The following is a 57,671-nucleotide window of genomic DNA, read 5'->3' as shown; positions in this document are numbered from 1 at the left end:
AACTCGTGCATTAAACCGCTCTGCCATTCTTCCATATTACTTGAACCAAAAAAATGATTAATATTTAATCTTTAAATTTAATTAATGATCTAAAAAATTCAATTGAATAAGAAAAATAATGTACACATTAATTAGGGTGTGTTGACACTTTTAGCTTAAAAAATAGCGAAGTAGTAAAATCAAATCGCCAAACCCAATTTTACTATTCGCTATGCCTCGTACCATGCTGACAGATCAACACTGGCAAAAGTTGAAAACTATTTTGCGTAATTTATCTATTCATCACAACTTAAATTTACGTAATTTTATTGAAGCTATTCTCTATAGAATTAGAACAGGCTGTCCGTGGCGAGATATTCCTTCCTATTTCGGTCAATCAAACTCTATTTTCAAACGTTTTAATCGTTGGTCAAGCAGTGGTAAGTTGCTTAGATTATTCAAATTATTAGCATCATGCCCCGATATGGAGTGGATTTTTATTGATGGCTCTCACGTACGTGCTCATCAACATTCTTCCGGTATAGCGAATCAATCCATTTCTAAAAGTGTAGGAGGAAACTCCTCAAAAATACATTTGATTGTTGATGCAAATGGCAATCCTGTTGATTTCATGATTACCGATGGAACCACACATGACGTCAAAGTTGCACCTGATTTAATATTAACATTAGACTTAAAAGAGACAAAAGTGGTCTGCGCAGATAAAGGCTATGATTCAGAACCACTGCGTGAACAGATCAGAAAAACAGGGACAAAAGCGAATATACCAAAGAAAATAAATAGCCAATCGAACAATGATCATATGGACTGGTATTTATATAAAATCAGGCATTTAGTTGAAAATATGTTTTGTAGATTAAAGCAATTTAGAGGAATAGCTACTCGATATCACAAGCTCAAAAGAAATTATCAAAGTGCTGTTGCCTTAGCCTGTATATTTTTATGGCTACCTTTATAGGTTTAATTATGAACAGTAAATGTCAACAGACCCTAAACTTTCAAATTCTACCGTACATCACTGAATAGAATAACCACCATCGATCACATACTGTGAACCAGTAATAAATTTAGCTTCATCCGACCATAAAAATTTCACTAAGGCCGCCACTTCATCAGCTGTTCCTAAGCGCCCTACCGGATGTTTGGCTGCCAGCATTTCACTGTCGATATGCGCAATTAGCGGTGTTTCAATATATCCAGGATGCACTGAGTTGACACGGATATTTTCCGAAGCGTAATCTAATGCAACAGCTTTGGTCATTCCTGTCACTGCATGTTTACTGGTCACGTAAGCGGAGCGGTTTTTAGTACCGATTAGTCCAAGCATAGAAGATGTATTGACAATAGAACCGCCTCCGGATTTCAGCATCAGCGGAATCTGGTAATGCAGGCAATAATATATACTATTCACATTGACATTCATTACTCGATGCCACTCTTCAAACTCAAGATCCGCAATGCCTTTGGCTGTTGATGTCATACCAGCATTATTTAGCACAAAATCCAAACGGCCAAACTGTTGTTCAATTGCGTTGACGGCAGACTGAATAAACTTCGCATCGGTAACATCGCCGCAGAAGGTAATAATTTCGGTTTTATCCTGCAGCTGCGCTTTCAACTCCTCAAGAGCCTGTGCATTTAAATCCAACAGGCATAGACGACAAGATTGTTCTGCCATAGCGCATGCTGCTGCTTTGCCAATGCCTGAAGCAGCACCGCTGATCATTGCCACACGCTGAGATATCTTTGATTTATTGTCCATCTGGCTGAAACTCCTGCATATATTCAATTAGCTTTTCACGCATTTCTGTAGGTATAGATTTCTTTTCAAAACTGACTGGATCCACAATCACAATTACACTTTTACCAATGGCGACGAGCGACTCCTGCTGCTCGCTGAATACTTCATACAGCATCGTAAAACTGGTGTTACCTACATGCGTGACATATGAGTGGGTAATTAAATGATCGGGATAAACCACTGGACGACGATATTCGCATTCATTTTTCAAAATCACGCTATATAGATCATTTTCAAAAAATTGCAGATGATTTAAAAATGCTATCCGAGCATCTTCTAAATAACGAAAATAGTGCACATTATTCAGATGTCCAAATAAATCCATTTCTCCCCAAGAGATTGGACGGCTGACTTCAGATAGACTCAAATCAGTCACGGTACAGCCCCCCATTCACATGAATATTTTCACCCGTAATATAGGATGCGCCAGTGCTGCATAGGAAGGTGATTACTTCAGCAATTTCTTCAGGCTGGCCCAAACGTTTCAGCGGCGTGGTTTGAATCATCCCTTGTCGTTTTTCATCACTCATGCCCTTCATCATTGCAGTATCTATCAGCCCAGGGGAAACCGTATTAACTCTTGTACGTGGTGCTAACTCGATGGCAAGACTTTTGGTCAGTGCAATAACTCCCCCCTTTGCTGTTGCATAAGCTGTATGGGCAATACTGCCCTGATGACCTGCAATGGAAGAAATATTGACAATCGCACTCTTCTCAGACATGGCTGGCAAAAAACTTTTGATCAGATAGTAATTGGCATTCAAATTAATATTAATCTGATGGATCCACTGTTCGAAGCTTAAATCTGAAAGTTCAATATGCTTATACAGGCCAGCGGCATGAATAATAAAATCAACCTTTGGATACAGCTGCAGTGCTTGTTCAGTCACAGTATCCATGACATTAGGAGATGCAATATCTGCCTGAAAATAATGTGCGTGACTGTTTAGACTGTCTAAAAATTCACGGTCTTCTGGAACCACATCTATTAAAATAAAATTCACATCGTAGGGATCAAAGGCATGTATAACCGCGCGGGCAATTCCCCCTAGTGCGCCAGTTAAAACGACAGTTTTATGTTGCAGTCCTTTCATATTTTTATGTTCCATTCAAATTTTTAATCAGGTTCAATGTGTTTATTACGATGTATTGCTCAGTCACTGCCAGCATCAGCAATGTTTACGCTGATGCTGGATAGCTCATTCCTTATGAAAACTGTGTGCGATCCTCATGATCGACGTCATGTAATGAACGGCCACGCGTTTCCTGTAACATGAAGATTGCGAAGACAGACAGTACAATCACCCCAAAAATGTAAATCGTAATTGGTGTGGTTGAGTCATAAGTTTTCCACAACAAGGTTGCAATCATCGGTGCGATAGAACCCGCTAAAATTGAACTGATTTGATAACAGAACGATGACCCCGAATAACGCATACGCGTTGGGAAAATCTCTGCTAAGACTGCACCTTGACCCGCGTAGCACATGGCTTGGAAATACAGCCCCACACACATCGAAATTAAAACAGTCAAGAATGCGCCAGTATTCAGTCCTGTAAAATAAAATGGCAACCAAATTACAAGACCTGCATAGCCAATATACATGGTACGTTTACGGCCAATTTTGTCGGAAATAAAGCCTGAAAAAATCATGGCAAAGAATTGGAACGCGTTGGCACAGAGTAGTAAGAATAAAATTGTGGTGTAGTCAAATTTCAGCTGAATTGAAAGATAAGCAATGGAGAACACCACAATAATATAATAGGTTGAGTTTTCACCAACACGCATTAACATACCCAACAACGCCTGACGCGGGTATTGCACCAATACTTCCTTCAAACCCGCTGAGGCTTTTTGCTCTTGCTCTTGACGTTCAATTTGCGCTTTAAAAACATCAGATTCTTCAACATTTTTACGAATGTAATAGCCAATAAATACAATAATAGCAGAAAGCCAAAACGCAATACGCCAGCCCCAAGCTAAAAAGTCTTCCTGCAACAAGGTATAAGACAGCCCCAAAAGTACCAAACTCGCTAAGACATTCCCTGCACAAGCTGCTGCTTGTGGAAAGCTGGTCCAAAATCCACGCTGATGCTCGGGACTATGTTCGCCGACCAACAGCATTGCGCCGCCCCATTCACCACCAACCGCAAAACCTTGAATAAAGCGTAGCAGAACCAAAATGGCTGGCGCTGCATAACCAATACTGGCATAAGAAGGAATACAACCCATGGCAAAAGTGGCAAAACCAACCATAATCAAACTGATTTGCAGTAGTTTTTTACGGCCGTATTTATCACCATAATGACCAAAAACCAAACCGCCAAGTGGACGTGCAATAAAGCCAACGGCATAGGTTGCAAAGGCAGCAATAATGCCCATCAGTACACTGCCATCACCCATAGCCGGAAAAAACAATTTGGAGAAAACCAAAGTACTGGCAATGCCGTAAATAAAAAATTCATACCATTCTGCAATCGTGCCAGCCATTGCAGCACCGACAACTTTTTTAATCGAAGATTTATCAGCAGACTCTACGTCGATCGCTGCTTGATTCACTGCTTCCATGTGAACTTCCTGTTTTACAATAAAATTAATCTGATGTTTTACTTAGTTGATATTGCCTAAACAGACATATTTCATTTCCAAATATTCATCCATGCCATATTTCGAACCCTCACGGCCAATGCCAGAAGATTTCACCCCACCAAACGGTGCAGCAGCATTAGAAATTAGGCCGGTATTAATCCCCACCATCCCATACTCCAGCCCGCGTGCCACACGGATAAATTGATTCAAATCTTGAGTAAAAACATATGAGGCCAAACCAAATTCCGTATCGTTGGACATCGCCAAGACTTCAGCTTCTGTCTCAAATTTAAAGATTGGTGCAAATGGCCCAAAGGTTTCTTCTTTGGCACACAACATGTCTTGTGTCACATCTTTTACCAATGTAGGGACACACCAATTTCCCTCAGTGTTCTCTGCTTTACCAGCAACCAGTGAGGCACCTTTGGCCAAAGCATCAGCAATATGTTCTTCAACTTTTTTCACTGCTTTACGGTTGATCAATGGGCCAATATCAGTTTCTACTTCTAGGCCATTGCCCAATTTCAATGCTTCAACTTTGACTTTGAGTTTTTCGACAAATTCGTCATAAATCGCGCTTTGCACATAAATACGGTTGGCGCATACACAGGTCTGACCTGCATTACGGAATTTTGTATCCATCACACCCTGTACCGCCTGATCCAGTTGGGCTGAATTAAAGACCAATACTGGTGCATTGCCGCCCAGTTCTAAAGACAGTTTTTTCACTGTTGGTGCGCTTTGTGCCATCAGCTTTGCGCCAATTTCGGTTGAACCTGTAAAACTAAGTTTTTTAATTAACGGATGTGCCGTAAACATCTGACCAATTTTGGTTGATGAGCCTGTAACCACATTGAAAACACCACTTGGAATACCCGCCTGCACTGCTAATTTGGCAATTGCCAGTGCTGTAAGCGGTGTTTCAGAAGCAGGTTTGACGATAATGCTGCAACCCGCAGCCAAGGCTGGCGCAACTTTACGGGTAATCATAGCTGCTGGGAAATTCCACGGCGTAATGGCTGCACAAACACCAATAGCTTCTTTAAAAACCAAAATTTCGCTGTTAGCTGCAGAAGGAATGATATCGCCATAACTACGTTTGGCTTCTTCGCTAAACCATTCAATATAGCTGGCAGCATAAGCAATTTCGCCCTTAGCTTCTTTGAGCGGTTTGCCCTGCTCGACGGTCATAATGGTCGCTAAATCATCCTGATGCTGCATCAGCAGATCAAACCAATTTCTTAGGATACGACTACGTTCATTCGGTGCGACATTCTTCCATTTCTTTTGTGCAATATCTGCATCAACAATAGCTTGTTCAATTTCTAATTCGCCAAGCAGCGGTACATCAGTAATGTGCGACTGATCCAGTGGGTTACTCACTGCAAGTGTTTCTGCTGAAGAAACCCATTTACCATTAATTAAACATCTGTACTCAAAAACAGACAGCTGGCTAATATCCATATTTTTCATTCCTAATGTATTTATTGCTTAAATCGTGCGATTTTTTTGACTAAAGTGGATTGTTCTACACCTAAGGCGTCTGCTGTAGCTCGCGTTGAGCCATGCAGCTGTAGTGCTTCTAAAATTAAATTACGTTCAAACGCTAAAACTCGATCTTTTAAGTTTTGCTCCACATTCGAAGTTGGATTGTGTTTAAATTCTTTAGGTAAATCTTCAGGTTGAATTTCATCCTGTGATGTGCTGACCATCATGCTTTCAATCACATTTACCAGCTGACGAATATTTCCTGGCCATGACTGCTGTGCGAGAACTTCAATCACTTCTGGGCTAAAATGCTTATTCATTTGGTATTTATCATTGAATATTTTTTGATATTGCTGCACCAATGGCAGAATTTCTGAACGGCGCTGGCGTAACGGTGGCAGCTCTAAATCCACCACATTGATTCGGTAGAACAGATCCTCGCGGAATTCTCCTTCAGAGATCATCTCTTCCAAATTTCGATGTGTAGCTGCGATAATCCGAATATCAACCTGCTTAAATTCGGTTGCCCCAACGGGTAAAAAGCGCTGATCTTCAATGACTTTTAATAACTTAACTTGCATACTCAGTGGCAGATCACCAATTTCATCAAGAAACAGCGTGCCTTGATGAGCAATTTCGAGCAGCCCTTTTTTGCCCTTAGTCGATGCACCAGTAAATGCACCTGGCACATAGCCAAACAATTCAATTTCCAGCAAATTGTCTGGGATGCCTGAACAATTCAGCTCTAAAAATGCCTGTTCTGCTCTTGAGCCAATACTATGGATATAACGTGCCAATTTACTTTTACCTGTGCCCGTTTCTCCCCGCAGCAGCACCTTGCTGTCAAATTTGGCAATATTGGTTGCCAAATCAAAAATCTTGCGGGTTTCACGCGAAATGATCAGGTCATGGGCTGCACTCGAAATGTGATATTGCGACTGACTACGAAACAGATTTTCCAGCTGTTCCTGCGCATGTTTAGCGCGCAGCAATTCAGTAATATCGCGTACACTGGTCACCACGCACATCAATTGCTGACGCTCATCAAAAATCGGACTACCCGTCACCAGTATTTTTTGACAACCATGAATGGTCTGAACCAGCGTCACCACTTCCCTGCGCTTAATCACCTCGAGTGAAGCGGAATTCGATAGGTAACCGACTTCCACCAGATCACCCATATAGCGCCCAATTAAGATGCTACGGTTTAAACCAGTAATACGTTCATAAGCATTGTTGACGGCAATGGTGACCGCATCAGCATCGGTGATGTAAATGCCGTCCTGAATTGCATCAATTAAAGAGCGAATCGGCTCAATTTCAAATATTGATCGGCCTTCACGTGACTGTAATGCAAAACGGTCTTTACTGGCTTTAATAAAGGCTTCAACCTGATCTATGCTCATGGCAGTTCCTTTAGGCTCAGTAAGCTTCGCGGTAAATGGCTTCTATATCCTGCACACTCAATTGGCGAGGGTTATTTTTCAGCAGACGCTCCACCTTAATTGCTTCAGCTGCCAAAGCTGGAATATCTGATTCCAAAATACCAAAAACACGTAGCCCTGATGGAATGTTTAATTGCTGGCAAAAACGATGAAGGAATTCCACCAATTTTTCCGCATTTGATAGATGTTGCTGACCTTCTGCCAGTTTCAAAATGACTGCGATTTTGCTCAGTCGCTCAGCACAGCCCAACACATTCCATTCCAGTACATAAGGCAACATCAAGGCATTGCTGACCCCATGCGCCATTTTGAATTTTCCACCCAATGGATAAGCCAAGGCATGGACAGCGCCCACGCCTGCGTTACCAAAGGCCAATCCAGCCATTAAGCTGGCAGTTGCCATTTTTTCCCGTGCAATTAAGTTGGACGGCAAGGCATAAGCTTGTGGCAAATATTCCACAATCAGCTCAATCGCCTGCAATGCCAGAGCATCTGTAATCTCGGTATGATTAACAGAGATATAAGCTTCTATCGCATGTACTAAAGCATCTACACCGCTGGCAGCCGTCACAGATGCTGGACAACTCACCGACATTAGCGGCGAAACAATCGCAACATCTGGCAACAGATAATCACTGACAATGCCCTGCTTCATTTGATTGGCTGTATCTGAAAGAATAGCAATGTTGGTAACTTCTGAACCTGTACCAGAAGTTGTAGGGATCACAATGAGCGGAATGTTGCGGCCCTGAATTTTATCAGTACCAACAAAATCACGGATCTCACCGTCCTGACCCGCGAAAGCAGCGACGCATTTAGCAATATCTAATGCACTGCCACCACCGACAGCAATCACAGCATCACTTTGATGCGAATGATAAAATTCAATACAATCCTGTACCTGTTCTAGCTCTGGCTCGGGTTTAACAGAATCGTAAATGGAATATTCAATATCCAGTAGATCCAGCACGTGCTGGATGGTGCCCGATTTCACTACGCCTTGGTCACTGACAATCAGCGGTTTTTGAATATTAAATTTCAGCAGCGCCTGTGCCAAATAATCCAGTGCATCCTGCCCAGTGATTAATTTATTCGCGCTTTTAAATGTCGAAAAAGTCATAAACTGCCCTGTTAGATTTTATTAGCAATGTATTTGCCGATCTGTCCTAGATATTCTTCTGCTACGGGCAACTTGCCCGCTAAAGTAAAAATGCCATGCATCAAACCTGATAAATGGTGATACTCCACACTGATGCCGCTTTGAATTGCACGTTGTAGATAAAGCAAAGCCTCATCACGTAGTGGATCATGTTCCAGTGTCAGGAGATAAATTTCTCCATTGGCAGGGTCGAAAGGCTGATCAAGTAGCGATACTTGGGCTTTAGCAGACTCACTGTCTGTCAGCTGATCGAAGAACCAATGCATGGTACTTTGCACCAAAGGAAAACCCTCGTTATACGCTGCATAACTGGCTGATTCAGGATAGAAACCAATTACTGGATAAAGCAGCACCTGCGCTTTCAGCTGAATTTGATATTTTTGATAAAAATTTTGCCCAAGGTATGCCGCCAAATTTGCACCTGCGCTGTCACCGCAAAACACCATACGATCTACATTGACTTTCCATGCTTCCTGATTCGCTACAATGTACTGGAGTGCATTGTCACAATCACAGTAAGGGACTGGAAAGGCATGCTCTGGGGCTAAACGGTAATCTACGGCAATCACTCGTACATCCGCACTGTCTGCAATTTTTCTACAAATTGAATCATGGCTGTTTAGATTACCAATCACCCATCCACCACCATGAATAAACAACACAGTTGGACGTGCCTCACTACATTCTAATTCACGGTCATATAGACGAAGATGAACTGGCTCACCTGCAATCTCAGCCTCAATATCCCGTGTTTGGATATGGTCTAAATCGCGCATCGCCGCCAAGACGCAATTGGCTTCGTAACCTGCTCGCAGCGCTGGAATTTCACCCATTTTTTCAAATGACAATCCGCCATTTTTTAAAAAGGCTTCAATAATCGGCTGAGCATCGGGGTGCAGCATGCGGCTCATGCGAATTCACCTACAGCTGTATGGCGTGGTGAAGCATAATCTTCGGCATTAAACTGGGTATAGCTGCGGTAAGCTTCTACATTTAAAGGCCAGTTATTGATGACTTTACCTGCCGCATTTTTGTACCAACTTGAGCAGTCTGATGAAAATGCAGAACCGGCCATTTTGGCTTGGATATCAACATTGTATGCTCTGAATTTATCTGCTTTAACATCCAAAGAGGTTTGTTGCTTCAAAATGTATTGTGTTGCATCCACAACATATTGATGCTGAATTTCTAGCATCGTCACAATGGAGTTGTGGTTTAAATTGGTATTTGGACCATAGATCAGGAACATATTGTTAAATGATGGCACTGTTAGGCCAAGATATGCTTCTGCTCCCTCTGACCAAAGGTCTGACAAACGCTCGCCTTGATTGCCAATAATGTCCAAATCACCATTAAAGTTTTGGCTGGCAAAACCTGTACCATAAATGATTACATCCGCTTCAATCACTTCTCCAGTAGTGGTAATAACAGCATTTTCAGTGATTTCAGCAATACCATCCGTGACTAAAGACACGTTGTCACGGTTCAGCGCTGGAAAATAATCATCGGTACGTAGAATACGCTTGCAGCCGAACTCATAATCTGGTGTGAGCTTTTTACGCAGTTCTTCATCTTGTATGCTGCTATGTAAGTGTTCCAAAGCAATACGTACACCTTCTTGCTGAGATGCTGTACCCTGCTGTGTGCGGTCAAATCCTTCTTCACGCATCCGATGAATTTCATTACGGCTAGCAAAAAATGTCTCTGGATTTCTTTCAAATTCATCTAATTCGGCATCTGTGAATACAATTTGCCCGCGTGGCATAATCCAATTGGCGCTACGCTGAAATACTGTTAAATGCCCAGCCGCTCTAGCGACTTCAGGAATGTACTGCACTGCACTGGCCGCATTGCCAATACTAACGACTTTTTTACCGCTTAAGTCGATATCATAGTCCCACGCCGCTGAATGAAAGGCTTGGCCTTTGAATTTTTCTGCGCCTTTAAAATGTGGTGTAACTGCTTTATTTAGTTGTCCCCATGCTGGTACAAATACCTTAGCCTTTACGGGTGCTTGCCCACGAATTTGTAAATCCCACAGCTGTTCTTGTGAATTCCACACCGCTTGGGTAATTTCAGCATCATATTGAATATGTGGTTCTAAATCAAAATGTTTTGCCAAGCGCTGTAGATAATCCAGCAATTCGCTTTGGCCTGCATACATACTGCTGACACGCAAATTGGGGAAATAAGTGAAGCAATAAATATGCGATTGGGTATCACAGGCAGCACCCGGATAAATATTGTCACGCCAAACACCACCTAGGGCTGACGCTTTTTCAAAAATCTTAAAATTATGTAGACCGTTGCGTTTAAGCAGTGCGCCCATGCCTAAACCGCCATAACCTGAACCTAAAATTGCAACATCAATTACTTCACTAGTCATTTGCTCAATCCTTTAAAAAATTTCCATATCTAATGAAAAAAATCATCACAAGATACATTTCAATATTCATGCCAACTTTCACATAAACAATAACTTGTTGTTTTAGATTAGATTAAGTTAATTAATACATGCAATATCTGATGAATTTATTCATATATGTGAATATATTGATGAATTTTTTACTCAGCACTCTGTTGTAGATAATTTTTAAAAGACTTAGCACTCTTAAGATGCTGAATTTATTCTTATACTTTGGTCTTGTTTTATTATTTTATTACGTGATATTTCATATTTAAATTAGTCATTTTTTAAGCTTTTGAATATTTCTATGTCAAATTGGCAAGCAACTGTTAAATATGCTGATTATTCCAATTCTGACAAAAGTCTCAAATCAGCAGATTGATGAATTAATTCTTTAATTTCATTCTCTATAGATCATTGAGAGTGATTTAAATTATTTCATCTCTTTGCCAACTTTCGCTACGAATCAAATACACAGAGCTTAATTGACTTTATTAGTACTGCAACAAATGATTGGTTTGGCTTAAATTTTTAATCAATGTAAATAGAATTTCGATAATGGCTTGAGAACATAACTACTTCAATTTTGACGAAGCAAAGATTTAAACATCCCAAATGCGTTCAGTAGACTTGCTGAACAACATTAGGGATTGAGTATATCGCAGTAAGTAAAATCTCAAAACTGGCTAGTTAAAATCAGACTAGTTAAAACCGAATCAATTAAAATCAGAAAACTTTTTTCACTTATAAGCAAAAAGCCTTAGACTCGTTCAATAACCATAGCAAGCCCTTGACCAACCCCAATGCACAGGCTAATTACCGCATATTTTTTTCCACTGCGCTGCAATTCACGTGCTGTACTTAATGCTAAGCGTGCACCTGATGCACCTAGCGGATGACCCACTGCAATGGCTCCACCATTTGGATTAACGCGTTGATCATCAAATGCAATATTCAGCCCTTTCAGGCAAGCCAAAACTTGTGAAGCAAATGCTTCATTAATCTCAATAATATCCATATCAGCTAAATTCAGCTTGGCACGTTTTAATGCCAAATGAATCGCCTCTACAGGGCCAGCACCCATGATTCGTGGCTCAATACCTGCGGCAGCAGAAGACAAGATTCGCGCCATCGGCTGTATACCCAGTATTTGCTCTGCTTGTGCAGAACCGATCAGTAGCGCAGCTGCACCGTCATTAACACCAGATGCATTGCCTGCCGTAACGACCCCATTTTCAAACAAAGGCTTTAGTTTTTGTAGAGCTTCCAAGGTAGAAGAAGGACGCGGATGTTCATCCTCAATCACAGCTTTGGCTGGTAGCTTACGCCCTTGCGCAACATCGATACTGACAATTTCTCCGTCAAAAAAACCTGCTTGCTTGGCTGTCTCATATTTCGCTTGAGAAGCTGCTGCAAAAGCATCCGCTTGTTCACGGCTGATCCCATATTCAAATGCAACGTTATCACCAGTTTGAGGCATCGTGTCATCGCCAAACTGTTTTTCGATTTGAGGATTAGGAAAACGTGCACCAATGGTCGAATCAAAAACTTTAAAATCTCGACTAAAAGGTGCTTCTGACTTGGCAAAAACTAAGGGCGCGCGAGACATCGACTCAACACCGCCTGCTATAAAGACATCGCCTTCATCACAGGTCACAGCACGGGCAGCGTCAATTACCGCAGCCAAACCAGAAGCGCATAAACGATTTACCGTTTGTGCCGGTGTTTTCACATCTAAACCTGCCAGCAGTGCCGCATGACGCGCAATATTCCGGCTATCTTCACCCGCTTGATTGGTATTACCTAAGATCACGTCAGCATAGATGTCATTAGGTAGCTGATGTTTTTCCACTAATGCTCGTATTACATGTGCAGCGAGATTATCCGGACGGATTGACGATAAAGCGCCTGCATGACGGCCAAAAGCACTGCGTACACCATCATAAATATAAGCATTTAACATGTTTTATTTCCCTATAAAGTTTGAGTCTAGATGGATTGGGTCTAAACGAATTAGGCATGAAGTAATGACAGCTGTAAACGTGCACGGCGCTGCAGCCAAGGGCTTGGGCGGTAGCGCTGATCGCCTGTATTGGCATAGATCCGTTCTAAAATCAGGAGTATTCGGTCTGGTCCCAATACATTACCCCAAGAGATTGGGCCATGCGGATAGCCCAACCCAATTTTAACTGCCTGATCGATATCTGATGGTGCTGCAATCTGTTGCTGTGCAATATCACAAGCTAAATTCACTACCATTGCCAGCACGCGCTGAGCAACAAAACCTATGCTTTCCTCAACAACACTTACACCATGATCTTCCTTTGCGAACAGTGCATGCGCTTGATCAATATAATTCTTAGAGCTAACAATTGATGGCATGAGGGTACGGTGCTGAGCAAAATCAGTCAGCATATCAATTGAGACTGAACGTACAGGATCTACACCAAAACGTAATGCCGCTGTCGTGGTATCTTCGCCATACGTCGCTAATAGAATTAAACTGTCAGTTGCTGGATTCGATGCGCAATCAAGCACAGCACCCTGTGCTTGAACGTAATCTTTGAGCTGCTGCGCATCCTGCTCACGGTCAGCTTGAATCCATACCGTATTAAAAGTGTAAACTTCAGGCACAGCTTGCTTCGGAGTTTCATTTATTTTTTTACTATTTTCATAGCGGTAAAAACCTTCACTGACTTTACGGCCAACTTTCTTGCCAGCGAGCATTTGGCGGGTTAAGGCGCTTGGGCGGTAGCGGTCTTCTTGATAATATTGATTATAAATTGACTCCATCACTGGATGCGAAACATCTAGACCCGTCAAATCAAATAGTTCCAGCGGTCCCATTTTAAATCCAGCGCCTTCACGCAATATTCGGTCAACTTCAGAAACGGAAGCCACGCCCTCACCCAAAATTTTCAGCGCTTCCGTGCCATAAGCACGGCCAGCATGATTGACAATAAATCCTGGCGTGTCCTTGGTGCGCACACCAAAATGCCCCATACGCTGAGCGAGTTCAAGTAAAGCTATGGCAACGCTTTCATCAGTCGCTAAACCGGAAATAACTTCGACAATTTTCATTAAAGGGACAGGATTAAAAAAGTGAAACCCTGCCACTCTGCATTGATGATGAAGTTCTGAAGCGATAGCTGTTACAGATAGTGATGAGGTATTGGTGGCTAATATAGTTTCCTGGCCAACAATACTTTCCAGCTGTTTAAATAATTGCTGTTTGATCTGCAAGTTTTCGACAATTGCCTCAACAACGAGATCAACCCCAGCCACGTCTTCGATATGCTCCAGCACGCTAAAACGTGCCAAGATATGATCCAGCTCTACTTGGGTAAATTTGCCTTTGGCCTGCAATTTTTGCAGTGTGTTTTTTAACTGTAAGAGACCTGCTTCTGCTACCCCAGCTTTGACATCATAGAGTCGCACTTCTACTCCAGCTTGCGCTGCAATCTGCGCAATGCCCATGCCCATCACGCCTGAACCAATCAGTGCCATTGATTGAATAGTCATACTTATTCTCCCGTATACTGCGCTGGACGTTTTTCAAAGAAGGCATTTACACCTTCTTTCTGATCTTGAGTATCAAATAAAATCTGAAAAGCTTTACGTTCTAAAGCCAGCCCAGCCTGTAACGGCATATCAGGCCCAAGCTGAGCCACTTCTTTAATTTGTTGAAGAGCAATTGGGGAATACGCTGCAATGGTTTTAGCCAAATCCAACGCATGATCAATGGTTTGTTCATCTTCCACTACTTCAGAAACTAAACCCATACGATTGGCATGTTCTGCACTAATAAATCTTCCTGACAGAAGTAGCAACATTGCCTGATATTTACCAACCGCACGCAGCAAGCGCTGTGTACCACCAGCACCTGGCATCAGACCAAGTTTTACTTCGGGCTGACCAAACTGGGCTGATTTTCCTGCAATAATAATGTCAGCATGCATCGCTAATTCGCAGCCACCACCTAAGGCATATCCGTTAACAGCAGCAATAATCGGCTTACTGCAATCCGTAATGCTTTGCCAATACTGTTCAGTCCGGCGTAGATACATTTGTGCCGTGGTCGCTGTTGTAAAATCTTTAATATCTGCTCCAGCAGCAAAAACCCGACTTCCGCCAGTGATGACGATTGCACGAACTGCAGAATTTTGTTGTAGTTGAATAAACGCATCGGACAAGGCTTGACGCAATTCCAAATTCAATGCATTTCTCGCTGTTGGCCGATTTAGCACCAGCAGTGCTACGCCATCATTTTTAATGCTAATTTCGAGTAGTGAAGGATTGTCCATATCGTCATCTCTGTATATTCAAGGCTTTTCAATCATTGAAAAGCACAAAATGCGGTAGTTAGGCTTTGATTAAAATTTGAATGTATATTCCAAAATCGTTCTTAGCTCATCAATATCATCATAACGATAACCTTTGGTTGCACGGCTTGTTGCATAACGCAATTTTACATCGAGGCCTTTTGCAAAGCCTGATGGCACTTTATAAGATGCTTGAAGATTGGTTTCACGATGGGTGTAATCTACATTTGGATCGTAGACAAAACGCTTGGTGTAAAATGGGTTGTTGCTGTTACTGTTATCAATATCCCAACCATAAAAGTAACGTCCCATGAACGTTAAGCCAGGAATGCCGTAAGGTGACATATCTACTTCATATTTCACTTGCACTGATTTTTCATGCGCTTCAGAAAAAGTAGAATATTGGCCCACGTTATAGTTCAGGTTGTTTGAGCCAACAGAAGAAAAACCTACAATATCAAAAGGCTCATTCCCAAACACTTGCTGATACCCAAAAGATAAGGTGTGATTTTTGTAGTTGTAATCGGCCATAGCAGAAGCAATATATGCCTCAATATCACCACCATTTTTCTTGCCCGTATCGATATTACTGAAACTGGTGAAGCCAAGTTTTAGTTTTTGATCTTCATCAATTTTTTTAAAATATGTTCCGCCCAAATAAGCTTGATTCCAGACATCTTCTAATTCAGAAAAATAGGCGGTTAAAGAGGCATTTGGAAAACTGTAAGTACCACCAAGGAAGCTGACACTATTGGCCTTGATACCTGCGCCATAATCAGTGGTGAAATAATTTAGATCTTTGGTCGAATCCAGTGGATTCATGCTGTAAAAATAACCGACATTAATTAATAAATTGTTAAAGCTTTTATCCTGAATACTGACACCTGTACTCACCGTCGGTAATAGTCGAACTGTACTTGTTGCAAGCACAGGCACATAAGGGAATTGGTCACCATAGGTCAGGACGGTATCTTTATATTTAAGTTTTAGTGCACCACCTATTTCACCATAAGCACTTTTCGTTTCTCCTGTCACAGGGTCGTATTGAAGCAACAAGGTTCCTGTTTCATAAATATCACTATAGAGCCTAAGACCTAAAAGACCATATGCATCAAATCCAACCTGCAATGGCGTATCGGTATAACCAGATGAATACTTTGCAACAAAGCCCTGCCCCCATTCATTTCGAGTATTATTTCTTTCCTCTAATGGCAATTGTGAGTTCGCACCTGAAGGATTTTTACCGCCACTTTCATACTCACGATAAAAATGAAAATTTCTACCTAAAATTTCAAGTTGATCATCTTTAAAAATAAGATCTGCATAAGCAAAATTTGGCATAGCTATAACCAAACCAATACCCGTAGCAATTTTTTTCATTGATAAATTCATCAAAAATAATTCCATATTAAAAAATATCCATATAAAATAAAAATGCATATTATTAATAAATATATTCCTTATTATTTATTAATAAACGAAGGCATAATTATTTTTTATTCTATGAATAATTTCATAGTATCCAAATGCAAAACTTAATCTTTAATTAAGTTTCACATATATGAAATATCGGAATAAATTCAACTTAAAACTAGTCAAAGGATATGAAATATGAATGTTGATACACAAACAAAATTGCAGGAATTTTTGGATAGAGAAGCCATTCGAGATTGCTTATACCGTTACTGCAGAGGTGTTGATAAGGCTGATTTAAATGCTTTAAATTCAGCATACTGGGAAGATGCAATGGATTATCATGGGGCATATCAAGGCTCCGCTACTGGTTTCATCAGCGCAGCCATGAATAGCCTTAAAAGTGCCGTCGTTAGTATTCACCAGATCAGCAATATACTGATCGACTATCAGCCTGATGTATGCAAGGTAGAATCTAAATTTTTTGCACTCCAAATTTATCCAGATCAAAATAATAATAATCTTGAGACTCAAATATGGGGGCGCTATGCAGATAATTTTGAGAAAAGAAATGGCATATGGAAAATAGCAAAAAGAATCGTAATATACGATTGGGTACAAGAAAATAAAATGCAAGCCATTTCAAAAGAAGCTCGATTTAAATTAAGACAGCCAGTTGGATGTATGTATCCAGAAGATCCTATTTACTCATTACTATAGAATTTAAAATATAAATAACAAAAGCTGAATCCAATGATTCAGCTTTTGTTAGAGAGGCTTATTTCACAGTTTGTACTGTATATTCAGTCGCTACTTTAGTTTTCTTTTTAAATATTAAAGAAACTGAAATCGCAGCAATAATCGCTGGAATACTAATTAAAGCGAAATTCATCAAATGGGTTAAATGCAGGGTCAGTACATAACCGGTCACAATCGGACCAACAATCGCACCGAATTTACCGATAGAAGATGCCCAGCCAATCCCAGTTGAGTTTGCCACCAACGGATAGAATTGAGAAATATAGCTATACAGAAGAATGGCTCCGCCCTGAATAGATGCTCCTGCAATAATGACCAAACTGTACAGAATGAACGCACTAGATTTAAAGCCAAGACCAAATAGCGCCAATCCACCCATTAGGAACATACAGATCAATACTGTGCGTAGATTAAATTTATCCGCCAGTACACCACCAAAGAGTGTGCCTAAAATACTGCCGAAATTCAGCGCCATTAAGAAGTAAATACTCTTATCTAATGGATAACCCGCAATCATCATCAATTTCGGTAACCAGCTGCTAAGCGCATAAACAATGAGCAAAACCATAAAGAACGCGGTCCAGAAAAGTAAAGTACCACCAGCTCGCCCATCTTTAAAAAGAATATTGACAGAGTTTTTTGCTGTGTCGGAATCCTTATAAAGGGTGAATTCCTGCTCCAAATGGTTCACTTTTTCAGGTAACACGCGGTTCAGTGTATCCTCTGCCAACTTCAACTTACCTTGACCTACCAAATAGCTCACTGATTCAGGCAAGTATTTCCACATAAATGGAATGAGAATAACTGGCACGCCTGCAACTGCAAACATAATACGCCAGCCAGAATCCTGTACATACATAGAGCCAATTACAGCAGAAATAATTCCGCCAATAGCAAAACCACTAGACATTAAACCAATCATGGTTGTGCGCTTAGTTTTAGGAGAAAACTCTGCAGTCAAAGCCACAATATTTGGCATAATACCGCCCACGCCTACACCAGCGAGAAAACGTAAAGTACCAAATTCCAGCGGCTGTGATGCAAATGTGCATAGGAACGTTGCCACACTTAGCAAAGTCACACTCATCATCATGATTTTTTTACGGCCGACATAATCTGCAATAATACCGCAGCCCAGTGATCCCACAGCCATCCCTACCAGCGCCGTACTTCCTAAAATACCTGCTTCAATGGATGTTAAGGTCCATTCCTGCATCAGCAGCGGCAATACAACACCATAGACCACCAAATCATAACCTTCAAAAGCACTGATTAATGCTCCCCAAATCAAAAATTTGACATGAAAGCTATTAATTTTGGCTTCATCTAGCAGTTTTGTGACGTTAATAGAACTCTTGTACATTATTCACCTCCATTGTGAATAAATAGTTATTTTTCACTTAAAATCAATACTAATACCTAAAGCTATTGAGGCTACACAAAAAAAACGTTCTTTATAAATATAAAGATAAAAAATAAGGCACAGTCTTTTGAGACTGTGCCTAAATACTTAACTAGCGATACTAACGACTGAGCTTCCAATTGCTTTATTAACAGCTGGGATAATTTTTTCACCCCATAAATCAATTTGCTTCAACATCGTTTTCTGATCAAAGTCACCCAGTTGTGTTTGAATTGCAATTTGATCTGGTTTTAAAATTTCAATTTCTTCGATTAATTTTTCAATCACATAATTAATGCCGCCAATTGGCATGTTCTTAGCCATTTGCTCGAAAGATAAATCTTGCTCAGTTGGCATTTCTTTAATCATGTAACCATCTTCACTTTGCTGTGTACGTTTCTGCAAAGCTTCCGAAAGACGGCGCTGGTAGCGAGCATTCTCCAAATAGCTTTCCACTTCCGCTTTATTTTCGCTGGCATAGCAACAACGCAACAATGCTATTTTACTATCTGAAACTTGTTTACCTACGCTTTCTGCAGCAGCTTCTAAATTCTCGCGCACCTGACGGATACGATCATTGCCATCATGATAAGCGGTCACAAAAATGTTATGCCCTTCTTTGTAAGCACGCGACATACTTCGCGGTGAACCCGCTGCCATCCAAATTGGAGGCGTAGGCTGCTGTACTGGACGCACAGCAATAGCTGTTGGTGGAATTTGAATATGCTCACTAGAATGTTCAAAAATTTTATTGTTCAAACCTTTCATAATGATTTCTAAATATTCATTGAACACTTGTGGTGCATCACCTAAATCAATGCCAAAACGTTCAAATTCAAATTCCTGATATCCTGAACCGACGCCAAAATCCAAACGACCATTTGAAACAATATCTGCAAAGCCAATTTCAGATAATAGGCGCTGAGGCTGATAGAGCGGCAGTACACATACAGCTGAACCTAAGCGAATTTTTGAAGTTTGACCTGCACACGCCGCCACCATCATCAATGGTGAAGGTACAAGGCTATAGTTATTAAAATGATGTTCTGCAAACCAAGCTGCATCAAAGCCGGCTTTTTCAGATGCTACTGTTTGTTCAATTGAGTTTAAAATTACTTGTTCAGATGTCTGGTGATAACCGCGCTGCGCAGCCAAAATAAATGTACCAAATTCCATATTAAAATCTCCTGATTACATTTTTTAAAATAAATCATCCCTGAGCGCTAAAATTTTTTTTTGCGCTAAAATGATTTTGATCCATTGTTTATTTAAGTTTAAAAATTAAACTTTATTTTGAAATTTATATCTCTTGCTTAAATTCAGTGTATGGATAATTTTTCAATTATGCATGCGCTTTTTTAAATCCAAGGAATTATTCACATATATAAATTTTAAAGAAAATTTCAGGCTGATGCTTTCTTGGCGCTGAAAAATTCCGTCACACTTTTACAGTAATCTTCACTTAACCCAGCCTCATTTTGTAATGCTGCTTCCAATTCCAATTGTTGCTGCAATGTGTTCGTGCTGGAGGGTTGAAAAGCAGTTTTAATGTTTTGCATCGACAATATCGGTCTTTGTGCCAGTTGTGTCGCAAGCTTTTCAGCTGTAGCTTGCAAAGTCTCTGACGTACAGACTTGCCAAATCATACCCATGTACAAAGCGGCTTGTGCAGTCACAGGCTCTGCCAGTAACGCAATCGCTTTAGCGCGGGCAAGCCCAATCAATCTTGGCAACGTCCAGCTCAAACCTGCATCTGGCCCTAACCCAATTTTAGAAAACGACAATACAAATTTGGCATTTTCTGCCGCGAGCACAATATCACAGGCCAGTGCAATACCTACTCCTGCGCCCGCAGCTATACCATTCACTGCACAGATTACAGGTTTTGAGCTTTGCTCAATCGCTGTAATTACAGGGTTATAGTTATCCCTTAGCGAAGCACCAAGATCCAACTTTTTAGTTAAATCTTTTCGCTCATTTAAGTCTTGTCCGGCGCAAAAGCCGCGGCCATTTCCGGTAATCAGAATCGCCCGGCAACGCGGATCATCATTGGCTGCCTGCAGTGCCTGATGCAATTGCTTGAGCATTGGCACAGTCAGCGCATTCATTTTAGCGGGCCGGTTTAAACGGATAACCGTACAGCCATGATGCTGTTCCGTCACAATGTTTTCTGCCTCGGCGCAAGGTTCCTGCCAAACCACATGCGCTTTGACCGCATTTGTTTCCACATGAATCCACCCATATTTCTTAGCTTTTGCGACCATGTCATCAAAACTTTGGTTCCAATCCGCCCCAGCTGAAAATTGCGTGACGAGCTGCTGATCTATCCATACATGATCATCCTGATCAATCGCGATGCCGTCAATCTGCGGGTATTCGCCGTGCGCAAAACCATTCAGCACAAATTTGAATGATTTAAAATCCTGCAGCTGTTCCAGCTTCAAGCCCTGTTCTTTGCAATACATTAAATCCATAATCTGCTCCTTAAGCGGCTTGTACAGACGCATCGCCGGCGTTGCCGAAAGATGACCAGCCGCCGTCTACAAATAATGCCGAACCATTCATATAAGAGGCTTGATCAGAAGCTAGGAACAGCACTGCATTGGCAATATTCTCCGGCTTGCCTAAATGGCCCAGCGGTATGCGGCGGTTGATTTTTGGAGTATCAATCGAATTGGTGCGTTCTAGTTCTTCTACACCCGGCGTACGGATATAGCCCGGACATACCGTCACGACACGAATGCCCTTTTGCCCCAGTTCGGCTGCCATGCAGCGGGTAATCATTTCTATAGCTGCTTTTGATGCGCCATAGGCATGTCTTGGCGCAAATGGCAGATGCGTATTGATGGAACCGAAATTCACAATCGCGCCGCCCTGTTCCGGCATCAGTTTGACCGCTTCACGCGCGCAGCTGAATGAACCGGTCACATTAGTGGCCATAATGCGTCTTAACCCCGGCAGTGACTGCTGTTCCACTGGGCCAAAAATATCTGCAATCGCTGCGTTATTCACCATGACATCAACATGGCCAAAGCGCTGTTTAATCTGTTCAAAGGCTGAGCTGATCTGCGCTTCATCAGTGATATCAACCTGCATAGCCAAATGCTGACTGCCAAAATCCTGCTTCAGCTGTTCAACTGAGGCCGCATCATAATCCAGCATCGCCAGCACATCACCTTGCGCTGCAAAAGCTGCCGCAGTTGCCCTGCCTATGCCGCGGGCTGCACCGGTAATCACCACAACACGCGCAGCTGTTTTTTGCGCGGTGCGCTGTTGTTCTTCATCGGCGCGGATGAATTGCGCTTCGCAAGCATCGCCAATTTGGTTAAAGGTCGCATAACCGCCATCGACCGCAACCACAGAACCGGTGATGTATTCAGCGCGCTCCGAAGCCAAAAAAACCACCACACTGGCAATTTCATCTGGACGGCCTAAACGACCCATTGGAATGCGCTTGCGGATAGCATCTAAATCGAGCTTATTGTCCTGTTCCAGCGCAGCAACCATTTCAGTTTTGATATAGCCCGGCGCGATGGCATTGACGCGGATTTTTTTCTCGGCCAGTTCACAAGCCAGTGATTTTGTTAGGCTGATCACCGCGGCTTTGGATCCAGCATATGCATTACGCTTTGGGTTGGAGTGCAGTCCAGCGCCGGATGAAATATTGATGATTGATGCATGTTCATGTGTCATAAATTTCAAAGCTTTTTGCACCAGCTCGATAGAAGCCATCCAGTTCACTTCAAAAGTGTTTTCAAATTCTTGGGCAGAAGTCTCCAGCACACTGTTCATTGACGGGCCAATAGCCGCATTATTGACAATTAAATCGACCCGCTGAAACTGCTGGGTGATGCTATCCATGGTTTGGCTGATTTCTTCAGGATTCAGCAAATCGCAGGCATAAACCGCTACCGGATGTTCAGCTTTATCCTGCAATGCGTTTAGGCCCTGCTTATTTTTATCAATGGCCGCCACCTGATAACCTTGCTCCTGCAGCTGCAGGCAAACTGCCATCCCGATACTGCCTGCTGCGCCTGTAACAACTGCTACTTTTTGTGTATTCATCTTTCAAATCCTTTTGAGTTATTGGGTATCTGTGATCCGTTATTTTCTAGCGGCTTTTTGCAACTTGGCGGAATGCGCCGTCTTTATACAGTAGAATTTCATGGTCGAATGTTTCAGCCGCCACTACGCGTCCGATGTATAAATTATGCGTGCCCCATTCAATGCATTTTTCCACCAAGCAGTCGAATGAAACCGCTGCACCATTCAGCACCGGCGAACCCGTTTCCAAATGATGCCAATCGCCTTCTGCATAGCGCCCTTCAGGCGCAAGTCCTGGGGTGGAAAACAGCCGCGCCACATTATGCTGATCTTCACTGAGCATATTGATCGCGAAAGCGCCGCTTTCTGCAATCAGTTTTTCTGCGCTGGCGCTGCGGTTAACACAGACCAGCATACTTGGCGGCTCCATAGACACCGAACAGATCGCTGTAGCGGTCAGGCCGTGACGCACATCGCCATGACAGGTTGTTACCACACCGACAGGTGAGGCAATATTGCGCATAGACTGTTTAAAATCCACAATGTCGATACTGTCAATTGCAGGCTGGTTTTGAATCATGTTTTCGAATTTTTTCAAAATTTCGCGGTCTATTTTTACGTTCATTTGAGTAGCTCCAATTCCTTTTTCTCTTGCATCCATAGTGCTTTTTTCACATTAAATGTGCAATAAATTGGCTGATTTAGCGCACATTTACACAGATATGAATTTCGCAGCTGCGCATCAGGTAACGATCAATGCATCTAGCGCCATCAAGCCTTGGCCTTCTGGGAATACCATCACCGGATTCAAATCGATGCTTTCATACTGCCCTTGATTGACGTAGGCAAATTGCGACAAATCAGAAAGCATTTGCGCTAGCGCATCAATATCTGACGGCGCGCCGCCGCGCACGCCTTCCAGCATGGCAAAGCCTTTAATTTCACGGATCATGCGGTGCGCTTCCTGTGTATTGAATGGCGCAACACGGAAAGTCACATCTTTAAGCACTTCCACAAAGACACCGCCCAAACCGAACATCACCACAGGGCCTAAACTTGGATCGGTAAATACGCCGACAATTGTTTCGGTGCCACCTTGAATCATTGGGCTTAAAATCACCCCATCCAGTACGGCTTCAGGCGCTTGCTGCCGTACATGAGCTAGCATGCTTGCCATTTGTTCCTGAACCTGCGCTGCATTTTTTAAGTTCAGCTTGACGCCGCCTACTTCAGTTTTGTGCGGCAAATCGGCAGAAGCGATTTTCATCACCAGCGGGTAACCGATTTGCTCGGCTGCCGCTGCAGGGTTCTGATCTGAAGGCACTAAAATTTCTGGGGTAAAAGTCACGCCTGCTTTGGACAAAATGGCCTTGGCTTCGTGTTCGCTCAATGCTTTTTGCGGAATTTCAACCGGTTCTGGCAGCTGAATTTTAGGCAATGCGCGTTCTAATTTGGCCTGCTGTTTCCACTGCTGGAACTGCCACAACACTCCCAATGAATGAATCAGCGCACTGCCGTCTGCAAACACCAAAAAGCCATTGTCTTCATAGGTTTTTACGATTTCACGCGGCGCAGTCATGGTCAGGCATTTTACACAGGAAGTATCGTCCTGCATCGCATTGCTCAGCGACTCATTCAGTAAAGCTGAAAAGTTCTTGCTGCTAGGCCCGCTGCCCAATATGCCGGCAAATATGTTATAGCCGCCTTTTTGGATCATTGCGCGCATAAATTCAGTCATGATCGGCAGTTCAGTCGCCGCCTGCGCGGTCACATCGACCGGATTGACCGGTGAGGCATAAGGCAGAATTTGTTTCAGTTCCGCTTGTACATCTTCCGGCATGGCCGCTACATCTAAGCCGGCTTTTTCTGCATCATCCGACATTTGAATGCCAAAACCGCCAGAGAAGGTATAAATGCCTAGCTTATTGCCCTGCAGCGTGCCTGCTTTCACCACGGTATAGGCGATATCAATTTGTTCAGCCGTAGTATGCGCGCGGAATACGCCATACTGGCGCAGCACCGCATCAAAGACATGATCCAGCCCTGCCAGCGCTGCCGTGTGTGAACTCGCTGCCTGCGCGCCAACGGCAGAACTGCCGACTTTCATAAAGACAATAGAGATGTCTTTACGGCGGGCTTTTTCCAAAGCCTGAATAAAGTTGTCACGGTTGCGGATACCTTCAGCATAGACCATTACGACTTTCACTTCGGACTGATCCACCGCCCAAGATAAAGCTTCGGAAATATCTAGATCGCATTCATTGCCGGTAGTAATCCAATATCCAACACCTAATCCGCGCTCACGGCAGAGATGCGCAATATGCGAACCATAAGCGCCGCTTTGCGACACAATCGCGACAGGTCCTGCCTGCACAAATCCGCGGTCTAAAATAGTAGAGAACGTACCGTAATAATGTTTGTAGGTATTAAAAACACCTAAACAGTTTGGCCCGAGTAAACGCAGATTGGCTTCTTTGGCAATATTCACCATTTCTGCCTGCATTTCACTGCCGGCATCACCCGCTTCAGAAAAGCCGGCAGAAAAAACGATCGCTGATTTCACACCTTTATCTGCACAAGCTTTGACAGAGTCCAGCACTGCAGATGCCGGCACTGCCAGCAAAGCGACATCGGGTGTTGCATCAATCGCATCCAGACTGGCATACGCCTTATAGCTCTGCACGCTTTCACGGTTAGGATTGATTGGATAAATTTCGCCTAAATAACCGCTATTTTTCAAATATTTCAGCGGACGCCCGCCGATACGCATTGGATTGTCTGAAGCCCCTATCAGCGCCACAGACTGCGGATTCATTAATGCTTCTAATACAGAACTTGTCATTTTTTAAACCTTTAATTCGATGTCTAATTTATTTATTGCTGATAGCGCGGTTCAGGCAGCCCCTTTACGCCCAAGCCATCAATGGCAAACAAATAGCCGCCTGCAGGGTGGCGGGAAATCATGCGCCCAGTACCTGAGTTTTTAATTGAGGTGACATATAAGGTGCTGAGGTCATCTCCGCCAAAGGCCAAGCAGCTTGGAAAATCTGTTGGTGAACGAATAAGGCGGTCCAATGTGCCGTTCGGGGCAAAACGTGCGATTTTATTGGCGCTGACCAAAGCCACCCATAAATAGCCTTCTGCATCCACAGTGGCGCCGTCTGGTGCAGAGCCTAAACCCGAAGTATCAAAAAAGATCCGCGGTTCAAGCAAATCCTGATTGCCATCGCCATAGTCATAAGCGCGGATTTTCAAATCCAGACTGTCTGCCATATACATGACCTTGCCGTCCGGACTGAACGCGATACAGTTGGAAATGCGGATGCCGTTTGCCAGTTTTTTCGACTCACCTGTACGGTTCATGCGGTACAGCTCACCCAAAGGGTCAGTATGAATTCCCATAGAGCCGCAGATAAAATTGCCAAAACGGTCAATTTTTCCATCATTGAAGCGCACCTTTTCATTGGGCGGAATCGGCTGCATAAGGGTTTTAATTTCGCCTGAATCTAAATTCAGTTCATAAAAGCCATCAACCAAACTGACGATTAAGCTGTTGTTTTGCGCTAAACCGATACAGCCAATTTGTGACGGAGTTTTCCAGCTTTGATATTGCTGTGTTTTGGGATCATAGCGCTTGACCAAACAGCTAACGCTGTCCACCCAATACAGGCATTTGCTCTCGCTGTCCCAAATTGGGCTTTCACCCAGCAAATCTGCAGTGTCGCCAATTTTTGAAACGGTGATGGTCATGGTGCATTCCTCTTGCTGATTCAATATTCGAGCGCTGTCCCTGCGCTCTGTTTAAAATGGCCGTTGATTAAGAAAAGGCGAAAGTCGCTGCGCCATCGACAAACAAGACATGGCCGGATACAAAACTTGCTTCATCGCTGGCCAAAAATACTGCTGCATTGGCAATATCATCTGCCGAACACAAGCGGCCTAAAGGCATGCGCTTGCGCCGGTTTTCCCATGCTTCTTCCGACACCACCAGCTTGGCGCCATCTGTCGGTGTCGATGTTGGCGCAATCGCATTGACGCGGATATTGTGTTCGCCAAATTCCGCTGCGCCGGAACGGGTTAAGCCAGATACTGCGCTTTTCACTGCGCTGTACATCACGCCGTTTTTCATCGCCAGCACAGAAGACGGCGAACCGATGTTAATGATGTTGCCGCCACCCGCGCTGATCATGTCATTCAGCACAGCCTGATAGCCCCACACCACGGCTTTAAAGCCAACATCAATCATGCGGTTAATCATAATTTCAGTCTGATCTGCCAAAGGCCCGTAACGGTTCCACATGGCGTTGTTCACTAAAATTTCGACTGGGCCAAAATGCGCCTTGAGTTTTTCAACTTGAGCAAACAGGTCTTCGCGTACTGCAACATTGCAGGCCAGTGCAAAGGCTTTGCCGCCTTGCGCTACAATATGATCAACTGCTTCCTGTGCAATTTCTTCTTTCAAATCCAGCACACCCACCAGCGCGCCTTCACGTGCAAAAGCCTCACTGATTGCGCGTCCAATGCCGCGCCCACCGCCAGTAACCAAAGCAACTTTTCCTGACAATCTCTCCATGATTGATTCCTTTATGCGTTTAAAAATCTCTCGATTTTTGTGTATTGTTCAAGTGATTGGATGACTACATCTTTGCATTTAATTTTTCCTGCTGACAATGCAAAAACGCAAAAGCCGGCCAGTTTCACAGATGTGAAAAAGTCAAAAAATTGCTGAGTAATTTGCTTTAAGAGAAGCAAGCGGCTTAAGCTGAAATTCAATCTGCTGCAGTAGAATAACCTAGACTGCTGGGGTCATCCCGCTGTTCCAAGGCATGCTGATTTAAAGGATCAATCCAAAGCATGATTGATCTTTTTTATTGATTTATAAATTATATTTCTTTTTAAATTAAATACTTAATTAATTTTAAACATTTGTTATATCGATAGATATATACCAATACATATTCGACGAAATATGGAAGAAATTCCTATGTTTTTCGTCGGATATAAATGCTAGATTGATTCAGCGAAATACAGCAGAAGTGCTATAGATTTTATTTGAAATGTAAAAATTCATGGATAAGAAATTAAGAAAGATTCATAAGGAGCAGCAAAGTTGAGCGATTCCCAAGTTAAGTCAGCAGTAAGAGCATTGGAAATCATGGAATATTTCCGCTCCGTAAAACAGTCCCGCTCAATGAGTGAAATTTCAACTGTTCTAAACTACCCGCAGTCCAGTACTACAGTTTTACTGAAAACCTTAGTCTCCAGTGGATATTTAAATTTCAACCGTACAGAACGGCTCTATTTTCCTACCCTAAAACTTTATGATTTGGGCAATTGGATTCCGTCCAGAATTTTTTCTTCTGAACTGGTTTTGGATGTGCTGCAGGATATTCATGATAAGACTGGCGAGACCGTTTCGATTACCACCAAGAATGATATTTATGTACAGTACAATAAAATCATCCATTCTGTGCATGCGCTGCGTTATCACGTCAACGAAAGCGAATTGCGCCCGCTGACGCAATCCTCTGCCGGCTGGTTGCTGATGTCAACCATGAACGATAAAGCCTTGGACAATACCATCCGCAGAGCCAACAGCGTTACCCAGCAAGAAGGCTACCGTGTGGACATTACCGAAATGATGGAACGCATCCGTCAAATTCGAGAGCAAGGCTATTCATGCACAGGCAATTTGCCATTTCAAGGCAGCGGCACCATTTCGGTACTTGCACCCATCAACATTCATGGCCAGCCGGTCACTATCGGCATCGGCGGTGAACTGCAACGTATTAAACAGAACTTTGACAGCTATCTGGATTTATTGCGCACGGGTGTTAAACGCTTAGAAAATAACAGCAACTTCCATCTGCCAATTGAAATTGCGATGTAATTTTTTTTTCATCTTTTTATACATAAAAAAAGAGTTTTTATCTGACAATAAAAACTCTTTTTATAAACAATCAATACTTTAAGTTGGTAAATTCAATACCACTTTGGCTAGAATGTTGCGCTGAATTTCATTTGATCCTCCAAAAATTGCCGGTGCACGCGCGTCCAAGAACAAGTTCATTGCATCAACTGCACCACCGTCAATTTCAATATCATCGTCCAGCCGTGCATCTGCGCCCGCCAGTACCAACGTTTCTTCAGTAATGCGCTGATACAGTTCTGTGGCCGCAATTTTCAAAATGGATACATCTGCGCCCAAATGCTTGCCTTCGCGCAACACTTTGGCATAGCGCTCAAAGCTAGATCCTAAATCATATAAGTCCAAACGCAGCTTGGCATATCGCGACAGAAAAGCAGCATCGTCAAAGGCTTTTTTATGCTCCGCCAATTTGTCTAAGCGGCCCAGCGCCAATTCAGCACGTACAGGCGAGCCTAAGAAAATACGCTCATGACCCAAGACAGATTTGGCAATGGTCCAGCCCTGATTCAGCTCACCGACCAAGTTCTCTTTTGGCACACGGACATTATCAAAAAACACTTCACAGAAATCTTTTTCACCGCGCAGGTTTTCAATAGGTCGCACGTCCACACCTGGGGTGGTCATATCTACTAACAGCACAGATATGCCCTTTTGCTTTTTGACTTCCTTATCTGTACGCACCAACAGAAAAATCAAGTTGGCGCAGCTGCCCAGCGTGGTCCAAATTTTTTGTCCATTCACCACAAATTCGTCGCCGTCCAGTTCAGCACTGGTACGTAGGCTAGCCAAATCCGAACCTGAGTTTGGTTCTGAATAGCCCTGACACCAGATATCTTCACCAGAAAGGATACGCGGTAGATAATAATCTTTCTGCGCCTGTGTACCGTAATTTAAGAGCAGCGGGCCCACCAATGATGTACCATGATCGGGAATACGCGGACAGCCATTTTTCGCCCATTCTTCAACATAAATCATATGCTTGGCGGGCGTCAGCCCCATACCGCCATATTCTACCGGCCACATTGGCGCCAACCAGCCATGTTTATACAGTGCTTGATACCATTCTTTCACTTCTTCGTACAGCGGACGCTGCTTGCGCATATATCTCAATTCTTCCGGACAGTTTTCCAAAATCCATTCACGGAAAATTTGGCGGAACTCTTGATCCGATAAGCTATTCCAATCAGCCATGATTTAGCTCCTGAAATACCGGTGTGCGTTTTTCTAAAAATGCAGCCATTGCTTCTTTAGAATCAGGGTGGCGAGTCATTTGTACAGTCAGGTTTTGCTCAAAGCGGTAACCGTCTTTCAATCCCATTGTTTCCACGGTATTAATCGCGCGTTTTGCCAAGCGCACAGCTGTTGGACTCTTGCTGGCAATCGAATTCGCAATTTGCATCGCTTCTTTCATCAGCTCTTCAGGCTTAGTGCAAGCCTCAATAATCCCGCGTTCGTACAGTTCACGCGCACTTACTCGATAACCAGTCAAAATCATGCGGCGCGCTAGAGAGTGCGGCAGCAGGCGCATTGCATGGCGTGCACCGCCCATGAGGCCGATATCAATTTCAGGTAAGCCAAATACCGCATTTTCTGAGGCTAAAATAATATCGCAGCATAGAGTCAATCCCAAACCAGCACCTAATGCAACGCCATTCACTGCAGCAATTACTGGGATATTGGACTCCATGATACAAAAACCTGCTTCACGGGTACGGCGCAAATGACGGCTGGTTTCGCCCGGTGTTGCGCCAACGCTGCCGCGTGATTTAATATCCGCTCCTGCAGAAAAGACTTTGCCTTCTGCGGTTAATACAATCACGCTGACATCGGTTGAATCATTCAGCTCATCAAACACGCTGATCAACTCTTCGACAAACTCTTTAGATTGCGCATTGACTGGCGGACGGTTTAAAGTCACGACAGCAACGCCATTTTCGATTTCTGTTTTAATTAATTGATTTAGCATGAGAACTCCTTATTGACTCTTCTTTCCTTGGATTAATTTGCACGTTCAGTCTGAACGAATTTAATTCTTAATTTTTCAGCATCGCCGAATGAGGCGGCTAAATTGATTGCGCGCTTCAAATACAGACCAATATCACATTCTGCTGTGAAGCCCATGGCACCATATAAATGCACCGCGCGGCGGCCAATCGAAGTTGCAGATTCACTGGCACGCACTTTAGCCGCCAGCACCGCTAAATGGCTGTCTATGCCATGTCCTGAAACTAAGCGTTCAACTGCATTGTCAATTGCGGCACAGGCAAATTCCGCATCGGCCCACATATCTACCAAACGATGCTGAATCACTTGAAATTTAGCAATGGGCTGGCCAAACTGTTCCCGCTGCTGCATATATTCACTGGTCAATGCGACCAATTTGCTGGCAATGCCAGCAAGTTCGGAAGCCACAGCCAGCATTGCTAAATCACTGCATTGGCCTAATTGTGCACTTAAATGCCCCTTTGTCAGCAACTGCGCCGCTGGTACAGCCGTATCATTTAAGCTGAGTATTGAAAGTGTCGTACCATCTACTGCGCGGTGATCCTTCCTTGAAATGCCCGAACTTTGCGCCGGCACACTAAATAGATATTGCACACCTTCAGCATCATGCGCTTGTATAATAAAATCAGACGCTTCTTGTACCGCGTCTAAATATTCACTTTTACCATTTAGAATAAAATCCTGACCATTCAGGACTGCAGTTATTTTTCCTCCAGTCACAGGAACCACCAGCTGATCCGCATTTAGCAGCACAGCAGCCAAACGTGAACGCTCTTCAGATGCGTCCAAGCTATTTAAAATGGCTGAGGCAAATACCGCTGAAGATGCAATAGGTGATGTCACCAGTTCCTGCCCCAGGGCATGGCTAATAACTGCCTGCTCTTTAATGCTTAACCCGGCACCACCCTGTGCTTCGGAAAGCAATAAGCCAATCCATCCAGCATCCGCCATTTCTTTCCATTGTTTTTTATCCAGTGCATTCTGGCTCTCTCTCAATTGGCGTAAACCTTTTGCACCGGGAAAGCCTTTTGAAAATGCAACCACACTTTCTTTAAGCATGCCCAGTACGCCGTCAGCATCATCCATCATCAGTTCTGACATTCACAAATCTCCTTTTTGCATTTCAGCAGCATCACATCGTGTCTAGTCATTTCAAGATATTCAAATACGGAAAAACTAAATTTTCATTCAGGGAACTGAGCTATATCAGCAGGCTTCCTTGCGTACCGAAGACCATTTTTATCGTGGTTTAGAGAATGCGGTTAAGCGATGGAATGTGTCAATTTCAAAGCTACTTTTGCTTGAAATATCATGTATATGAATTTTTAATTTTTTTTAATCTACTAATACAATTTAGTTTAATTTACTGAAGCTTAATAATTAATTATTGGGCTTTCTAATTGCTAATCGAAGAGTTATAAATACTTCAAAAAATTAAAATTGAATCAAAGCCCTTCCCATCGTATCTTAGATAAGCTTAATCGATTTAAACAAATCCAAAATTTTATGTGGGGTAAGTTGAGGGGTAAATTCACAGATAAAAAAAAGCCCTTGCAAATACAAAGGCTTAATTCAACATTTGGCGGAAGCGGTGAGATTCGAACTCACGGAGGACTCGCGCCCTCGTCGGTTTTCAAGACCGGTGCATTAAACCGCTCTGCCACGCTTCCATGTGCGCCATAATACGGAGGTTTTATTCATCTGACAAGTAAAAATTACAACTAAACCTTTCAAATGAATATTGTTTCGCCAAATCCTTAAAGTTTAGCCGCAAGCTCCGCACCTTCACGTATTGCGCGTTTCGCATCTAACTCTGCTGCTAGTTTTGCACCACCAATAATATGGTAATTGGCAAGGGTTTTCTCACCCTGTTCTGGCATCAAATGCTTTACCGATTCCTGACCTGCACAAACGACAATCGTATCTACACGTAATAATTGATCATGCCCTTCATATTCAACCCAAAGACCTTCATCAGTAATGGCTTTGTATTGAACACCACGCAGCATACGAACCGCATTTTTCTTTAATTGTGCACGGTGTACCCAGCCTGATGTTTTACCTAACCCAGCACCGAGTGCAGTTGTTTTACGTTGTAATAAGTAGATTTCACGAACAGGAGGTTCGAGCTCAGCAGCCTGCATACCACCTTCTGTTATGTAGTTTGGATTTGGATCAACACCCCACTCCCGCTGCCAATCCGCTAAAGGCATTGGTTGTGGCTGATGTGGTGGTTTGAGTAAAAATTCAGATACATCAAAGCCAATGCCGCCTGCACCAATCACAGCAACTTTATTGCCCACAGCTGCGCCTTTCAGCACTTCTGCATAAGACAAGACATTCGGTGCATCACTACCTTCGATTTTCAAGCTGCGAGGAACTACACCTGTTGCAATAACCACTTCCTCAAACCCTTCACGTTCAAGTTGTTCACGGTTTACACGCGTGTTTAAACGCAGATCGACACCCGTTTTTTCGATTTGAACTTTAAAGTAGCGAATCGTTTCGTGAAATTCTTCTTTGCCGGGAATGACTTTTGCCAAATTAAATTGACCACCCACCTCTGCACCAGCTTCAAATAAAGTCACCGCATGGCCTCGGCTTGCCGCAACCGTAGCTGCAGACATGCCTGCCACGCCACCACCGACGACTGCAATACGCTTCGGTTTTTTGGTCTTTAAATAAACCAATTCAGTTTCATATGCCGCTCGCGGGTTGACCAAACACGTCGCACGCTGATTTTTAAAAGTATGATCTAAACAGGCTTGGTTACAGGCAATACAGGTATTGATTTCATCGACACGGTTGGTCGCCGTTTTATTTACCCAAAACGGATCTGCCAAGAACGGACGCGCCATTTGCACCATATCTGCCTTGCCTGAAGCCAAAATTTCTTCAGCTGTATCTGGCATATTGATACGGTTGGACGCAATGACAGGGATTGCAACATGTTTTTTGACTTCAGCGGTATTGTCCACAAACGCTGCGCGAGGCACTGAGGTCACAATTGTCGGAATACGTGCTTCATGCCAGCCAATCCCCGTGTTCAGCAACGTCACACCTGCTGCTTCCAATGCTTTAGCAACAGTAATGACTTCTGCCATGGTGTTCCCATCATGAACCAAATCGAGCAATGACAAACGGAAGCAGATAATAAATTTCTCACCCACTTCAGCACGTATCGATTTCACAATATCAACCGCAAGGCGCATACGATTTTCAATTTCACCGCCCCAACGGTCTGTCCGTTGGTTGACATGACGGCTTAAAAATTGATTCAACAAGTAGCCTTCTGAACCCATAATTTCAACACCATCATAGCCGGCCTTATGTGCAAGACTTGCCGTTTTGACATAATCATCAATGGTTGAAAGAATTTGTTTGTCCGTTAATTGACGTGGTTTAAAAGGTGAAATCGGAGATTTAATCGGACTTGCTGACACTGCAAAAGGCTGATAGCCATAACGCCCAGCATGCAAGATTTGCATTAAAATTTTGGCACCATGTTTATGTACTGCATGGGTCACCAAGCGATGCGGAGCAATATCACCTAAAGTATTCATGGTTCCGCCAGCAGGTAACAGCCAACCTTGACGGTTTGGCGAAATACCGCCTGTAATAATCAGGCCGACACCACCTTTCGCACGCTCACCAAAATAAGCCGCAAGCTTAGGATAATTATAAAAACGATCTTCCAGCCCACTATGCATGGACCCCATCACGACACGGTTTTTAATCGTGGTAAAACCCAAATGTAAAGGCTTTAAAATATTTGCATAGCTAGTCGTTGTCATGCTGAATCCTTATTTTGGCTTTGCAACTTGTTGCATAACACTTTAGCGGTTTTTTTATATTTTGGGATGACAATTTAGAAAATATTCTTCGCTTTTATGGTCAATACCGTGTGACGCATAAATTATTCACTCATAAAAAAGCCGTGATATATCACATCACGGCGTGTTGTTTTATAAAGCATTATTTCCAATGTTTCAGCTTACTGGTTTGTCCAATCCCGACATTAAAGCTATTGGTTGGATCCAGCTTTTGATAATGTTTTTTTAATGCAGGCTTCGCCACATATAAATGTCCAACATTGTGTTCTGCAGGATATTCAGCGCCACGATCATCGAGTAAATGCCACATTGCATGTTCCATTGCCAAAGGGTCTACACCTTTTTTCACAATATAATCTTGATGAAAAACATGACAGAGAAAATGTCCATAATAGAGTTTATGGATAATTTGCTCATCCATGGCTTTCGGCAAAGTTTCCACCCATTCTCGATCATTGCGACGTAATGCAATATCCAATGCAACAATGTCTTCCACTTCAGAACGATGCGTATCACGATAACGAATGGCGGCACCTGCCACCGCAAAGCGATGTAAAAATGCCTTACGACCTTCTTCATCCGTACATTTAAAATAATTGCCTGAGATTTTGTCTAAAAAATACGTTTTCAAATACGCATCAACTTGATCAACATCCTGATTTTCAATACGAATCATCAAATGATGCTCATATAAATCACGAAATTCATTCATACGTTTTGGCAGATGATTCGGCATAAATTTAGTGACGAGTTGTAAAACTTTATCCGATAAACCTTGCAAGCCCAGTTTTTCTAAATAGCCATCGACTTTATCTTTCATGGCAAAAGCAGCAGGAACTTTTGCGGTGCCGAATTTTTCAATAAATACAAAAGAATCTTTACCGTATTCAGCCCCAATATCGTATGCCACACGATGAATGTACTCACCTGCAATCGGGAGGCGTGCAAGATCTTTTAATAGAAAACGACGAATTTCGGTTAAATCATCTTGTGAATTGGTCCCTACATAAAACACCTGACTAGGGATTTTTTCAAAGGTATCTAAACGTACTGCAAAGACGCAGACCTTACCTGCTGAACCCGATGCTTCAAATAAACGGCTTGGATCGGCATTAAAACGTGCAGGCGTATTTTCATCAACCTGCTTTACGTCATGTGAATAGCGTTGATCTGATGCACAGCAACTTGAATTATTCACAATGTCATTGATTTGATAATTTTTATTTTCCAGCGCTGTGAGGATTTCTTCAGGCGTATTGCCAAGATGGACACCTAGATGATTGACCAACTCTAACTCACCTGACTCATTCACTTGTGCATACAGTGCAAGCTCTGTATAGGCAGGACCGCGGCGTACCAAAGCACCCCCTGAGTTATTGCATACGCCGCCCAAAACCGATGCCCCAATACACGAAGAACCAATCACCGAATGAGGTTCACGATTATATGGCAGCAAATCTTTTTCAAGTTTGTCTAATGTCGCACCCGGTAGACAAATCACTTGCTTGCCTTCATTAATCACTTGGATGCCAACCAAACGACGTGTACTTATCAGCACCACAGGACGGTCATAGTCATCACCAAACGGCGTTGAACCACCTGTCAGACCTGTATTGGCGGCTTGCATAATCACAATATAATTTGCATCCACAGCCGCTTGCAGCACTTGCCATTGCTCAAGCAAAGAGCCCGGTGTAACCACAGCCAATACTTTTCCTGCACCGTAACGGCGACCTTGGCGGTATAAACGTGTGTCTTTATCTTCAGTTAAAACGTGTTGCTTACCGACGATGTTGATAAGGTTTTGAATGGTTTGTGATGATTGAGTTTGCATGCTCGTAGAATTTTCCATTTTCAATTTTTTCTCTCCTCGCTAAAGAGGAATTGCATTGTTGTGCAATGAAAAAATATTGATTTAAATAATTTTAAACAACGTAGGTTTATTTGCACATATCAAAAGTTTTTAGTCATTGTTATTAAAATCTATAATGAATATCCCTTCTCCCTTAGGGATGAATAGCAATGCTACGCAAGAGGGTTAGAAGAATTATTCAATAAATACCTCTCCCTAACCCTCTCCTACAAGGAGAGGGAACTTTCATTTTTTAATTTTTTTTGATGACGAATAACTTTCCCAAGAGATCTATTCAAAAAATCACCCAGCCAACTCTTTCTCTAACTTCACCAAACAATCAGATGTAATATCCGCAATGGTTTTTGCACCTGTTAAGGTCATCGCAACACGCATTTCTTTATCAATCAGTTCTAGAAGATTTGAAACACCCTCACCACCTGCTGCACCGAGTGCATAAACAAATGCGCGACCGAGCATACAGGTATCTGCACCCAAAGCCAGCATACGCACCACATCTAAACCATTTCGAATACCTGAGTCAGCAAGAATTTTAATATCGCCTTTTACTGCATCTGCAATTGGCGGTAATGCACGCGCTGATGATAAAACCCCATCGAGCTGACGGCCACCATGGTTTGACACCACAATGCCATCTGCACCAAAACGCACTGCATCTTTGGCATCTTCAGGGTCAAGTATGCCTTTAATGACCATCGGGCCATCCCAAAATTCACGAATCCACTCAAGGTCTTTCCATGAAATTGATGGGTCAAAGTTATTGCCCAACCAGCCGATATAATCTTCCAAACCTGTTGGTTTGCCCAAGTATTTAGAAATATTCCCTAAGTCATGCGGACGACCTAATAAACCCACATTCCACGCCCAGTGTGGGTGGAAACACGACTGCATATAACGGCGCATGGCAGCATTTGGGCCGCTCATCCCCGAGTGTGCATCACGGTAACGTGCGCCCGGAACAGGCATATCCACGGTAAACACCAGAGTTGAACAGCCTGCTGCTTTGGCACGTTCTAAGGCATTTTTCATAAAGCCACGGTCACGTAGCACATATAACTGAAACCACATGGGACGCTGAATCGCTGGCGCCACTTCTTCAATTGGACAAACTGAAACGGTAGACAGCGTAAATGGAATGCCCTTTTTATCTGCGGCAACGGCTGCTTGAACTTCACCACGACGTGCATACATCCCTGTTAAACCCACAGGTGATAAAGCCACAGGCATCGATAAGGTTTCATTAAACAGTTGGGTTTCTAGACTCAGCTGTGACATGTCATTCAGCACACGTTGACGCAACGCTATTTTTGATAAATCTTCTACATTACGCTTTAAGGTATATTCGGCATACGCCCCACCATCGATATAATGAAATAAAAATGGCGGTAAACGACGACGTGCCGCTTCACGGTAGTCATTGGCAGAAGAAATAATCATGCTTATATCCTGTTTAATCGACTGGCACGCTGACGACGAGCTTCTTCTTCATCAATCATGCGCACCTGTTGTACTACAAACTCAATGTGTCCACAGACTGCTTTACGTGCAGCTTCAGGATCACGACGTTCAATTGCATTCATGACTTGAAAGTGCTGATCGTGCAATTGATCAAATCGGTGTGCTTCGCTATAAACTTTTCGACGACCTAAAACGACATTAAATTGCAACAGATCAAATAGACCACGCATCATCTGAATCAACACTAAATTGTGTGAAGCTTCAGCAATTGCTAAATGAAATTTGGCATCTGCACGCGCTGCTTCATCGTCATTGCCTAAAGCCTGAAAATGATTGATCTGATCATAATAATGTCGGATATGTGCCAAGTCCTCTGCTGTAGCACGTTGTGCCGCATACCATGCAGTACCACCTTCTAAAATAATGCGCGCCTCTTGCACATCAAAACGGTAGGCAGGGTCTTCACTAATCAAACTGCTGATGGGCTGCACAATTTGATAACTCGACCAAGTCGCAGGTAATTGCTTTAAAAAAGTCCCCGCACCGACTTTACTGACCAACACGCCCATGCTGGTCAATTGAGAAATCGCTTCGCGTAAAGAGGTGCGTGAGACGCCAAGTTGTTCACACAGTTTCCGTTCAGCAGGCAGACGATCTCCAACTTGCATATTGCTTTCCTCAATCAATACACGAAGACTTTGAACAGTTTTATCAGAGACTTTCATCTGCTTTCCTTAACGTTGTTACACAATGCGTGTTATGGAATCATCCAAGGGAACACATAAGCTTGTAGGGTGATTAAAATCCCCATCATGATTGTGAACGTTATACTGTGTTTTACTGTAAAACGGAATAAATCCGACTCTTTACCCACCAAGCCAACTGCCGCACATGCAATTGCAATTGACTGCGGAGAAATCATTTTTCCAGTCACACCACCACTGGTATTGGCAGCAACGAGTAATACTTCTGGCACACCAATTTGCTGTGCAGTAGTTGCCTGTAATGCAGCAAATAGTGCATTGGCTGACGTATCTGAACCCGTAAGGAAGACACCAAGCCATCCTAAAAATGGCGAGAAGAAGGTAAAGGCTTGGCCTGTATGCGCAAGTGCCAATGCCAATGTTGCCGACATCCCTGAATAGTTGGCGATAAATGCAAAAGCCAAGACCATTCCAATCGAATAAATTGGAATTTTTAATTCATTAATAGTTTCACCAAAGGTCACAATTGCTTCTTTAGGCTTCATTTTTAAGAAAATAATGGTAATGATCGCAGCAATGACAATTGCCGTACCTGTTGCCGAAAACCAATCAAATTTATAGATGGCATCGTAGTCCTTCATTTCAGGTACGACTGGCGGCATCTTTTGAACCAATTGATGTAAAAATGGCACTTTGATCGAAATAACCAAATCATGTAAGGCACCGTCTTTAGTAAATAAATCCTTAAACGGTTTAATACTCCAGATCGTAACCATCACCGTTAAGATCGCAAATGGCGACCACGCTTTTGCAATTTGACCCAAGCTATATTTTTGCTGTTTTTGTGCAGCAACATCTTCACTCATCGTCGCATCTTGATCTGCAAAGCGGAAAATATGTTTAGGCTGCCAATATTTAAATAAAATCGTTAATGACACTAAAGAGGCAATCGCCGCGGTAATATCTGGTAATTCAGGACCGACAAAGTTCGAGGTTAGGTACTGTGCAATCGCAAAGCTACTCGCGCCAACCACAACTGCAGGCCAAGTTTCCTTCACACCGCGCCAGCCATCCATAATCGCCATAATCCAAAACAGTACAATCGGCACCATAAATGGCAGCTGTCGACCAACCATCTGACTGATTTCCATCGTATCAACACCAGACACTTGCCCAGCAACGATAATTGGAATACCCATCGCACCGAAAGCCACTGGCGCAGTATTGACGATCAGACAAAGACCTGCCGCATATAAAGGCTTAAAGCCTAAACCTACCAATAGTGCTGCGGTAATCGCCACAGGGGCACCAAATCCCGCCGCACCTTCTAGGAAAGTACCGAAAGCAAAGCCGACTAACAGCATCTGTAAACGTTGATCTTCAGTAATCGAAAGAATCGAAGAACGGATGATGTCAAACTGCCCTGTTTTGACAGAGATTTTATACAGGAACACCGCACCAATAATGATCCATGCAATCGGCCATAAACCGTAGAAGAAACCGTAGACCATCGAAGCCAATGCCATAAGCGCAGGCATGTCATAGGCAAATAAAGACACCAAAAGTGCCAGTACAACGGTGATCGTACCTGCCACACTGCCTTTTAAACGAAATACAGCAAGCGCCAAGAAAAAAAAGATAATCGGAATGAGCGCAATTAAACTTGATATCCATATATTCCCCATTGGGTCATATATTTGCTGCCATTGAAGCATTGTCATCTCCTTGAAATGCTTACTAAGATTTAATTATTGAGCAATATCAGCATGTGGTCTTTTTTCATTGGTATGACCAATATAAAAATCAAAGACATAAAAACTCATACTATTGCTGAAATACTCTGCAATTTTTAAATATTTCAACTCAATCATTCAAGCTTTTCTTGTTTTTGGTATGACCAATACTCAATGCGAAAACGTTATTTTCCAGTTTGAATTTTTAACAACATTTTTTTAAATATCTGTTTTATAATTATTATTTATGAATAAATTCTATAAAATATACTTTAGTCTAATAACCAAGCTTTGTTTGACTTCAGTCTCATTTCAGCGAAAAGGATAAAAACCAAATCAACCCAATATTGGTATGACCTTTTATTTAAATCAAATAGATTTCTTTATATGTGCAACCTATTTCTTTCAGAAAATGCATTTTCCGCCTGCAAAAACTAGATGAAGTATTCATCAATAGATTTCAACGATCATTTTTTTCTACCTCATCGCTTGTATCTCATGATTTTTTAGAAAAACCTTGCAGAAAAGTGCTACAATCACGCACATATATGTATTCTTTCAGGCCACCCATTCTCGGTGCCTATATTTATATCGTTAGGATTAACAATGACTGATAATGCAACTATCTTGCAGAATGTCCCAGTTGGCAAAAAAGTTGGTATTGCCTTCTCTGGTGGTCTAGATACTTCAGCTGCGCTTTTGTGGATGAAACAAAAAGGTGCGGAACCTTATGCTTACACAGCAAACTTAGGTCAACCTGATGAAGACGACTACGATGCGATTCCAAAAAAAGCGGAAGCGTATGGCGCAGTTAAAGCTCGCTTAGTTGATTGTCGTTTACAACTTGCTTTAGAAGGTATTGCGGCTATTCAATGTGGCGCTTTCCACATTTCAACTGGTGGTATGCCTTATTTCAACACGACTCCTCTTGGTCGTGCAGTTACAGGTACGATGCTTGTAACCGCAATGAAAGAAGATGACGTAAACATCTGGGGTGACGGTTCGACTTATAAAGGTAACGACATTGAACGTTTCTATCGTTATGGTCTGTTGACTAACCCATCGCTAAAAATTTACAAACCTTGGTTAGACCAAACTTTCATTGACGAGCTAGGCGGCCGTGCAGAAATGTCACAGTTCCTGATCGACAATGGTTTTGACTACAAAATGTCAAAAGAGAAAGCGTACTCAACTGACTCAAACATGTTAGGTGCGACTCACGAAGCAAAAGATCTTGAATACCTTAATGCGGGTATCAAAATCGTAGACCCAATCATGGGCGTTGCGTTCTGGAAAGATGACGTAGAAGTAAAAGCTGAAGAAGTTTCTGTAACTTTCGAAGAAGGCTTCCCTGTTGCATTAAATGGCAAACGCATCGAAAACCCAGTTGAGTTCATTCTTGAAGCTAACCGTATCGGTGGTCGTCATGGTCTAGGTATGTCTGACCAAATCGAAAACCGTATCATTGAAGCAAAATCTCGTGGTATCTACGAAGCTCCGGGTATGGCACTTCTTCATATTGCTTATGAACGTTTAGTGACTGGTATTCATAACGAAGACACCATCGAACAATACCGTATTAACGGTCTGCGTTTAGGTCGTCTTCTTTACCAAGGTCGTTGGTTCGATTCTCAATCATTAATGCTTCGTGAAACTGCACAGCGTTGGGTTGCTAAAGCAATCACTGGTACGGTGACTTTAGAACTTCGTCGTGGTAATGACTACACTATTCTAAACACTGAATCTCCTAACCTCACTTATGAAGCTGAGCGTTTAACTATGGAGAAAGGTGACTCTATGTTTAGTCCTGCTGACCGTATCGGTCAATTGACTATGCGTAACCTAGATATCACAGATACTCGCGCTAAATTAGGCATCTACACAAACTCTGGCTTACTTGCAGTAGGTACAGGTTCAGCAGTACCTCAATTAAAAGACAAAAACAAATAAGATTTGTTGAGTCATAAAAAAACCGCGCATTTTGCGCGGTTTTTTTATTGCCGATTTCAGAGAATTTCTCAATGTTATTAAACATTAAGCCACATGCGCTGAACGAATCGATTGATAGTAAATTTGATTCCGTCCGAGTTGTTTTGCACGATATAAAGCCTGATCAGCGATCGTCAATAACTCTTCCTTGGTCAGCATCTCCGCACGATATACGGTTATCCCCAAACTAATAGTGACGTGATTTGAAACCTGTGATTTGGCATGTGGAATTTCTAAACGATCGATTGCTTTATAAATATTTGACGCTACCGCATAAGCACCATGCGCATCGGTTTCAGGCAATAAAACCACAAATTCTTCACCACCATATCGCGCTACAAAATCCATATGTCGAATGGCATTTTTAATGGTTTTGGCAATGGTTGAAATTACATCATCGCCTTTTTGATGACCGTAGAAATCGTTATAGTTTTTAAAATGATCGACATCGATAAATAGCACAGCAAGCGAGGTGTTATTACGTCGAGATTGCTCATAAAAGGTATCAAGCATTTCATCAAAAGTACGTCGGTTTGAAATCTTGGTTAATTCATCATGCTGACTTAAATGTAAAAGCTCTGTGGTATGAATACGATGGATTTTTTCACTAATATCCGCGCGCAGCATATTCAAAAATATCATCCGTTCACGCGCACAGAGCATCTTACTGATTGCAAAACCCAATACACAGCTTCCAATCAGTACACGCCCCAACACCATCACATCAAATTTCACTTCTAATGAAAAAAGCATCAACATGGTGACCACAGCAGCCAATAATCCAGACATCAACATTTGAACCGGTTTCACTCCAGTCAAAATATAGCTCAAGATGTAAATCATACAAAGGATCATCATGGCCTGATGTTTAAGTGCTTCGGTATACACGGTCATGGTGAGCCAAGACATTGAAATAACGGCCCAAAACACTACAAACATACTGGCATGTGAAAAATAAGGTTTCAGACGGTCATAACGGGCAAAGGTATATAAAGCCAAAAGACACAGCGCACCATTGAGCTGACCAACCAAACAACGAATAAAATCATGCACAAAATGCTGTTGATTAATTATCCAGTAATCTCCGGGAATGATCAGCATCGTGAGCACAAAGTAGATCAACGCTCCCATCCAAAAAAAATGACGTATGTTGGTTTGCGCACGATCGAGGCTTAAAGTCCAAAATTGAGTTTCCAGTTTTTTAGGAAACATTTCCCCTACACGACGAGTTTGCCGTGTAATCAGTTCCTCTATTTTTTCTTTATCGTATTGCAACTTTGCAAGGTTATACTTGTATTCCATTTCCAAGCATTTATCTAATTCTTTTAGTCATTTAAAAATACCACAGTTTTATTCTTTATTTATATCTGTTCAGTCATTTGTACATAAATCTCGTTACCATTTTCACATTATTTGCATTATCATTTGTTTTATTTCCAAGCTTGGAATCGCTGTGAATACGATTACTCTTCTTCAGCCAGATGATTGGCATGCACATTTACGTGACGGTCTAGCCCTAAAGCGTACAGTTCCTGATTTAGCACAACAATTCTCTCGCGCGATTTGTATGCCAAATACCGTACCACCGGTAAAAACCGTTGAAGAAGCAAATGCATACCGTGAACGTATCATGGCACATGTTCCTGAAGGCGTTCACTTTGACCCGCGCATGGTGCTCTATTTCACTGACAACACACCTGCAAGTGAAGTTAAAAAAATTAAAGAATCTGAGCATGTTAATGCCATCAAGCTCTATCCAGCGGGTGCAACCACGAACTCGGACAGTGGTGTCAGCGATATTAGTAAAGTCTATGGTGTGATTGAGCAGCTCGAAGAACACCAAGTACCATTACTGTTACATGGTGAAGTGACCCACAACCATGTCGATATTTTTGACCGTGAAAAACGTTTCCTAGATGAAGTGCTATCTCCACTGTTAAAACAGTTCCCTAAATTAAAATTGGTGCTAGAACACATCACTACTAGTGAAGCTGCGCATTTTGTATTAGAACAAGACCGTAATGTCGCTGCGACAATCACACCGCAACATTTATTGTTTAACCGTAATGATATGTTGGTGGGTGGTATTAAACCGCATTTCTATTGCTTACCGATTTTAAAACGTCAAACCCATCAGCAAACTTTGCTCGAAGTCGCGACCAGTGCGAACCCTAAATTTTTCTTAGGTACAGACAGTGCGCCGCACTCAAAAAATGCTAAAGAAAATGCATGTGGCTGTGCAGGATGTTATAGTGCACCAACAGCAATTGAGCTATACGCTCAAGCATTTGATCAAGTCGGTAAAATCGACCGTTTAGAAGGTTTTGCAAGCCACTTTGGTGCAGACTTCTACGGACTCCCTCGAAATACCAATACCATTACTTTGGTAAAAGAAGATCAAGTGATCCCTGAAAGTTTAGACTATTTGGATGGCGAAAAAATTATTCCGTTGTATGCGGGTAAGACCATCCAATGGAGAAAAGTGTGACAGATGAAACTCGACCAGTCATTGGTCAACGTTTCCGTGGATTCCTACCTGTTGTTGTCGATGTCGAAACAGCAGGTTTTAATTCACAGACCGATGCCTTACTGGAAATTGCAGCGATTCCTATTGTGTATGATGCAGAAGGTAATTTTGTACCGGGTGAAGCCCACCATGCACATATCAATCCATTTGAAGGTGCCAACCTTGACCGTCGTTCACTGGATTTTATTGGTGTAGATCCATTTAATCCAATGCGTATGGCCATGGCTGAAGATGAAAAATCAGCATTAAAACGTATCTTCAAAGCAGTAAATGAAGTACGTCGCCAACAGAACTGCACACACGCGGTTTTAGTGGGTCATAATGCCCATTTTGACTTAGGTTTTGTACAGGCAGCTATTGCACGTACAGGGACAAAAAATCAAAATCCTTTCCATAGTTTTTCCGTATTCGATACAGTGACTTTGAGCGCTGTAATGTTTGGACAAACTGTGCTGGCAAAATCATGTATTCAAGCTGGTATTGAGTTTGATGGCAAAGAAGCACACTCTGCACTTTACGATACTCAGAAGACCGCTGAACTGTTCTGTTATATTTTGAACAAACTCGGTCCCCACCTACTTGACACTATGATGGCGGATCAATAAGATACCGCCATCTTCTAAACGTCCCTATCGTCTAGAGGCCTAGGACATCGCCCTTTCACGGCGGTAACCGGGGTTCGAATCCCCGTAGGGACGCCAATACTTCTTATCAAGCTTTTTCTTTTTTCTAATATTCATAACGAATGAATATTCTTAAATCATCACTATTTCTATCTTAATTCTCATTGACTGAATTTCTGTGTATTAAAAAAACATTTATTGCAAATAATTCTCATTTCTATTGATTATTCTTGCAAAGTTAATGATAATCGCTATCATTTTTATCTGCATAATTGTTGACAGCCATGCGCTTTGCCTATTCTCCCCTTAATATCGCAATTTTGACTGCTTTAGCATCTCAAACGTATGCAAATGAAAGCCAGATCTCCGAAGAAATCAAAACCAATACGGTGTCGATGACACCTATTGAGGTTGAAGTCAAAGTCAAGCAAGAAGTAGGTACAACCGTCTACACCAAAGAAGATTTAGAAAAAACGCCGAATAGCTCAAAAAATATCACAGACTTTTTAAAAGTTAATCCAAATGTGCAGTTTAGCCGTGAACAACGTTCTGCAGATTCACAGGCTGAGCTACGACCATCCGAGATTTCTATTAATGGCGCGCAAACTTACCGAAATAAATTTGTAATTAACGGCGTCAATACCACCAATAACCTTGACCCTCTGGCAAGCGGCAACTCCTATTCAGGCAAGCTTGATGGTGGCTCACAAGGGATTGCCCTAAATACCGATTTAATTTGTAAATTAGAATTGATCGATAGTAATGTTTCTGCAGCATACGGCGAATTTACAGGTGGTGTAGTTAATGCTGAAACTTGTACCCCAAATACTGAAATTGGCAAAATCCACGGCTCCGTTACTTACGACTACACGGAAAGTGATTGGTCACGTTATCATTTTACCGATGAAGAAGAAGCTGCAGAGTTTGAAGATCCAACATCATCAAATAATAAAGAATATAAAAAACACGGCCTAAGCCTGAATCTATACAGCAAACTCTCTGAACAATGGGGCATCAATAGTTATGCCTCTAAACGTGAATCCATCGTTCCAGTAATGAGTGGTTTAGAAGATCGCAGTAAAGTCAAAAGCGAGCGTAATAATATCAACTTAGGGACTACCCTTTTTTACACACCTTCGGACACAACCAAAGCGAAGTTTGGCTTTGATTTAGGGGATTTGGACAGTCTAAATTTCGTTGATAAGCGAATAAATTCAAAAAGTATTAGCAATACAGAAACGCTGACATTTTTTGGTGAATTAGAAAGTAAACTCAATAATTCAACATTAAAACAAAATATTAGCTATCAAACGCTAAGCCAAGCACGTGAAAATGATTCAACTACCGGCATTATTTGGAAGCAAACACCAACTAAAAACTGGAGTTCCAATCCTGGTGAAGGTGCCACAAGTAGTGATATTGAATTACAACAAGATACATTTTCGTATAGTCTAAAAAATGCGTTTGATACCATTCAGATTGGCAACAGCATGCAACAATTAAGCTTTGGTATGGGCTATGACTATTCTAAAGTTGCATGGGAACGGCCTAACGATGCCTATATGTATAATCAGCCTAAGACTTTTACATCTAGTTCAGGCATTAGCTGTACGGCAGGTGATATTCTTTGTGATGAAGCAACGGATGAAAATAACTATCAAGGCCAATATCAAACAAATGGCAAGTATTATCAAAAAGGTAAAGTTAATATTGACCAACAACGTGTGCATACCTTCATTGAAAACACATCGACTTGGGATAATTTTTCAGCGCGTTTAGGTTTACGTGCAGATTATGAAAGCTTGTCGAAAAATTTAAATATTGCACCTCGTACTGCCTTTAACTATAAACCGCTAAAAAATGATCTTTTGTCCTTCACTACGGGATGGAATCGATATTATGCAAACTATACCTTAGCCACTGAACTGCAAGATCAACTTGCATTTTTGGAATACAATTTAAAACGCACAAAAAATCAAACTGAAGACTATTGGGCTCAAACTGGGTTATCAGATTTAATATTAGCTAATTCCAATATTCAACGTGCCAATTTAAAGACCCCTTATGCTGACGAAATTGTGTTTGCCATTAATAGCCAAGTTAAAAACTGGAACCTTGGTCTGAAATGGGTGAATCGCGATAGCAAAGATGAAATCACAAAAAATCGTTTTATTGATCCAACAACCAGCAATACCATCGATCATTTTGAATATAGTAATAGTGGTAAGGCAAAAGCTGACATTTACACACTCACACTCAGAAATACGCTGCCAGTCGTATATAAAAACTCTCTGCACGGGTTTAACTTTGGCTTCGATTACACTGAATCAGAAAAAAATTATTTAGACTATTCTGAGTCATATAACGTTAACAGTAATACGGCTGCTGAAGATCGCGATATTATCTTTAACGGCAGCCTCATCCAATTTAATGAACGTCCTGTTGAAAATTTCAATCAGCCTTGGACTGCTCGTTTTGGTTGGGACATTGAGTTTTCAAATTTACCATTAAAGATTAATAACTTCTTAAGCTACAAATCTGAATATAAAGATACGTATAAACTAAAAAACAAAGTTGAACATGATGGTGTCCTGTTGGAAGCCTATGCTACAGATACGATTAGACCTCGATTTAGTTGGGATATGCGTACCACTTATGATTTCAATTTCGCTAAAGATTACAAAGCAATATTCGGTTTAACCATTAACAATATTATCAATCGACATAATATCTATACCACCCCAGGTATTAGTGAGTCGACCAACAGACTTAGATCTGAAATTGGGCGACAGTTCATTGCTGATGTCACATTTAAATTTTAAACTTCCCCTATCAAGAGCGCCTAAAAACGCTCTTGATTCATTTTCAAATAGAATAAAACATGAAAAAAATAATCTTACTCTTTGGCCTGTGCATAGTATGTCTCGGTATCTTCATCTACATTTTTAGACCCGAAGCCAGCCTACCGATAAATCATTCAAATACTGTTGAGCACGATGCCAATCATACAAATCAAACAGCATTGAACGATGACCAAGAATCTTCTATTCCCAAAACCAACGATCGTGACACTCAAATACAAGCGAAAAAACCCAAAAAATTGAGCGAAGAAGCAATACAGTATTATCGAACAGCAACCAAATACGGTTGGGAGTCAATCGTTCGTGATTTTGAAAATGGAACCATTCTAAAAAGTAAAATGCCTAAAGGGGAAAAAGAAAAACTTTGCGAAATTGCACTGAGTCTAAGTACTGCCGATCAAACCAAACGCTTATTTAAAGCAAATTGCAAACCACTCAATGGCCGTTCATCCTCTATGATTATTAATGGCGCATTAACCAATGCAGAAGGCAAAATAGATCAAAACGAAATCATTGAAAAATTAAAATTCTACAAATCGGAAAATGTTTTACAAACTCACGTTACGTATAAATTTGGCCCGTATGAAGAAAAAAGCTCTTTGCAATCTAACGCAATTGGTTGGGGACTAGAAGACGTTTCTGATTATTTGCTGAGTATTGGTGTCGATTACACGGGCGTGGATGGTAATTTAATTTTAGACAATATCAAAGGCCGTAACCCTTCTGTGAGTTTGGTTCAAAAACTACTGAATGCAGGAATCGAGCCCAATAGTAGCGTCTATAAACAAATAGAACAGAATGACTTTTCCACCATACATCCTGACGTTTACAATTTATTAAAAACACATAAACCATGAAAAACATCGTTATTACCAGCTGCCTGCTAATGAATATGCATTGCTTTGCAAATGCTCCAGTGCCACAAAATCACGCTACCAATGCACCATCAGTGAAAAACATTCAAGACTTTAAAAAGATCAAAGGGATGACAAATGATGCATCTCGTTATTATAAATTTATAAACATATATGGTTGGTCAGCCATAGTGCAGGAATTTGAAAATAAAAATATTCAAAGCAGTAAAATGAAAAATAAAGAAGTTAAAAAAATGTGTGACACAGCGCATCTTATACTTCCACTTCAAGATATCAAGCGACTGATTGCTGCTAATTGCAAACCCAGCTCAAACAATGTCACTTTTAATACCATCAATAGGACTTTAAAAAATGGCGATGGTTCTATTAATGAACAAGAAATTATTGCCAAGTTAGAATTTTATAATGCATTAGGATTATTAAAAACACATCAAACATACGGCCGTGGCTATCGTGCAGAAACATATAATTTACTCTACAAAGCTGCCGGTTTTGGTTTGCCTGATGTTTTTGATTATCTCCTGAATATCGGACTCACAGTAAAATATACCGATGGTAACTTACTGAATACACATTTTGATGGTCGCTCCCCTCAACTCGCTTTAACCCCAAAAATTTTAAAACTGGGTGTCGAGCCAAATGCCTCAACCATTACGATCATGCAACAACAGAACTTTAAACAACACTACCCTGACATCTACCAAGTCATCCTGTCCAATCTAGAACAGAAAAACCGTAAACTTTAATTAATTACAGCCTGACTGGTTTTGTTTATACTTCAGCTTGATCTATTTTGATGTAAGAATACCCTATGTTTAAAAAGTTGCTCTTAGTTTTAGCCATCTTATTTCCATCTGCACTCTATCTGTATATTGTGAGCCGCGATGACAACAAAGCCCCTGTAGCTGAACAAACTCAAGTACCTGCAACTTCTGAAGCTGAGTATCAAACTCCTGACCATTAATCCAATGGTCAGTGCTAAAGATTTAAATTTTAGATCAGTATTATTACATTATAAGAAAAATTCGATTTATCAATCATTTCACTGCATTCAATCATAAAATATACCTTTCATTCAATTTTCTTTTCACTATGCAATCTCCCTCTGAACCTTCGCAACACTCGTCTGCTGAAGGTAAAAGTCCATCGCTTAAACGTGCGATGACGACTCGACACCTTGTGATGCTCTCACTTGGTGGTGCAATTGGTACTGGTTTGTTTATGGGTTCAGGTGAAGTTATTTCACAAGCTGGGCCTTTGGGCGCTGTACTTGCCTACATTATTGGCGGACTAATCGCCTACATGGTTATGCTCTGTTTGGGTGAGCTTGCCGTACATTTACCTGTTTCTGGCTCTTTTGGTGCTTTTGCGACAAATTATATTGGCCCGGGTACCGGTTATATGGTGTCTTGGATGTACTGGTTGGGCTGGTCTGCCACCTTAGGTACAGAATTTACTGCGGCGGCTATTTTGATGCAGGAATGGTTTCCACAAACCTCTATTTGGTTATGGACACTGATCTTTGCAGGTGGCGTACTGATCTCTAATCTAAGTTCTACACGTGCATTCGCAGAGTCAGAATTTTGGTTATCAATGGTGAAAGTTGCAACAGTGTTGATTTTCATCATCCTTGGTTTTGCCTGCATCTTTGGTTTCGTGCCTTTCCAAGGCTATGAATCAGCTCCAATGTTCCACAATTTGACAGAACATGGTTGGCTGCCAAATGGTTTGTTCCCTCTGTTTGCCACGCTATTGATCGTGAACTTTGCCTTTAATGGTACGGAGATGATTGGTATCGCTGCAGGTGAAACTGAAAACCCTGAAAAGAATGTGCCTAAAGCCATTCATGCTGCGGTATGGCGCTTAATCATTTTCTTTGTCGGCACTATTATCGTCATCAGTTCCCTGTTGACCTATACCGATGCAGGTTTAAATGTTGGTGGACATGGCGGCTTAAGTAGTAGCCCATTCGTTTCCGTATTTAACCTGATGGGCATTCCCTATGCAGAAGACTTAATTCGTTTCGTCATTATTACGGCTTTACTGTCTACAGCTAACTCTGGTTTATATGCTGCATCACGTATGATGTGGGCGCTGTCCGCACAAAAACAATTACCACGTGCTTTCGGCAAATTAAGCAAAACTGGTGTGCCTTATATTGCTGTATTGGTTACTATGATCGGTGGTTTACCAGGTCTATTGTCAGAACAATTTGGCGCAGATGTGATCTTCAAGAACTTGATGGGGGTTGCCGCTTTCACCATGGTGATCGTGTGGATGAGTATTTGTTGGAGTCAATTTAACTTCCGTCGCCAATGGCTGAAACAAGGTCATAGCGTTTCAGAGCTTAAATTCCGTACACCATGGTTCCCTCTGGTTCCAATTCTTGGCTTTGTCTGCTGTACCGCAACAGGTTTAAGTATGGCTGCAGATCCTGAAATGCTTTCAGGCTTTATTGGCTGTCTGATCTTTATGGCAGCATGTTATGCAGGTTATTATTGGTTATATCACGATAAATAAAATAGTTAAGGTGGCTCATTAGCCACCTTTTTTTATGAAACTATTTCTCTTCCCTATGAGAGAAAAATTAGGGTTTCCATATAAATTCAAAAATGATTTGTGGGAGCAGTTTAATCCACAAAAACCACTGTACAAATTATAATTTAAAGAAATAGTTCAACTGCTTTTCGTCAATGAGTTTTTATCCTCGCTCAACACCAAGATATAATCCCATACTTTCAACTCTAATGAGTCCTTTTCGGATTTTGCCCCTTTAGAAACATTAGCTAAAAGACACGCAGCTACTATTGCTAGAAATATTTGGATAGATACTCTCAAACTTGTATTAGATATTAATTCAACAAAAGTAAAGTTAAAAACTATTAATGAAAGTGGCAAAAGCACCCGACTTGAATTCATCTGTTTTTTAAATTCAGGAAAATCACGATTAATAACCAATAAATCTTGTTTGTCTTTACTCCACAACATTGGCTCAAAACATACATCCAATTTTTTTTCTAATTTTTCAAGTTCTACATCATCACTAGACAACTGATATCTTCGAACCTTTAAGATTAAATATAATTTAAAAAAGCTCTGGATATCTAAAAAATAATGAGAATCATCTAAAGATTTGAGGTGATTATACGTAATTCTACTTTCCCCATCTAAATCCCTAAATAAAAGTTCATCAATAATTCTTTCAAACTCTGATTTACTAATATACGAAGAAAAATTATTTGTATAAATTTCAAACCAATGCAAATAATTCAATAAAACTATATAGAATCTTTCATGGACTTTGCCCACATTAAATTGATTGATTTCAAATAAAATTCCAGAAATAAACTCATTAAAATTATTTTTCATTAAAAAATTCTGTTTTTGTTTCATTTATATACATTTAGAATATAACAATGAAACTCTATTTTGACAAATATAGATGGGCTATGTACTATACACCCACCTCAAAACGTCCCTATCGTCTAGAGGCCTAGGACATCGCCCTTTCACGGCGGTAACCGGGGTTCGAATCCCCGTAGGGACGCCAATTCTTCTGTCAGCTCTGACAAACTTAAAGTTTATTTATCTATAATTTATATTAATTGATTGCATCATCATTGCATTCTTCTCTACAATTACTCGCTTCATTATTTGATTCTCCTTTTTCTCTATGCAGTCATCACATTCTCCGAATGATGCTTCGCATCAGGGCAATTCTGCGCCGTTAAAACGCGCTATGAGTACTCGACATCTGGTGATGATTTCGCTTGGCGGCGCAATCGGTACTGGTTTATTTCTTGGTTCGGGTGAAGTCATTGCACAAACGGGGCCTGTAGGTGCCATTATTTCGTATTTTTTAGGCGGTATTATCGCCTATATGGTGATGCTTTGCTTAGGCGAGCTCGCTGTACATATGCCTGAATCTGGTTCATTTGGCGCTTATGCTAAACGCTATATCGGACCGGGTACGGGTTATACCATCACTTGGCTGTATTGGCTGACATGGTCAGTAACGCTAGGAACTGAATTTACCGCTGCTGCACTTTTAATGCAGGAATGGTTCCCAGACAGCTCTATGTGGATGTGGACCTTAATCTTTGGTGCTTTTGTATTCTGCCTGAATATGATTTCAACCAAATGGTTTGCTGAATCTGAATTTTGGCTAGCTTTAGTCAAAGTGATTACCGTTGTAGCCTTTATTATTTTAGGTCTATTGGCCATTTTTGGTGTTTTAGGCTATCAAGGCTATGAAGCTGCACCGCTGTTTAGCAACCTCACTGCACAAGGTTGGTTCCCTGAAGGCTTATTTCCAATCTTCGCTACAATGTTGATTGTGAACTTTGCATTCTCAGGTACTGAACTGATTGGTGTTGCTGCGGGTGAAACCAAAGATCCAGCTAAAAATGTACCTAAAGCCATTAACACGGCGATTTTCCGCTTGTTGATTTTCTTTGTGGGCACCATTGTTGTTATTACTGCATTATTACCCCACCAAGAAGCTGGCTTATCTGCCGAAAGTGTAAGTAGTTCACCTTTCGTAACAGTATTCCAGCATATTGGTATTCCTTATGCAGAAGACATCATCCGCTTTGTGATTATCACTGCTCTTCTTTCTGCTGCAAACTCAGGTTTATTTGCTGCTTCTCGAATGATGTGGTCATTGTCCTATAGTAAGCAATTACCTGCAGTGTTCTCTAAAGTGAACTCACGTGGTATTCCTTATGTTGCAGTAATTGTGACCATGATCGGTGGTATGCCGGGCTTACTTTCTGAGCAATTTGCACCAGAAACCATCTTCAAAAACTTGTTAGGTGTTGCGGCATTTACCATGGTGGTAGTGTGGATGAGTATTTGTTTAAGCCAATTCAACTTCCGTCGTCAGTGGTATAAAGAAGGCAAAACTGCCAAAGATTTAGCTTTTGCTGCACCACTCTTCCCAATCGTGCCAATACTCGGTTTTGTATTCTGTCTTATTACCTGTATTAGTATGGTATTTGATCCAGAAATGTTGACTGGCTTTATCTGCTGTATGATCTTCATTGTGGCGTGTTATATCAGCTACTACACCTTGTATCACAACAAAGATTGATCTGCGTTGTCATGCCAAACACGATAAAAGAGTAACTTCGGTTGCTCTTTTTTTATGGCTATATTTTAATAAAAGTAGAATAAAAATTGGTCCGTCGATGAGGTGCAATATGCAGATCATCTTTATCCATGGCATGAATCAACAGCAACAAACTGCACGTTCGCTCGAACAGCATTGGCTTGCACTGTTGTCTCAAGGCTTAAAGCAAAGCCATCAAGAGACTTTTTTATCGTATATACAGCACCATATGCGCATGCCTTTTTATGGAGACTTACTCACGCGTTATCATTTGCAGAATATGCTTCAAGCCAGCACCTTGACACCTCAAACGTGGCCACATTTTCCGTTTATCCATCGCACTGAACTCCCAGAAAAATCACCAAAAGTACTTGAGCATCATGCCGTACAAAACAATCTACCTGACATCACCCTCAATGATGCTATTGGATTAAGCCAATCATTCAAATCGATCACTGCACTTGGCAAAGATCTTGCCCTACGCGATTTTGCAGTTTTAATGAATTATTTCCCAAAATTACATGCCACACTTTTGCATAAATTTTTGGTCGAAACTTATCTCTATTTATCCAATCCACACTTTATTCAGGCAGTTCATACTCGTCTGCATGAGCAATTACATCAAACGAAACCCACCCTGTTGATTGCACATTCGCTAGGTAGCGTGATTGCGTATCATTTTTTACTGTTACATCCTGAACTCAACATACAGCGCTTTATCACCTTGGGCTCACCTTTGGCTTTTCGTGTCATCCAAGCCCACTTACCTCAGCCTTTACAGCGACCTGATGCAATTTCAGGCGATTGGTTAAACTTTTATTCACATGATGATTTTCTCAGCGCTTTTCCACTGAGTCAGGCACCATTTGATTTTCAACCCGCCATTATTAACCAGCAAATTCAGACATCGATTGAACACCCACACGATATTGCTGGATATTTAACGCATCCAGAAGTTATTGCTACAATCTTACAAGTGTTGAAAAAACCGACATAAATAATGTATTTTTCAAACATTTTTATCAAATTGTTTTAATTTTATGCACTCAACAACAAAAACTGAATTTATTTATAGAAAAGCGTTTGACACCCCCCGATTTTCACCCTAATATACGCCCACCTCTGAAACGTCCCTATCGTCTAGAGGCCTAGGACATCGCCCTTTCACGGCGGTAACCGGGGTTCGAATCCCCGTAGGGACGCCAATTTTCAGAAGTACATTTTATTAAGTCCCTATCGTCTAGAGGCCTAGGACATCGCCCTTTCACGGCGGTAACCGGGGTTCGAATCCCCGTAGGGACGCCATTATTTAGTCTAAAAACTTAGACTGAAATAAACGGTTTTAAAATTTGCTTTCTGTACTGTCCCTATCGTCTAGAGGCCTAGGACATCGCCCTTTCACGGCGGTAACCGGGGTTCGAATCCCCGTAGGGACGCCATATTCGAGTTGGTTTTAATCACTCATTAAAAAGCTCAAGCATTGCGACTTGGGCTTTTTTATTGCCTTAATTTCTAAATATTTCTTTTAAAAGTTTTGAATCATAAATGGCCTTAGGGGCAATCACCTGCTCATTTAGCGGAATATTTTGACCATAGCGCTGCCGCATTAGGCGCTGCACTTCATATTGTTTTAAATCAAATTGTTTCAGTTGTTGTAATGGAGAAAGTTCGATTCCTAAAGCATGCTGATAAGCTTTCCAAACAATTTCAGAACAGTAAATTGCACGATCATCCCATTCAAAATAAATATCATAGGGTTTGCCCAAGTACTTTTCTGCATTTTGTACCAGCGTCGTTTTCTGCTGCACATTTAAGGGTTGTTTGAGCCTTTTTACCACATAATGAGCATTTTCCCCACGCGCGACCCATTTATTTAAAGTGGTGTATTGCACAGGTTGAATGGCTTCAAGCACCCACGTTTGGTTATTTTTATTTACGATCATGCCCATGTGACTATAGGGCGAATGTGTGGCCTTTTGAATGCTTAAACTTTGTTGTGACTTTGAGATATGAAAAATAATATCTCCCGTCTGAAATACGGACTGGGCATAGAGGGCAGAACTGAGCCCCGAAAGAATGACTATTAATATTAAAATTTTAGACATTTTTATTGTAAACAATATTGATATGAATAAAGGCAACCATAACATGGATGTATGCCGATTGCCCTTATTCTAATAATTCAATGATTGATTAAGCCGACTTACGTGAATTGACTTGCCCTTTAATGACCGCTGTTAAATTTCCTTTAAGATATTTAAAAAACACTTTTAACGGTGAAAGTTTAGGATTTGGCTGTTTGCCTTCACCAATCGATTTAAACTGAGCGGCATACCAAATAATTTCCATAATCGCCATTTTATCAATCATCGGTATGCCAGTTTTAATTTTGTCCACACCGTAACGAACATCCTGCCCCGCCAATAAACGATCAGCCAAATCGACTTCTACAGCGAAAGGACGTGCAATACCAATAAAATCACAAGCTCCACTGTCTAGTGCAGCATTCATGCCTTGCACGGTTCTAAACCCGCCGGTAACCATTAATGCGCATTTCACTTCTTTACGGATATTGTCCGCGAAATCGAGGAAATACGCTTCACGAGCAATGGTACTGGCTTTACGTTTTTCTTCTTTAGCACCCGCCATCGCTGGCGCTTCATAGGAACCGCCCGAGATTTCAATCATATCAATCCCTGCGGCATCGATTGCCTTAAAGACCTCAATCACATCTGCTTCGCTAATTCCGCCGCGTTGGAAATCAGCAGAATTTAGTTTGACTGAAATAATAAAATCATCTGTCGTCGCAGCACGAACTGCCTTATAGATTTCAAGCAAAAAGCGCATGCGATTTTCATTTGAACCGCCCCACTGATCTTGACGTTTATTGGTCAGTGGCGACAAGAACTGACTAATTAAATAACCATGCGCACCATGCAATTGCACGCCTTCGAAGCCTGCCTTTTCACAAATGTGTGCAGCACGTGCAAAACGCTGAATGATATCTAAAATTTCATCTTCACGAAGTTCGCGCGGTGTTCCAAACGTTGTGGCTAGCATCGGACTAAATGGTACAGCGGACGGTGCAACCGTTTCTTTATTTAAACCTTTAGGACATTGGCGGCCAGGATGTGAAAGTTGAACCAATTGCACCATGCCGTACTTCTTACCTAACTCAGCCCACTGTGTTAACTGCGCCAAATCTCGCTCTGTTTCAGCGACAACAACCCCCGGCTCATTTTTAGCACGAAAATCCACCATGACATTACCGGTTATGGCACAGCCTAAACCACCCTTCGCCCAAGCTTCATATAATCCAAAAT

Annotated in this window: 46 protein-coding genes and 6 tRNA genes (1 of these 52 cut by a window edge); 18 read left to right on the top strand and 34 right to left on the bottom strand. The window is 41.8% G+C overall.

Features of this window, described 5'->3' with window-relative positions:
• Positions 1 to 211 precede the first annotated feature (211 nt).
• Positions 212 to 958, top strand: coding sequence for an IS5 family transposase (locus FTU13_RS08245; protein ID WP_180132060.1), 747 nt, complete (start codon positions 212 to 214; stop codon positions 956 to 958).
• Between the two features lie 57 nt (positions 959 to 1,015).
• Here the strand turns inward: FTU13_RS08245 and FTU13_RS08240 are convergent, their stop codons facing one another.
• The 13 genes from FTU13_RS08240 to FTU13_RS08180 form a co-directional block, all read right to left on the bottom strand.
• Positions 1,016 to 1,762 (bottom strand): SDR family NAD(P)-dependent oxidoreductase, encoded by a 747-nt coding sequence (locus tag FTU13_RS08240; protein ID WP_180132059.1) that lies wholly within the window; start codon positions 1,760 to 1,762, stop codon positions 1,016 to 1,018.
• Positions 1,752 to 2,177 (bottom strand): thioesterase family protein, encoded by a 426-nt coding sequence (locus FTU13_RS08235; protein ID WP_180132058.1) that lies wholly within the window; start codon positions 2,175 to 2,177, stop codon positions 1,752 to 1,754. The genes FTU13_RS08240 and FTU13_RS08235 overlap by 11 nt, the downstream gene beginning before the upstream one ends.
• On the bottom strand, positions 2,170 to 2,895 hold the full coding sequence (locus tag FTU13_RS08230) for an SDR family NAD(P)-dependent oxidoreductase (protein ID WP_180132057.1): 726 nt from the start codon (positions 2,893 to 2,895) through the stop codon (positions 2,170 to 2,172). The genes FTU13_RS08235 and FTU13_RS08230 overlap by 8 nt, the downstream gene beginning before the upstream one ends.
• A gap of 112 nt (positions 2,896 to 3,007) precedes the next feature.
• Positions 3,008 to 4,369 carry an MFS transporter gene (locus FTU13_RS08225; protein ID WP_180132056.1) on the bottom strand — a complete coding sequence of 454 codons (1,362 nt, stop codon included), beginning with the start codon at positions 4,367 to 4,369 and terminating at the stop codon, positions 3,008 to 3,010.
• A 42-nt stretch (positions 4,370 to 4,411) separates the two neighbouring features.
• Positions 4,412 to 5,854: an NAD-dependent succinate-semialdehyde dehydrogenase gene (locus tag FTU13_RS08220; protein WP_180132055.1), complete on the bottom strand. Its 1,443-nt coding sequence runs from the start codon at positions 5,852 to 5,854 to the stop codon at positions 4,412 to 4,414.
• A gap of 20 nt (positions 5,855 to 5,874) precedes the next feature.
• Positions 5,875 to 7,284, bottom strand: coding sequence for a sigma-54-dependent Fis family transcriptional regulator (locus tag FTU13_RS08215; protein WP_180132053.1), 1,410 nt, complete (start codon positions 7,282 to 7,284; stop codon positions 5,875 to 5,877).
• A gap of 16 nt (positions 7,285 to 7,300) precedes the next feature.
• On the bottom strand, positions 7,301 to 8,443 hold the full coding sequence (locus FTU13_RS08210) for an iron-containing alcohol dehydrogenase (RefSeq protein ID WP_180132051.1): 1,143 nt from the start codon (positions 8,441 to 8,443) through the stop codon (positions 7,301 to 7,303).
• A gap of 11 nt (positions 8,444 to 8,454) precedes the next feature.
• Positions 8,455 to 9,393: an alpha/beta hydrolase gene (locus FTU13_RS08205; protein ID WP_180132050.1), complete on the bottom strand. Its 939-nt coding sequence runs from the start codon at positions 9,391 to 9,393 to the stop codon at positions 8,455 to 8,457.
• The gene (locus FTU13_RS08200) at positions 9,390 to 10,868 is read right to left on the bottom strand and encodes an NAD(P)/FAD-dependent oxidoreductase (RefSeq protein ID WP_180132049.1); all 1,479 of its coding nucleotides are present in this window, start codon (positions 10,866 to 10,868) and stop codon (positions 9,390 to 9,392) included. Before FTU13_RS08200 ends, FTU13_RS08205 begins: the two co-directional genes overlap by 4 nt.
• 781 nt (positions 10,869 to 11,649) lie before the next feature.
• Positions 11,650 to 12,852 carry a 3-oxoadipyl-CoA thiolase gene (locus FTU13_RS08195; protein ID WP_180132048.1) on the bottom strand — a complete coding sequence of 401 codons (1,203 nt, stop codon included), beginning with the start codon at positions 12,850 to 12,852 and terminating at the stop codon, positions 11,650 to 11,652.
• Between the two features lie 50 nt (positions 12,853 to 12,902).
• Complete coding sequence (locus tag FTU13_RS08190; protein ID WP_373684602.1) at positions 12,903 to 14,417, bottom strand: 3-hydroxyacyl-CoA dehydrogenase; 1,515 nt, start codon at positions 14,415 to 14,417, stop codon at positions 12,903 to 12,905.
• Positions 14,414 to 15,193: an enoyl-CoA hydratase gene (locus FTU13_RS08185; protein ID WP_180132046.1), complete on the bottom strand. Its 780-nt coding sequence runs from the start codon at positions 15,191 to 15,193 to the stop codon at positions 14,414 to 14,416. The genes FTU13_RS08190 and FTU13_RS08185 overlap by 4 nt, the downstream gene beginning before the upstream one ends.
• A gap of 69 nt (positions 15,194 to 15,262) precedes the next feature.
• Entirely contained in the window at positions 15,263 to 16,591 is a 1,329-nt protein-coding gene (locus FTU13_RS08180) for an OprD family porin (protein WP_257227206.1), read from the bottom strand.
• 231 nt (positions 16,592 to 16,822) lie between these two features.
• Between FTU13_RS08180 and FTU13_RS08175 the strand changes: the two genes are divergently transcribed.
• Complete coding sequence (locus FTU13_RS08175) at positions 16,823 to 17,344, top strand: nuclear transport factor 2 family protein (protein WP_180131032.1); 522 nt, start codon at positions 16,823 to 16,825, stop codon at positions 17,342 to 17,344.
• Between the two features lie 58 nt (positions 17,345 to 17,402).
• Here FTU13_RS08175 and FTU13_RS08170 read toward each other — a convergent pair whose 3' ends face one another.
• The 8 genes from FTU13_RS08170 to FTU13_RS08135 all read right to left on the bottom strand — a co-directional run bounded on the left by FTU13_RS08170 (position 17,403) and on the right by FTU13_RS08135 (position 27,402).
• Positions 17,403 to 18,746 (bottom strand): MFS transporter, encoded by a 1,344-nt coding sequence (locus FTU13_RS08170; RefSeq protein WP_180131030.1) that lies wholly within the window; start codon positions 18,744 to 18,746, stop codon positions 17,403 to 17,405.
• 147 nt (positions 18,747 to 18,893) lie between these two features.
• Positions 18,894 to 19,961: an LLM class flavin-dependent oxidoreductase gene (locus tag FTU13_RS08165; RefSeq protein ID WP_180131028.1), complete on the bottom strand. Its 1,068-nt coding sequence runs from the start codon at positions 19,959 to 19,961 to the stop codon at positions 18,894 to 18,896.
• Positions 19,962 to 20,188: 227 nt separating this feature from the next.
• Positions 20,189 to 21,259, bottom strand: coding sequence for an enoyl-CoA hydratase-related protein (locus FTU13_RS08160; protein ID WP_180131026.1), 1,071 nt, complete (start codon positions 21,257 to 21,259; stop codon positions 20,189 to 20,191).
• 10 nt (positions 21,260 to 21,269) lie between these two features.
• Positions 21,270 to 22,850: an SDR family oxidoreductase gene (locus tag FTU13_RS08155; RefSeq protein ID WP_180131024.1), complete on the bottom strand. Its 1,581-nt coding sequence runs from the start codon at positions 22,848 to 22,850 to the stop codon at positions 21,270 to 21,272.
• 46 nt (positions 22,851 to 22,896) lie between these two features.
• Complete coding sequence (locus FTU13_RS08150; RefSeq protein ID WP_257227205.1) at positions 22,897 to 23,454, bottom strand: flavin reductase family protein; 558 nt, start codon at positions 23,452 to 23,454, stop codon at positions 22,897 to 22,899.
• 117 nt (positions 23,455 to 23,571) lie between these two features.
• Complete coding sequence (locus FTU13_RS08145; protein ID WP_180131022.1) at positions 23,572 to 25,671, bottom strand: acetate--CoA ligase family protein; 2,100 nt, start codon at positions 25,669 to 25,671, stop codon at positions 23,572 to 23,574.
• A 32-nt stretch (positions 25,672 to 25,703) separates the two neighbouring features.
• Positions 25,704 to 26,579 (bottom strand): SMP-30/gluconolactonase/LRE family protein, encoded by an 876-nt coding sequence (locus FTU13_RS08140; RefSeq protein WP_180131020.1) that lies wholly within the window; start codon positions 26,577 to 26,579, stop codon positions 25,704 to 25,706.
• 67 nt (positions 26,580 to 26,646) lie between these two features.
• Complete coding sequence (locus FTU13_RS08135; protein ID WP_180131018.1) at positions 26,647 to 27,402, bottom strand: SDR family NAD(P)-dependent oxidoreductase; 756 nt, start codon at positions 27,400 to 27,402, stop codon at positions 26,647 to 26,649.
• A 537-nt stretch (positions 27,403 to 27,939) separates the two neighbouring features.
• Here FTU13_RS08135 and FTU13_RS08130 point away from each other — a divergent pair.
• Positions 27,940 to 28,719, top strand: coding sequence for an IclR family transcriptional regulator (locus FTU13_RS08130; protein ID WP_180131015.1), 780 nt, complete (start codon positions 27,940 to 27,942; stop codon positions 28,717 to 28,719).
• 78 nt (positions 28,720 to 28,797) lie between these two features.
• Here the strand turns inward: FTU13_RS08130 and FTU13_RS08125 are convergent, their stop codons facing one another.
• From FTU13_RS08125 to lldP, 9 genes are all read right to left on the bottom strand, one after another.
• Positions 28,798 to 29,949, bottom strand: a complete 1,152-nt coding sequence (locus FTU13_RS08125; RefSeq protein WP_180131012.1) for an acyl-CoA dehydrogenase family protein — start codon at positions 29,947 to 29,949, stop codon at positions 28,798 to 28,800.
• The gene (locus FTU13_RS08120) at positions 29,942 to 30,724 is read right to left on the bottom strand and encodes an enoyl-CoA hydratase/isomerase family protein (RefSeq protein ID WP_180131009.1); all 783 of its coding nucleotides are present in this window, start codon (positions 30,722 to 30,724) and stop codon (positions 29,942 to 29,944) included. The genes FTU13_RS08125 and FTU13_RS08120 overlap by 8 nt, the downstream gene beginning before the upstream one ends.
• A gap of 32 nt (positions 30,725 to 30,756) precedes the next feature.
• Positions 30,757 to 31,863, bottom strand: coding sequence for an acyl-CoA dehydrogenase family protein (locus FTU13_RS08115; protein ID WP_180131006.1), 1,107 nt, complete (start codon positions 31,861 to 31,863; stop codon positions 30,757 to 30,759).
• A gap of 479 nt (positions 31,864 to 32,342) precedes the next feature.
• Positions 32,343 to 32,432 (bottom strand) — tRNA-Ser (locus FTU13_RS08110).
• Positions 32,433 to 32,519: 87 nt separating this feature from the next.
• Positions 32,520 to 34,556, bottom strand: coding sequence for an NADPH-dependent 2,4-dienoyl-CoA reductase (locus tag FTU13_RS08105; RefSeq protein WP_180126526.1), 2,037 nt, complete (start codon positions 34,554 to 34,556; stop codon positions 32,520 to 32,522).
• A 181-nt stretch (positions 34,557 to 34,737) separates the two neighbouring features.
• Complete coding sequence (gene dld, locus FTU13_RS08100) at positions 34,738 to 36,429, bottom strand: D-lactate dehydrogenase (protein ID WP_180126528.1); 1,692 nt, start codon at positions 36,427 to 36,429, stop codon at positions 34,738 to 34,740.
• 321 nt (positions 36,430 to 36,750) lie between these two features.
• Positions 36,751 to 37,905, bottom strand: coding sequence for an FMN-dependent L-lactate dehydrogenase LldD (gene lldD, locus FTU13_RS08095; protein WP_078192909.1), 1,155 nt, complete (start codon positions 37,903 to 37,905; stop codon positions 36,751 to 36,753).
• Positions 37,906 to 37,907: 2 nt separating this feature from the next.
• Positions 37,908 to 38,651 carry a transcriptional regulator LldR gene (lldR, locus tag FTU13_RS08090; protein WP_078189144.1) on the bottom strand — a complete coding sequence of 248 codons (744 nt, stop codon included), beginning with the start codon at positions 38,649 to 38,651 and terminating at the stop codon, positions 37,908 to 37,910.
• 32 nt (positions 38,652 to 38,683) lie between these two features.
• A complete protein-coding gene (lldP, locus tag FTU13_RS08085; RefSeq protein WP_171319310.1) occupies positions 38,684 to 40,351 on the bottom strand; it encodes an L-lactate permease in 1,668 nt (555 codons plus the stop codon).
• Between the two features lie 618 nt (positions 40,352 to 40,969).
• Here lldP and argG point away from each other — a divergent pair.
• Positions 40,970 to 42,313, top strand: coding sequence for an argininosuccinate synthase (argG, locus tag FTU13_RS08080; protein ID WP_078189146.1), 1,344 nt, complete (start codon positions 40,970 to 40,972; stop codon positions 42,311 to 42,313).
• A gap of 84 nt (positions 42,314 to 42,397) precedes the next feature.
• Here the strand turns inward: argG and FTU13_RS08075 are convergent, their stop codons facing one another.
• Complete coding sequence (locus FTU13_RS08075) at positions 42,398 to 43,654, bottom strand: diguanylate cyclase (RefSeq protein WP_180126530.1); 1,257 nt, start codon at positions 43,652 to 43,654, stop codon at positions 42,398 to 42,400.
• Positions 43,655 to 43,805: 151 nt separating this feature from the next.
• Here FTU13_RS08075 and pyrC point away from each other — a divergent pair, with 151 nt between their 5' ends.
• From pyrC to FTU13_RS08035, 8 genes are all read left to right on the top strand, one after another.
• A complete protein-coding gene (pyrC, locus tag FTU13_RS08070; RefSeq protein WP_111885770.1) occupies positions 43,806 to 44,840 on the top strand; it encodes a dihydroorotase in 1,035 nt (344 codons plus the stop codon).
• A complete protein-coding gene (gene rnt / locus FTU13_RS08065; protein ID WP_078189149.1) occupies positions 44,825 to 45,484 on the top strand; it encodes a ribonuclease T in 660 nt (219 codons plus the stop codon). Before pyrC ends, rnt begins: the two co-directional genes overlap by 16 nt.
• A 20-nt stretch (positions 45,485 to 45,504) precedes the next feature.
• Positions 45,505 to 45,580, top strand: a tRNA-Glu gene (locus tag FTU13_RS08060).
• Between the two features lie 206 nt (positions 45,581 to 45,786).
• Positions 45,787 to 48,324 carry a TonB-dependent receptor plug domain-containing protein gene (locus FTU13_RS08055; RefSeq protein ID WP_180126531.1) on the top strand — a complete coding sequence of 846 codons (2,538 nt, stop codon included), beginning with the start codon at positions 45,787 to 45,789 and terminating at the stop codon, positions 48,322 to 48,324.
• A gap of 59 nt (positions 48,325 to 48,383) precedes the next feature.
• Positions 48,384 to 49,220, top strand: a complete 837-nt coding sequence (locus tag FTU13_RS08050; protein ID WP_180126533.1) for a hypothetical protein — start codon at positions 48,384 to 48,386, stop codon at positions 49,218 to 49,220.
• Between the two features lie 29 nt (positions 49,221 to 49,249).
• On the top strand, positions 49,250 to 49,984 hold the full coding sequence (locus FTU13_RS08045; RefSeq protein ID WP_180134440.1) for a hypothetical protein: 735 nt from the start codon (positions 49,250 to 49,252) through the stop codon (positions 49,982 to 49,984).
• 65 nt (positions 49,985 to 50,049) lie between these two features.
• On the top strand, positions 50,050 to 50,202 hold the full coding sequence (locus FTU13_RS08040; protein ID WP_168379378.1) for a hypothetical protein: 153 nt from the start codon (positions 50,050 to 50,052) through the stop codon (positions 50,200 to 50,202).
• 128 nt (positions 50,203 to 50,330) lie between these two features.
• Complete coding sequence (locus tag FTU13_RS08035; RefSeq protein WP_180126537.1) at positions 50,331 to 51,758, top strand: amino acid permease; 1,428 nt, start codon at positions 50,331 to 50,333, stop codon at positions 51,756 to 51,758.
• A gap of 156 nt (positions 51,759 to 51,914) precedes the next feature.
• Here the strand turns inward: FTU13_RS08035 and FTU13_RS08030 are convergent, their stop codons facing one another.
• Positions 51,915 to 52,631, bottom strand: a complete 717-nt coding sequence (locus FTU13_RS08030) for a hypothetical protein (protein ID WP_180126539.1) — start codon at positions 52,629 to 52,631, stop codon at positions 51,915 to 51,917.
• Between the two features lie 81 nt (positions 52,632 to 52,712).
• On the opposite strand from FTU13_RS08030, the gene FTU13_RS08025 reads away from it, so the two are divergent.
• From FTU13_RS08025 to FTU13_RS08000, 6 genes are all read left to right on the top strand, one after another.
• Positions 52,713 to 52,788 (top strand) — tRNA-Glu (locus FTU13_RS08025).
• A 123-nt stretch (positions 52,789 to 52,911) separates the two neighbouring features.
• Positions 52,912 to 54,330, top strand: a complete 1,419-nt coding sequence (locus FTU13_RS08020; protein ID WP_180126541.1) for an amino acid permease — start codon at positions 52,912 to 52,914, stop codon at positions 54,328 to 54,330.
• A 109-nt stretch (positions 54,331 to 54,439) separates the two neighbouring features.
• Entirely contained in the window at positions 54,440 to 55,345 is a 906-nt protein-coding gene (locus tag FTU13_RS08015) for an alpha/beta fold hydrolase (RefSeq protein WP_111885776.1), read from the top strand.
• A gap of 132 nt (positions 55,346 to 55,477) precedes the next feature.
• Positions 55,478 to 55,553: transfer RNA gene (locus FTU13_RS08010), tRNA-Glu, on the top strand.
• 24 nt (positions 55,554 to 55,577) lie between these two features.
• Positions 55,578 to 55,653, top strand: a tRNA-Glu gene (locus tag FTU13_RS08005).
• Positions 55,654 to 55,711: 58 nt separating this feature from the next.
• Positions 55,712 to 55,787, top strand: a tRNA-Glu gene (locus FTU13_RS08000).
• A 66-nt stretch (positions 55,788 to 55,853) separates the two neighbouring features.
• Here FTU13_RS08000 and FTU13_RS07995 read toward each other — a convergent pair.
• On the bottom strand, positions 55,854 to 56,453 hold the full coding sequence (locus FTU13_RS07995) for a YiiX family permuted papain-like enzyme (RefSeq protein WP_180126543.1): 600 nt from the start codon (positions 56,451 to 56,453) through the stop codon (positions 55,854 to 55,856).
• Positions 56,454 to 56,541: 88 nt separating this feature from the next.
• A protein-coding gene (locus FTU13_RS07990) for an NADH:flavin oxidoreductase/NADH oxidase family protein (protein ID WP_180126545.1) crosses the window boundary here: on the bottom strand, positions 56,542 to 57,671 show its 3' portion. The gene runs 115 nt beyond the window's last position; only the last 1,130 of its 1,245 coding nucleotides appear in the window; its start codon lies beyond the right edge, outside the window; its stop codon occupies positions 56,542 to 56,544.

This window comes from Acinetobacter sp. YH12064 (assembly GCF_013419735.1).
Lineage (GTDB): Bacteria > Pseudomonadota > Gammaproteobacteria > Pseudomonadales > Moraxellaceae > Acinetobacter > Acinetobacter amyesii.
The sequence above is the reverse complement of the archived record's forward strand: the minus strand, read 5'-3'. Positions and strand labels throughout refer to the sequence as shown.

Coding starts and splice junctions, on each gene's coding strand:
- FTU13_RS08035 (WP_180126537.1), top strand. CDS start 50,331: ATGCAATCTCCCTCTGAACCTTCGCAACACTCGTCTGCTGAAGGTAAA.
- FTU13_RS08020 (WP_180126541.1), top strand. CDS start 52,912: ATGCAGTCATCACATTCTCCGAATGATGCTTCGCATCAGGGCAATTCT.
- FTU13_RS08195 (WP_180132048.1), bottom strand. CDS start 12,852: ATGTTAAATGCTTATATTTATGATGGTGTACGCAGTGCTTTTGGCCGT.
- FTU13_RS08210 (WP_180132051.1), bottom strand. CDS start 8,443: ATGACTTTTTCGACATTTAAAAGCGCGAATAAATTAATCACTGGGCAG.
- FTU13_RS08165 (WP_180131028.1), bottom strand. CDS start 19,961: ATGGAATTTGGTACATTTATTTTGGCTGCGCAGCGCGGTTATCACCAG.
- FTU13_RS08215 (WP_180132053.1), bottom strand. CDS start 7,284: ATGAGCATAGATCAGGTTGAAGCCTTTATTAAAGCCAGTAAAGACCGT.
- FTU13_RS08160 (WP_180131026.1), bottom strand. CDS start 21,259: ATGGATTTAATGTATTGCAAAGAACAGGGCTTGAAGCTGGAACAGCTG.
- lldR (WP_078189144.1), bottom strand. CDS start 38,651: ATGAAAGTCTCTGATAAAACTGTTCAAAGTCTTCGTGTATTGATTGAG.
- FTU13_RS08200 (WP_180132049.1), bottom strand. CDS start 10,868: ATGACTAGTGAAGTAATTGATGTTGCAATTTTAGGTTCAGGTTATGGC.
- rnt (WP_078189149.1), top strand. CDS start 44,825: ATGGAGAAAAGTGTGACAGATGAAACTCGACCAGTCATTGGTCAACGT.
- FTU13_RS08245 (WP_180132060.1), top strand. CDS start 212: ATGCCTCGTACCATGCTGACAGATCAACACTGGCAAAAGTTGAAAACT.
- argG (WP_078189146.1), top strand. CDS start 40,970: ATGACTGATAATGCAACTATCTTGCAGAATGTCCCAGTTGGCAAAAAA.
- FTU13_RS08240 (WP_180132059.1), bottom strand. CDS start 1,762: ATGGACAATAAATCAAAGATATCTCAGCGTGTGGCAATGATCAGCGGT.
- dld (WP_180126528.1), bottom strand. CDS start 36,429: ATGCAAACTCAATCATCACAAACCATTCAAAACCTTATCAACATCGTC.
- FTU13_RS07995 (WP_180126543.1), bottom strand. CDS start 56,453: ATGTCTAAAATTTTAATATTAATAGTCATTCTTTCGGGGCTCAGTTCT.
- FTU13_RS08030 (WP_180126539.1), bottom strand. CDS start 52,631: ATGAAACAAAAACAGAATTTTTTAATGAAAAATAATTTTAATGAGTTT.
- FTU13_RS08225 (WP_180132056.1), bottom strand. CDS start 4,369: ATGGAAGCAGTGAATCAAGCAGCGATCGACGTAGAGTCTGCTGATAAA.
- FTU13_RS08205 (WP_180132050.1), bottom strand. CDS start 9,393: ATGAGCCGCATGCTGCACCCCGATGCTCAGCCGATTATTGAAGCCTTT.
- lldD (WP_078192909.1), bottom strand. CDS start 37,905: ATGATTATTTCTTCTGCCAATGACTACCGTGAAGCGGCACGTCGTCGT.
- FTU13_RS08150 (WP_257227205.1), bottom strand. CDS start 23,454: ATGAACGTAAAAATAGACCGCGAAATTTTGAAAAAATTCGAAAACATG.
- FTU13_RS08230 (WP_180132057.1), bottom strand. CDS start 2,895: ATGAAAGGACTGCAACATAAAACTGTCGTTTTAACTGGCGCACTAGGG.
- FTU13_RS08170 (WP_180131030.1), bottom strand. CDS start 18,746: ATGTACAAGAGTTCTATTAACGTCACAAAACTGCTAGATGAAGCCAAA.
- lldP (WP_171319310.1), bottom strand. CDS start 40,351: ATGACAATGCTTCAATGGCAGCAAATATATGACCCAATGGGGAATATA.
- FTU13_RS08185 (WP_180132046.1), bottom strand. CDS start 15,193: ATGGACAATCCTTCACTACTCGAAATTAGCATTAAAAATGATGGCGTA.
- FTU13_RS08120 (WP_180131009.1), bottom strand. CDS start 30,724: ATGCTAAATCAATTAATTAAAACAGAAATCGAAAATGGCGTTGCTGTC.
- FTU13_RS08125 (WP_180131012.1), bottom strand. CDS start 29,949: ATGGCTGATTGGAATAGCTTATCGGATCAAGAGTTCCGCCAAATTTTC.
- FTU13_RS08075 (WP_180126530.1), bottom strand. CDS start 43,654: ATGGAATACAAGTATAACCTTGCAAAGTTGCAATACGATAAAGAAAAA.
- FTU13_RS08040 (WP_168379378.1), top strand. CDS start 50,050: ATGTTTAAAAAGTTGCTCTTAGTTTTAGCCATCTTATTTCCATCTGCA.
- FTU13_RS08115 (WP_180131006.1), bottom strand. CDS start 31,863: ATGTCAGAACTGATGATGGATGATGCTGACGGCGTACTGGGCATGCTT.
- FTU13_RS08055 (WP_180126531.1), top strand. CDS start 45,787: ATGCGCTTTGCCTATTCTCCCCTTAATATCGCAATTTTGACTGCTTTA.
- FTU13_RS08045 (WP_180134440.1), top strand. CDS start 49,250: ATGAATATGCATTGCTTTGCAAATGCTCCAGTGCCACAAAATCACGCT.
- FTU13_RS08140 (WP_180131020.1), bottom strand. CDS start 26,579: ATGACCATCACCGTTTCAAAAATTGGCGACACTGCAGATTTGCTGGGT.
- FTU13_RS08105 (WP_180126526.1), bottom strand. CDS start 34,556: ATGACAACGACTAGCTATGCAAATATTTTAAAGCCTTTACATTTGGGT.
- FTU13_RS08175 (WP_180131032.1), top strand. CDS start 16,823: ATGAATGTTGATACACAAACAAAATTGCAGGAATTTTTGGATAGAGAA.
- FTU13_RS08015 (WP_111885776.1), top strand. CDS start 54,440: ATGCAGATCATCTTTATCCATGGCATGAATCAACAGCAACAAACTGCA.
- FTU13_RS08145 (WP_180131022.1), bottom strand. CDS start 25,671: ATGACAAGTTCTGTATTAGAAGCATTAATGAATCCGCAGTCTGTGGCG.
- FTU13_RS08155 (WP_180131024.1), bottom strand. CDS start 22,850: ATGAATACACAAAAAGTAGCAGTTGTTACAGGCGCAGCAGGCAGTATC.
- FTU13_RS08050 (WP_180126533.1), top strand. CDS start 48,384: ATGAAAAAAATAATCTTACTCTTTGGCCTGTGCATAGTATGTCTCGGT.
- FTU13_RS08220 (WP_180132055.1), bottom strand. CDS start 5,854: ATGGATATTAGCCAGCTGTCTGTTTTTGAGTACAGATGTTTAATTAAT.
- FTU13_RS08180 (WP_257227206.1), bottom strand. CDS start 16,591: ATGAAAAAAATTGCTACGGGTATTGGTTTGGTTATAGCTATGCCAAAT.
- FTU13_RS08135 (WP_180131018.1), bottom strand. CDS start 27,402: ATGGAGAGATTGTCAGGAAAAGTTGCTTTGGTTACTGGCGGTGGGCGC.